Source organism: Psychrobacter pacificensis (assembly GCF_018336615.1).
Taxonomy (GTDB): domain Bacteria; phylum Pseudomonadota; class Gammaproteobacteria; order Pseudomonadales; family Moraxellaceae; genus Psychrobacter; species Psychrobacter pacificensis.
In genome coordinates this window covers 922,744-980,414 of sequence record NZ_CP048752.1, presented here as the reverse complement: position 1 = coordinate 980,414, position 57,671 = coordinate 922,744, and the positions used below count along the sequence as shown (strand labels likewise).

The 57,671-nt window shown below is 44.5% G+C and carries 42 protein-coding genes, 1 tRNA gene and 1 CRISPR repeat array (1 of these 44 running past the window's edge); of the genes, 35 read left to right on the top strand and 8 right to left on the bottom strand.

The features are described from left to right. Both GYK50_RS04225 and GYK50_RS04220 read right to left on the bottom strand, forming a co-directional pair. On the bottom strand, nucleotides 1-1,866 hold the 5' portion of the coding sequence (locus GYK50_RS04225) for a heme lyase CcmF/NrfE family subunit (protein WP_212564328.1). The gene continues 165 nt to the left of window position 1, outside the view; 1,866 of the gene's 2,031 nt are visible here — the first part of the coding sequence; the start codon lies at nucleotides 1,864-1,866; its stop codon lies off the left edge, out of view. A gap of 290 nt (nucleotides 1,867-2,156) precedes the next feature. Next, complete coding sequence (locus GYK50_RS04220; protein ID WP_071001980.1) at nucleotides 2,157-3,491, bottom strand: DUF445 domain-containing protein; 1,335 nt, start codon at nucleotides 3,489-3,491, stop codon at nucleotides 2,157-2,159. Between the two features lie 494 nt (nucleotides 3,492-3,985). Here GYK50_RS04220 and mrdA point away from each other — a divergent pair, with 494 nt between their 5' ends. The 9 genes from mrdA (at nucleotide 3,986) to scpB (ending at nucleotide 12,733) form a co-directional block, all read left to right on the top strand. Continuing rightward, nucleotides 3,986-5,998, top strand: coding sequence for a penicillin-binding protein 2 (gene mrdA / locus GYK50_RS04215; RefSeq protein WP_212564327.1), 2,013 nt, complete (start codon nucleotides 3,986-3,988; stop codon nucleotides 5,996-5,998). An 89-nt stretch (nucleotides 5,999-6,087) separates the two neighbouring features. Further along, a complete protein-coding gene (gene rsmD, locus GYK50_RS04210) occupies nucleotides 6,088-6,774 on the top strand; it encodes a 16S rRNA (guanine(966)-N(2))-methyltransferase RsmD (RefSeq protein ID WP_212564326.1) in 687 nt (228 codons plus the stop codon). 253 nt (nucleotides 6,775-7,027) lie between these two features. Continuing rightward, nucleotides 7,028-7,456, top strand: coding sequence for a 50S ribosomal protein L13 (gene rplM / locus GYK50_RS04205; protein ID WP_058025928.1), 429 nt, complete (start codon nucleotides 7,028-7,030; stop codon nucleotides 7,454-7,456). Between the two features lie 10 nt (nucleotides 7,457-7,466). Continuing rightward, nucleotides 7,467-7,853, top strand: coding sequence for a 30S ribosomal protein S9 (gene rpsI, locus GYK50_RS04200; protein ID WP_058025929.1), 387 nt, complete (start codon nucleotides 7,467-7,469; stop codon nucleotides 7,851-7,853). Between the two features lie 463 nt (nucleotides 7,854-8,316). Next, nucleotides 8,317-9,408, top strand: coding sequence for an LpxL/LpxP family acyltransferase (locus GYK50_RS04195; RefSeq protein ID WP_212564325.1), 1,092 nt, complete (start codon nucleotides 8,317-8,319; stop codon nucleotides 9,406-9,408). Nucleotides 9,409-9,516: 108 nt separating this feature from the next. After that, complete coding sequence (locus tag GYK50_RS04190) at nucleotides 9,517-10,587, top strand: tryptophan--tRNA ligase (RefSeq protein WP_212564324.1); 1,071 nt, start codon at nucleotides 9,517-9,519, stop codon at nucleotides 10,585-10,587. A gap of 20 nt (nucleotides 10,588-10,607) precedes the next feature. Beyond that, nucleotides 10,608-11,210: an O-methyltransferase gene (locus GYK50_RS04185; protein WP_212564323.1), complete on the top strand. Its 603-nt coding sequence runs from the start codon at nucleotides 10,608-10,610 to the stop codon at nucleotides 11,208-11,210. Between the two features lie 5 nt (nucleotides 11,211-11,215). After that, entirely contained in the window at nucleotides 11,216-12,055 is an 840-nt protein-coding gene (locus GYK50_RS04180) for a segregation and condensation protein A (protein WP_212564322.1), read from the top strand. Between the two features lie 66 nt (nucleotides 12,056-12,121). Next, the gene (gene scpB / locus GYK50_RS04175) at nucleotides 12,122-12,733 is read left to right on the top strand and encodes an SMC-Scp complex subunit ScpB (RefSeq protein WP_071001988.1); all 612 of its coding nucleotides are present in this window, start codon (nucleotides 12,122-12,124) and stop codon (nucleotides 12,731-12,733) included. Nucleotides 12,734-12,897: 164 nt separating this feature from the next. Here scpB and lolA read toward each other — a convergent pair whose 3' ends face one another. The 3 genes from lolA to rplU all read right to left on the bottom strand — a co-directional run bounded on the left by lolA (nucleotide 12,898) and on the right by rplU (nucleotide 14,717). Continuing rightward, on the bottom strand, nucleotides 12,898-13,581 hold the full coding sequence (gene lolA, locus GYK50_RS04170; RefSeq protein WP_212564499.1) for an outer membrane lipoprotein periplasmic chaperone LolA: 684 nt from the start codon (nucleotides 13,579-13,581) through the stop codon (nucleotides 12,898-12,900). Between the two features lie 473 nt (nucleotides 13,582-14,054). After that, nucleotides 14,055-14,312, bottom strand: a complete 258-nt coding sequence (gene rpmA / locus GYK50_RS04165) for a 50S ribosomal protein L27 (protein ID WP_058025936.1) — start codon at nucleotides 14,310-14,312, stop codon at nucleotides 14,055-14,057. 93 nt (nucleotides 14,313-14,405) lie between these two features. Continuing rightward, nucleotides 14,406-14,717 (bottom strand): 50S ribosomal protein L21, encoded by a 312-nt coding sequence (gene rplU, locus GYK50_RS04160; RefSeq protein ID WP_025647214.1) that lies wholly within the window; start codon nucleotides 14,715-14,717, stop codon nucleotides 14,406-14,408. Between the two features lie 478 nt (nucleotides 14,718-15,195). On the opposite strand from rplU, the gene GYK50_RS04155 reads away from it, so the two are divergent. The 5 genes from GYK50_RS04155 (at nucleotide 15,196) to hemB (ending at nucleotide 24,679) form a co-directional block, all read left to right on the top strand. Further along, nucleotides 15,196-16,218 carry a polyprenyl synthetase family protein gene (locus tag GYK50_RS04155; RefSeq protein WP_025647215.1) on the top strand — a complete coding sequence of 341 codons (1,023 nt, stop codon included), beginning with the start codon at nucleotides 15,196-15,198 and terminating at the stop codon, nucleotides 16,216-16,218. Between the two features lie 748 nt (nucleotides 16,219-16,966). Next, nucleotides 16,967-18,331: an efflux RND transporter periplasmic adaptor subunit gene (locus tag GYK50_RS04150; protein WP_212564321.1), complete on the top strand. Its 1,365-nt coding sequence runs from the start codon at nucleotides 16,967-16,969 to the stop codon at nucleotides 18,329-18,331. A 35-nt stretch (nucleotides 18,332-18,366) separates the two neighbouring features. Then, complete coding sequence (locus GYK50_RS04145) at nucleotides 18,367-21,645, top strand: efflux RND transporter permease subunit (RefSeq protein WP_212564320.1); 3,279 nt, start codon at nucleotides 18,367-18,369, stop codon at nucleotides 21,643-21,645. Then, on the top strand, nucleotides 21,642-23,453 hold the full coding sequence (locus tag GYK50_RS04140; RefSeq protein WP_071001994.1) for an efflux transporter outer membrane subunit: 1,812 nt from the start codon (nucleotides 21,642-21,644) through the stop codon (nucleotides 23,451-23,453). The genes GYK50_RS04145 and GYK50_RS04140 overlap by 4 nt, the downstream gene beginning before the upstream one ends. A 218-nt stretch (nucleotides 23,454-23,671) precedes the next feature. After that, complete coding sequence (hemB, locus tag GYK50_RS04135; RefSeq protein ID WP_071001995.1) at nucleotides 23,672-24,679, top strand: porphobilinogen synthase; 1,008 nt, start codon at nucleotides 23,672-23,674, stop codon at nucleotides 24,677-24,679. A 134-nt stretch (nucleotides 24,680-24,813) separates the two neighbouring features. Here hemB and GYK50_RS04130 read toward each other — a convergent pair whose 3' ends face one another. Beyond that, nucleotides 24,814-25,791 carry a glutathione S-transferase family protein gene (locus GYK50_RS04130; protein WP_093068682.1) on the bottom strand — a complete coding sequence of 326 codons (978 nt, stop codon included), beginning with the start codon at nucleotides 25,789-25,791 and terminating at the stop codon, nucleotides 24,814-24,816. 313 nt (nucleotides 25,792-26,104) lie between these two features. On the opposite strand from GYK50_RS04130, the gene GYK50_RS04125 reads away from it, so the two are divergent. Next, nucleotides 26,105-26,181: transfer RNA gene (locus GYK50_RS04125), tRNA-Val, on the top strand. Nucleotides 26,182-26,423: 242 nt separating this feature from the next. Here the strand turns inward: GYK50_RS04125 and GYK50_RS04120 are convergent. After that, nucleotides 26,424-26,648, bottom strand: a complete 225-nt coding sequence (locus tag GYK50_RS04120; RefSeq protein ID WP_093068679.1) for a helix-turn-helix domain-containing protein — start codon at nucleotides 26,646-26,648, stop codon at nucleotides 26,424-26,426. A gap of 150 nt (nucleotides 26,649-26,798) precedes the next feature. Here GYK50_RS04120 and GYK50_RS04115 point away from each other — a divergent pair, with 150 nt between their 5' ends. The 10 genes from GYK50_RS04115 (at nucleotide 26,799) to cas4 (ending at nucleotide 36,677) form a co-directional block, all read left to right on the top strand. Then, nucleotides 26,799-27,014 carry a hypothetical protein gene (locus GYK50_RS04115; RefSeq protein WP_093068677.1) on the top strand — a complete coding sequence of 72 codons (216 nt, stop codon included), beginning with the start codon at nucleotides 26,799-26,801 and terminating at the stop codon, nucleotides 27,012-27,014. Nucleotides 27,015-27,025: 11 nt separating this feature from the next. After that, on the top strand, nucleotides 27,026-28,237 hold the full coding sequence (locus GYK50_RS04110) for an Arm DNA-binding domain-containing protein (protein WP_212564319.1): 1,212 nt from the start codon (nucleotides 27,026-27,028) through the stop codon (nucleotides 28,235-28,237). Further along, nucleotides 28,224-28,514 (top strand): hypothetical protein, encoded by a 291-nt coding sequence (locus GYK50_RS04105; protein ID WP_071002000.1) that lies wholly within the window; start codon nucleotides 28,224-28,226, stop codon nucleotides 28,512-28,514. Before GYK50_RS04110 ends, GYK50_RS04105 begins: the two co-directional genes overlap by 14 nt. Before the next feature lie 10 nt (nucleotides 28,515-28,524). Beyond that, nucleotides 28,525-28,845 carry a hypothetical protein gene (locus GYK50_RS04100; RefSeq protein WP_186474103.1) on the top strand — a complete coding sequence of 107 codons (321 nt, stop codon included), beginning with the start codon at nucleotides 28,525-28,527 and terminating at the stop codon, nucleotides 28,843-28,845. Between the two features lie 178 nt (nucleotides 28,846-29,023). Beyond that, nucleotides 29,024-31,663, top strand: a complete 2,640-nt coding sequence (gene cas3, locus GYK50_RS04095) for a CRISPR-associated helicase Cas3' (protein WP_212564318.1) — start codon at nucleotides 29,024-29,026, stop codon at nucleotides 31,661-31,663. Between the two features lie 236 nt (nucleotides 31,664-31,899). Then, a complete protein-coding gene (locus GYK50_RS04090) occupies nucleotides 31,900-32,172 on the top strand; it encodes a hypothetical protein (protein ID WP_212564317.1) in 273 nt (90 codons plus the stop codon). Between the two features lie 64 nt (nucleotides 32,173-32,236). Then, nucleotides 32,237-32,971, top strand: coding sequence for a type I-C CRISPR-associated protein Cas5c (cas5c, locus tag GYK50_RS04085; RefSeq protein ID WP_212564316.1), 735 nt, complete (start codon nucleotides 32,237-32,239; stop codon nucleotides 32,969-32,971). Beyond that, on the top strand, nucleotides 32,968-35,004 hold the full coding sequence (cas8c, locus tag GYK50_RS04080) for a type I-C CRISPR-associated protein Cas8c/Csd1 (protein ID WP_212564315.1): 2,037 nt from the start codon (nucleotides 32,968-32,970) through the stop codon (nucleotides 35,002-35,004). The genes cas5c and cas8c overlap by 4 nt, the downstream gene beginning before the upstream one ends. A 56-nt stretch (nucleotides 35,005-35,060) precedes the next feature. Continuing rightward, nucleotides 35,061-35,954 (top strand): type I-C CRISPR-associated protein Cas7/Csd2, encoded by an 894-nt coding sequence (gene cas7c / locus GYK50_RS04075; RefSeq protein ID WP_071002006.1) that lies wholly within the window; start codon nucleotides 35,061-35,063, stop codon nucleotides 35,952-35,954. 87 nt (nucleotides 35,955-36,041) lie between these two features. Further along, the gene (cas4, locus tag GYK50_RS04070) at nucleotides 36,042-36,677 is read left to right on the top strand and encodes a CRISPR-associated protein Cas4 (protein ID WP_071002007.1); all 636 of its coding nucleotides are present in this window, start codon (nucleotides 36,042-36,044) and stop codon (nucleotides 36,675-36,677) included. Between the two features lie 34 nt (nucleotides 36,678-36,711). Here the strand turns inward: cas4 and GYK50_RS04065 are convergent, their stop codons facing one another. Then, the gene (locus GYK50_RS04065; protein ID WP_197496727.1) at nucleotides 36,712-36,864 is read right to left on the bottom strand and encodes a hypothetical protein; all 153 of its coding nucleotides are present in this window, start codon (nucleotides 36,862-36,864) and stop codon (nucleotides 36,712-36,714) included. Between the two features lie 110 nt (nucleotides 36,865-36,974). Here GYK50_RS04065 and cas1c point away from each other — a divergent pair, with 110 nt between their 5' ends. The 10 genes from cas1c to GYK50_RS04015 all read left to right on the top strand — a co-directional run bounded on the left by cas1c (nucleotide 36,975) and on the right by GYK50_RS04015 (nucleotide 57,547). Next, entirely contained in the window at nucleotides 36,975-38,006 is a 1,032-nt protein-coding gene (cas1c, locus tag GYK50_RS04060; RefSeq protein WP_071002008.1) for a type I-C CRISPR-associated endonuclease Cas1c, read from the top strand. A gap of 38 nt (nucleotides 38,007-38,044) precedes the next feature. Further along, nucleotides 38,045-38,335 carry a CRISPR-associated endonuclease Cas2 gene (gene cas2 / locus GYK50_RS04055; RefSeq protein WP_212564314.1) on the top strand — a complete coding sequence of 97 codons (291 nt, stop codon included), beginning with the start codon at nucleotides 38,045-38,047 and terminating at the stop codon, nucleotides 38,333-38,335. Nucleotides 38,336-38,592: 257 nt separating this feature from the next. Beyond that, nucleotides 38,593-47,415: direct repeats of the CRISPR family, unit length 32 nt; unit sequence TTCGCACCCATCACGGGTGCGTGGATTGAAAC. Between the two features lie 162 nt (nucleotides 47,416-47,577). Then, nucleotides 47,578-48,888 (top strand): Y-family DNA polymerase, encoded by a 1,311-nt coding sequence (locus tag GYK50_RS04050; protein ID WP_201587515.1) that lies wholly within the window; start codon nucleotides 47,578-47,580, stop codon nucleotides 48,886-48,888. A gap of 16 nt (nucleotides 48,889-48,904) precedes the next feature. Next, complete coding sequence (locus GYK50_RS04045; protein WP_093068652.1) at nucleotides 48,905-49,330, top strand: LexA family protein; 426 nt, start codon at nucleotides 48,905-48,907, stop codon at nucleotides 49,328-49,330. 373 nt (nucleotides 49,331-49,703) lie between these two features. After that, entirely contained in the window at nucleotides 49,704-50,219 is a 516-nt protein-coding gene (locus GYK50_RS04040; RefSeq protein WP_186474084.1) for a hypothetical protein, read from the top strand. Beyond that, nucleotides 50,216-52,696, top strand: coding sequence for a site-specific integrase (locus tag GYK50_RS04035; protein WP_071002012.1), 2,481 nt, complete (start codon nucleotides 50,216-50,218; stop codon nucleotides 52,694-52,696). The genes GYK50_RS04040 and GYK50_RS04035 overlap by 4 nt, the downstream gene beginning before the upstream one ends. After that, nucleotides 52,683-56,021: a tyrosine-type recombinase/integrase gene (locus GYK50_RS04030; RefSeq protein ID WP_212564313.1), complete on the top strand. Its 3,339-nt coding sequence runs from the start codon at nucleotides 52,683-52,685 to the stop codon at nucleotides 56,019-56,021. Before GYK50_RS04035 ends, GYK50_RS04030 begins: the two co-directional genes overlap by 14 nt. A 73-nt stretch (nucleotides 56,022-56,094) precedes the next feature. Then, nucleotides 56,095-56,316, top strand: a complete 222-nt coding sequence (locus GYK50_RS04025; protein WP_071002014.1) for a hypothetical protein — start codon at nucleotides 56,095-56,097, stop codon at nucleotides 56,314-56,316. Further along, nucleotides 56,313-56,873: a hypothetical protein gene (locus tag GYK50_RS04020; protein WP_212564312.1), complete on the top strand. Its 561-nt coding sequence runs from the start codon at nucleotides 56,313-56,315 to the stop codon at nucleotides 56,871-56,873. The genes GYK50_RS04025 and GYK50_RS04020 overlap by 4 nt, the downstream gene beginning before the upstream one ends. A 224-nt stretch (nucleotides 56,874-57,097) precedes the next feature. Then, nucleotides 57,098-57,547, top strand: coding sequence for a hypothetical protein (locus tag GYK50_RS04015; protein WP_093068641.1), 450 nt, complete (start codon nucleotides 57,098-57,100; stop codon nucleotides 57,545-57,547). Nucleotides 57,548-57,671 lie beyond the last annotated feature (124 nt).

Sequence of the window (57,671 nt, the reverse complement as noted above, 5' to 3'; positions counted from 1 at the left end):
TATCCAGCGAATGAGCGGTTTGACATAGATACGAAATGCCCATTCGTTGCTGTTTTCGGCGATCGGCTCACCAAGAGCGACATACACATCACGCATAAGACTGGCATCAATCGCCGCCTCAGTCATCGGCATCATACTGATAATATAGTTACGTTTTTCAGGATGTAGCGTCGTCACCGTTTGACCGTTTTTACTGACCGTAACCTCAGCTTGTGTGGCGTCAAAGTTACTGCCTTTTACTTCACTGAAACCTTTTACGGTAAAGTCATACCCTTGGACATTGACACTATCATTTGGTCCCAGCGCCACATCACGCTCAATACTGAGCGTACTGGTAAATGCCACCCCAATAACTGCAACGATGACCCCAATATGGGCGATTTGTTGACCCCAATAGCTCAAACGCAGCTGACGTAATCCGTTTAATCGACTCGGTGCATTTTTGGTTTTATCTTTAAAATCGATCACCATCCATAATAGCACCCAGAAACTCACTGCCAACGTGACGCCAATATTTAGCATCTCTGATGGACTCGTAAAATAGGCAATAATCGCCGCCAACACCAGACTGCTCACAGCGATAACCATGCCAGCACCTAATAATGGGCGGCTGTCTTGTTTCCAGCGAATATTAGAGCCCATACCCATTGCCACGAGCAAAAGCCACGTTAAGGGTACAAATAGCGCGTTGAAATAGGGAGGGCCAACTGATACCTGACCTAAATTGAAAGAATCGGCAATAATAGGATATAGCGTGCCAAGCAACACCACCAAAGTCGAAATCAAAATAATAACGTTATTAATCACCAAGAATGACTCGCGTGAGATCAGTCGATATTGACTCTCAACCGTCAAGCGCCAACCACGTACCGCAAACATCAGCAGACCACCGCCGATAATGACGCCTAGAATGGCTAGAATTACTAGACCACGCGTCGGGTCAGCAGCAAATGAATGGACGGAAGTGATCACCCCTGAACGTACAAGGAATGTGCCTAGCAAACTAAGTGCAAAGGCAAAGATTGCCAGCATGATGGTCCACGCTTTGAACACACCGCGCTTTTCAGTGACCGCAAGTGAGTGTAGCAATGCCGTACCTGCCAGCCATGGCATCAGTGAGGCGTTCTCTACTGGATCCCAAAACCACCAGCCGCCCCAGCCAAGCTCATAATATGCCCACCATGAGCCAAGTGCGATACCAACCGTCAAGAAACCCCAAGCAGCTAGCGCCCACGGACGCGACCAGCGTGTCCACACCGCATCCAAGCGCCCTTCCCACAACGCTGCCATGCAAAAAGCAAATGGCACGACCATGCCTACGTAGCCCATGTAGAGCATCGGCGGATGAATAATCAAACCAAAATCTTGCAAGACAGGGTTTAGATCCGCGCCATCAACTGGCAAATTGGGCAAGGTACGATCAAATGGCGATGAGGTAAAGATCAACATCGCTAGCATCATCATCTGCACGCCTGCCAATATCACAAGAACACGCGCACGCATGGACAGCGGTAATCCACGGCTAAAATAAGACACCAGCGCACACCAAGTGGCCATAATGGTCATCCAAAGCAGCAATGACCCTTCATGACCGCCCCACGTTGCAGATAGCTTATAATACCAAGGCAGTAACGTATTGGAGTGCTGAGTGACATAGACGAGGCTAAAGTCATTATAATAAAAGCCTGCCATCAGCGCAGCAAATGATGTGACCATGGCCGCAAATTGCGCCCATGCAAGACTTGGTGCTAGACGCTGCCAAGCGACGTGGTCGCGCATGACACCAATGGTTGGTAGTACCACCTGCAAAATCGCCAGTATAAAAGCGGCCAGCAAGGCAAAATAACCCAATTCTGTGATTAACATACGGTCTAACCTTGTTTACCTTGGATACCATTAAGGGTTCACCGATGGCATCGCTAGCCACTGGCAAACGCTAAATAGTCCCTTTATGCGGTCATAGTTTACGGTTAAAAACTGAGGTTTCGATAGCTGTAGAAGCACCTAAAACCCGCTACTATCATTGTGACGTATCAATCTGAATGATTGATACAAAATGCTGACCTATCATTGGCCTTGCATTGTTTTATTGACTCAAACTGTATGAGATATTGCTGTTTTTGACTATTTGAAAATACTGTTTATCGTGTTATTGCTTATGGCATCGAGGGGAAAAATACCAATACCAGATGTAACCACCCTGCCAAAAACCCAGTCAGACCACCCAAGATAATCAGCGTCATCTCATCCTCACGAAAAGCAGGACGCAGCAAATTCTGAAACTCGCTGGGCGTCAGCGCCCTTATTCTATCGCGAAACAGACCAAAAATCTTACTGGCGCGACTTTCATTGAGCTCAGGATCTCGCAGTGGCACCATAGTCGCCACAATCGACTTATCAATAATAGTGTTTTTGAGCTGTCCATAATCACGGCGGCCCAATCCCACACGTAATGTCGTACTAATAACTGGTGACTCAAGCACCGTATATAGATGCGACTTCATCAGCTCACGAGTTTGCGCTGAGCGATCACCATACATCATCTCGTTCATGATGTTCTCAAGGGTAACCAAATCTTTTACCACAATCTCAGCAAAAACTTCAGACACTTCCTCTTGGCGCTTCATAAAGCCGCCCTGCAGACGATACCTTGCGATATGAGGCATGACTGGCTTGATAAAGGGGAAGCGGCTCTGCACCGAAAAAAGCTTTAAATACGGGATAAAATGCGGCTCTATTGGATTAAATACCATCCAAATCGCAATCCAATTGGTCAAAAATCCCCAAATCGCAGCAAAAAATGGCACCGTCCAATGCTGCGGCACCACTAAAAATATAAACATTTGGATAATACCAAACACCAAGCCAATCAAAGCACTGATGTGCCAGATAAAATTGATCTCTTTTTGCCCAACCTTCAAGAACATATTGACCATCAGACGACGATCGTTCTCCATCGTATTGACGATCATCTTGCGCATATCGACCAGATCTTCGACATGATACGTCAAATCTGTCACCAGCGACTGCATGATACTAGGCAGTTCTTTGTGGGCTTGAGCATAGACGCGGCGTTTTACCGCATAAGGCAAGTTGCCCCACAGTGCGGGCGAATGATCCAGCATAATCTCATCAATCAATGGCTCAAGGTTTTTGTCCACCGTATCAGTGACAAATAGCGCCATTTGCTCAGGTTCCATCGCTTGGAAAAATTCATCTAATGAGCCGAGCTTTGACAATGTCTGATCAACGATAACCCCTGATATTTTGCCTGCCTTGCGTGGGACGATACCTTGCCAGCCGATACCTGGTAACCCAAAAAATGGAAAATTTGGAATACGAATACCCCAAAACTTAATGGGATAAAACAGCATCTTGAGCGCCATCCATACATGCACCCACGTAACAAATGCCGTCACTGGTGGAATAGTTAGCATGGCAAAAAACTCTGGGTGCTCAGCGATCGTCTGCCACAATGAATTTATGTCCATGACTTTTCTAGTTCCTGACAGGTTGATTGTCGTTGCTAATATGGTCGCGACTGATAACAAGCCGCTAGCAAAATTGAAACGTCTCAAAAAGACGCTCTGTCTCTAACCACTACTATAAAATAAATCGCCTGATTTTAGCATACTTGCCATTTTTTAGCACATGGACACCCTTGGCAAGTTGTGACTAAAGATAACATCTTTTAAATCCTATATTGAGCCATAAATATACTGAGATAGCGCATCGCTTATGCAATATATGACCACAACAAAATAAGCATCTGAGTACTGCGCCTACTCATTTGTTCTGTTATAATTTGTAGTCAAACGATAGACACCATCTACGTACAAATCAATGCGCGTTGATTTTAGATCATATAGCGCTATGTGATTGAAATCCTTTGTATTATCCTTTAGACTCACCGCGTTTTGGTTAACCAACCTGCCCTTTTACCTCTTTATTATTGACTCACTGACCGATTGGGCTCTGATTTTCTATGAATAAACCACTAACTCCCAATACCGAACAGGTCAACAGTACCTTTACCAACCGTATTATTATCTTTGGAATTTTAATATTGCTGGGTTTGGGCGGCCTGATAACGCGTTATGGTTATTTGCAAGTCTATGCCCATGATAAGTACACCACCCAGTCAGATAATAATCGCATTAAACTGATATCAGCACCGCCTAGCCGCGGTTATATTTATGATCGTAACGGGATAATTTTGGCGGATAACCAGCCAGTCTTTACCGCCATGCTAAGCCCTGATGAGGTTGATAACCCTGAGCGCACGCTCAGCTTGCTGGCGCCTATTTTTGATTTGACAGCAGAAGACATCACAGATATTTTGGCGCGCTTAAGTAAAAACAAAAACGACCCTGTGACCATCAAAATCGACTTAACAGAGGCACAGCTGGCTCAGTTCAGTGAGCGTAAGCCATTCTTTCGCGGTGTTTCTATCCAAAGTAAGCTGACGCGTGATTATCCTTATGATGAGCTATTTGCTCATGTGATCGGTTACGTTGGTCGTATTAACGATAAAGAGTCTAAGCGTATCGATAAAGACCGCTATGCGGGTACTGATCTGATCGGTAAGATTGGTATCGAAGACTATTACGAAGATATTTTGCTTGGGCAACCTGGTTATCAGTCGGTAGAAACAGATGCTCACGGCAATATCCTACGTCAATTGGATACCAAACCGCCTACCTCAGGCAACGATATCACGTTGAGCTTGGATTATGGGCTGCAAAAGGTCGCCCAGCAGCAGCTAGATGGTCGCCGCGGTGCAATCGTCGCAATAGATCCCAAAAACGGCGACGTGCTGGCCTTTGTCAGTAACCCAAGCTATGATCCCAATCCTTTTATCTCAGGGATTTCGTTCAAAGACTATGATGCCCTGCGAGAAGATCTCGATCAGCCGCTATATAATCGTGCGCTCCAAGGGACATACCCACCTGGCTCGACCATCAAACCATTCGAGGGTCTAGGTGGCATTCACTATGGCTTGCGAGATTGGAACAGCACTATTTATGATCCTGGCTATTTCAGTTTACCAGGAGACAGCCATCGTTTCCGTGACTGGAAGCGCGGGGGTCATGGTACGGTTGATTTAAAGAAATCTATCCAAATGTCGGTTGATACTTACTATTATAAGCTGGCCTATGAGATGGGTATTCAGCGTCTACACGACTGGATGGTGCGCTTTGGTTTTGGGGACAAGACTGGTATTGATCTTCCTAACGAAAAATCAGGCATCATGCCATCACCGAAATGGAAAAAAGACACGTATGATAAAGACTGGCTACCGGGTGAAACCATCTCTGTCAGTATTGGACAAGGCTATTTCTTAGCCACGCCGCTACAGATTGCTAATGCCACAGCCATGACCGCAAATAAAGGAAATCATATTACCCCGCATTTGCTCAAGAGCAGTGACGGCGCGGCAGAGGTAAAAGTGATCACCAAACCAGATGGCAAAATTGAATACAACGGTCAGCCTTCTGACTGGCTACGTATGCATGCTGCGATGGAAAGCGTGGTAGAAAACGGTACTGGACGCGGTATCTATACACCGCGCTATCGTATCGCTGGCAAGACAGGAACAGCACAGGTAAAGTCTATCGCTCAAGGCAAACGCTATGATAAATCAGCGATTGACAAGCGTCACTGGGATCATGCGTGGTTCAATGGTTTTGCCCCTGTCGAAGACCCTCAAATCGCGCTGGCGGTCTTGGTCGAAAACGGTGGCGGTGGTAGTACGACTGCCGCGCCTATCGGCCGTGCCCTATTTGACTACTGGATGCTACAACGCAAAACTGATCCGGTACTCCCACCTTCAGCCGATGAGCTCAAAGTCATCAAGCGCCAAAAGGCCTTTGAGAAAGCCTTGAAAGATGCCTTGCGTGAAAAAGAGGCAAAAGCGTTAGCAGAACAGGAAGCAGCAGAAGCAGAGGCGCAAACAGCAGAAGCAGAGGCGCAAACAGCAGCAGCCACCTCTGAATAGCGACATTTTGATAGACATCTCTAACCATTACCAGTCATGTCTAATAAGTAGAGACGCCTCAAAAAAAAGACAATAAAAGAGACACGAGCATGAAAAAACCCACGAGCGGGCGCACAGCAAAAAAGAACCCTAAAGCAAAAAGTGCCGCAGCCGGTGATGTGCGTATCATTGGTGGGCAGTTCAAGCGCCGTATTGTCAGCTTCATCGAGGCAGATGGCCTGCGCCCAACACCCGACCGCCTGCGAGAGACATTATTTAACTGGTTATTGGCCGATATTCACGGTGCACGCGTACTCGATAGCTGTGCAGGCAGTGGCGTATTAGGGTTTGAGGCGTTGTCCCGCGGCGCAGCTCACACCACTTTTATTGAAGTTAATACGGCACAAAGCAACATGCTACGTCAAAGTGCTGAGCAATTACGCCTTGATACCGCAGCTTACACGGTTATCACTGGCACGGCTGAGGAAGTACTGAGTCAACACCAGCCGATTGAGCACCCGTTTGACATCGTCTTCATCGATCCCCCTTATGCTCAGGATCTATGGCAGCCTATTTTGAGTACGTTGATTACCAATGCATTGATTGACCAATCAACGCTAATTTACTTAGAAGCGGATAAAGATTTGACCACTCAGCTTGAGCAACTAGAAGAGCAGCTTAATGAAAATCGCGACGCCCAACTAGAGACAACTCAGCAAATGATATGCTTTGAATGCTTGAAACAAACCAAAGTTGGACAAGTTGTCGCTGGACTTTATCGGCTGTCACCGTCATAATTACACCCTAATTGCTAAGCGCATCATTAGCAGTTATTTGTTAAGCAATATTTAGTAAAACACTTCAATACCTGTAAAAATGTTTAAAACCGCTTAAAAACTGGCCAAACGCTGCAGTTTAATGTATAAAGGCGAAAATAAACCCCAATGCAGCTTGCAAGCGTAGGCGCTACTGCTTATAATGTGCAGTCTGTTTTTTGAGAGCCCCGTTCCCAGCTAAACTCTCAACGAATTCTAATTTTAAGGTTTTATCATGAAAACACTTAGTGCAAAACCAGCTGAAGTGACCCATGACTGGTATGTCGTAGATGCTGACGGCAAAACCCTTGGTCGCTTAGCCACTCAAATCGCAACTCGCTTACGTGGCAAGCACAAGCCTTCTTATACTCCGCACGTAGATACTGGTGACTTCATTGTTGTCATCAACGCAGAAAAAATCGCGGTAACGGGTAAGAAAGCGCAAGACAAAAAGTACTATCGTCACAGTGGCTACCCAGGTGGTATTAAAGAAACCAACTTCACAAAGCTGATTGCACATAAGCCTGAAGATGTTCTACACAAAGCAGTTAAGGGTATGCTTCCAAAGGGCCCTCTTGGCTATGCGATGATCAAGAAGCTGAAACTATATGCGGGTACTGAACATCCACATACTGCACAGCAACCTAAAGAACTAGACATCTAAGGATATACTTATGGAACGCAATTACGGAACTGGTCGCCGCAAGACGTCTACTGCTCGTGTCTTTTTATCAAAAGGTACTGGTAGTATTGTTGTTAACGGTAAGCCACTAGACGAATACTTCAGCCGTGAAACTTCACGCATGGTTGTTCGTCAGCCATTAGAACTACTAGACTCTGCTAACCAGTATGACTTATATGTCACTGTTGCAGGTGGTGGTATCAGTGGTCAAGCGGGCGCAATCCGCCACGGCATCACACGTGCATTGATCGAAGCTGACGAAACTTTGAAGCCTGCCCTAAAAGCAGCTGGTTTTGTTACTCGTGATTCACGTCAAGTTGAACGTAAGAAACTGGGTCTACGTAAAGCACGTAAACGTCCACAGTTCTCAAAACGTTAATCAAAGCACTTTCTTATCTTTTTGCTGCTGTTGTCTTTTTCTCGGAGCGATGGTAGCAAACTCAAATAAGAGAAGCGTTTTGCAAAGCCTTATAAGCTGGTCACAGCTTATAAGGCTTTTTTATGCCTGCTGATTGGCCTATAGGTAGTGTGGCTATAGTAGGACCTCAATAACATTGATACAGCATAGGAAACGCGCTCGATTAAACGATACTTTTCTTGCTTGCTGTGACTGCGTCTCCAGAGGCTGCGAAAAATAGCGTTTAATCTTGCTATACCATTTTTATAATGGTTTCACTATATCTCTCATTGCAATAGCTATCGATATACGTACTTTATATTAGCACTGCAAATTAAGAACCTTATAAACATTCTCACTTGCAAAGCATTTGAGCCTACCCCATCATATCAATAACTTTTCATCATTAGCTGCAATGTGATACACGGTGCGGCAGAAGGATATTATGAAAGCGCCAGAACAATACGATCCTAGTAAACCCTCCAACACTAACGGCATACCATCATCCAGTAGGCAGCAATCCAATAAGTCGCCTGCTATACCTGCTGGCACCCCAACGATTACGCAAAATCAAAAGCGTACCGCGCAAGCAGAAAACAAGCCCTTTCAATGGCAGTTTTTATTGCCAAAGTATTGGGGTATTTGGTTGTTGTTTTTGGTGATGTTACCCATGATATATTTGCCACTGCGTTGGCAGTTTTGGCTAGGTCGTAAGCTCGGCATATTGATTTATAACGCTGCAGGCTCCCGTAGGCGTGACACTCTGATTAATCTAAAGCTGGCGTTTCCAGAAAAGCCAGAAGCTGAGCGTGAATTGATGGCAAAGCAAGTCTTTGTCAATCAAGGTATTGGGGTGTTTGAAACCCTATGTGCTTGGTTCCGTCCAAATATATTTACTAGAACGGTATCTATTTCGGGATTACAGCATCTTGTTAATGCGCAAAACGAGCAGCGTCCGGTTATTCTATTGGGTGCGCATTATACGATGCTGGATTTGGGCGGCTTACTGTGTTCTCAATTCTTCCCTGTCGATTGTATGTACCGTACGCAAAACAACCCTTTACTGGACTGGTTTATCTATAATGGTCGTACCAATATATTCGGTAAGCAAATCTCCAGCCGCGATATGCGAAGCCTAGTCACCTCTATCAAAGCGGGCCATGTGATTTGGTATTCCCCCGATCAGGACTACGGTCTTAAGCAAGGGGTTATGGCGCCATTCTTTGGCGTGCCAGCAGCGACCATCACCGCGTCACGCCGTATGGCAAAATTAGGCAGCAAAACGCATCCACCCGCCGTGATGGCGCTACACACCTATCGGCAGACACCAGATAATCTACCACGTGGTAAGCGACCTCATTATCACTTGACCATCACCCCAGAGCTTGAGAACTACCCAAGTCAAGATGAGGTTGCGGATGCTACTCGGGTTAATGAAGTTTTAGAGGGACTCATACGTATTGATCCGACTCAGTGGATGTGGTTTCATCGGCGCTTTAAACATGGGCCAAATGGTCGTACGGATATCTATAAGTAGGCCTTTATTTTCAAAAGGGCTGATAAAATTTGCTATACTTTGCAACTGCTATTTTGTACTTTTAATCACGCATTATAATAACTTGACAAACAAAACAACGGATTTTTCATGAGCGACAATCACAGTTCTGGACAAGCAGCCCCACATAAACGCATTTTGACAGGGATCAAACCCACAGGTATTCCGCATCTTGGTAACTATGTTGGCGCGATTCGTCCGGCCATCCAGTCTATTCAAAACAGCGATAGCGACGCTTTTTTCTTTTTAGCGGATTATCACAGTATTATTGGTTGCCATGATCCTGCGATCATTCACGAGTCAACCAAAGCCATTGCCGCGACATGGCTCGCCTGTGGTCTCGATCCTGAGCGCGTGACTTTTTATCGTCAGTCAGATGTGCCTGAGATTTTGGAGTTGTCATGGATTTTGAGCTCCTCATGTGCCAAAGGACTTATGAACCGCGCTCATGCCTACAAAGCAGCGGTCGATGCTAATATGGAAAAAGAAAACGTTGATCCTGACCAAGGGATTAACATGGGGTTGTTTGGCTACCCTGTATTGATGGCCGCTGATATTTTGATGTTTAATGCCACGCATGTACCTGTTGGCCGCGACCAAATTCAGCACATTGAAATGGCGCGTGATATAGCAGGTACATTTAATCATCGTTACAAGCCATTGTTCACTGAGCCTGAGGCCCTGGTCGACGACAACACACCGCTACTTACAGGTCTCGATGGTCGCAAAATGAGCAAAAGCTATAACAACGTGATTCCGTTGTTTGGCGAGTTTAATAGCCAAGCCGATCCTGAAAAAATGATGCGTAAGGCCATCATGCGTATTGTGACCAACTCACAATTGCCAGAAGAGCCAAAAGATCCTGACGCGTCAGCAATTTTTGAGATTTATAAAGCGTTTGCTACGCCTGAAGAAATTGCTAATTTGCGTGCGCAGTATGAATCAGGTATTGGCTGGGGAGACGCCAAAGAGCAGTTGTTCCAACAAATCAATAACGAGATCGCCCCTTTCCGCGCGCGTTATGAAGAGCTGATGGCAAATCCAAAAGAGCTGGAAGAAATCTTGCAAATGGGCGCAGATAAAGCGCGTCGCCATAGCCGTAAGCAGCTGGATAAAGCCCGCCGTGCCATTGGTATTCGCCCACTAGCGAAGCTTAAATAAATGACTTCTGATCGTTTATAATGCCGACATTTAATCCAAGCCATTTTTTATCTTACTGTCAGTCTTTATACGAGGCTGACAGTACGTATGACTCTGAACAATCCAATAGGCTGGCTCGTCATCGCCATGTCGAACCAGATGCGGCGCAGTTTTTGGCCAATATTGCCACGATCAGACAGCCCAAAAAGGTACTAGAGATTGGTACCTCGACGGGCTTTTCGACATTGTGGCTAGCGTATGGTCTGCGGCATCAGGCTGAATGTGACTTTACATCGCTAGACATCGACAAAAACCGCAGTGAAGCTGCTCGCCAGCATCTGCAAAATACGGGGCTGTCTGACTCTGTTCGACTCATCGTACAAGACGCCTTTATTTTTTTAAATAGCAATGAAGACGTCTTTGACTTGGTATTTTTGGATGCAGAGCGGCAATTCTATATCGATTATATCCGAGGTCTGCATAACGCATTGGACGTCGGTAGTGTACTTATTGTCGATAATGTCATCTCTCATCGTGATGAGGTGAGCGAGTTCTTGGCAGAATTCACCAACGACTCTCGTTATCTTTGTCACACGTTAGATGTTGGTGCTGGACTATTTATGGCAGTGCGCCAGGAACATTGAGTATTATGGATACATCCAACACGACTGCGCTGCGCATCTATCAGACGCCAGTACAGCATCTACCAGACGATCTTTATGTTCCGCCGCAAGCGTTTGCGATTTGGATAGAACAATTTGCAGGTCCTTTGGATTTTTTATTATATTTGGTCAAAAAGAACAACGTTGATTTGACCCAAATGCCGATTCTACCCATCACTGAGCAGTATCTTGCCTATATCAGTGAGTTAGATACTGAGCATTTTGAGTTGGCAGGCGATTATCTGCTGATGGCGTCGACGCTTATTGCTATTAAAACTGAATTACTATTGCCTACCCCTGACACGCCTACCGATGAGCGCGATCCAAAAGCCGAGCTGATTGAACGCCTAGAAGAGTACGCACAAATCAAAGCCGCCAGTCAGCGCTTAGACAATCTGATACGTTTAGAGCGTGATGTGTTCTTAGCCATGGTAAGTATGCCCAGTCAAGACGTTATGAATGCTGAGCTGCCCAACTACTCGCCTACTCTGCTGATCGATAGCTTGTTTAAAATGCAGCTACAGCCAGACTATCAAATGCATACCATCAAAACTGATATCGTGCCGCTTTCTGATCGTATCGCTAGCATTAGTCGGCAACTGAGTACTGATGGTGCCCGCTCCTTTTATGAGCTACTAGACAAAGCACAGGGGAAAATAGGCGTGGTCGTGAGCTTTGTCGCCGTACTTGAACTGATTAAGCGGCAATTAGTTGGTGTGGTCTATACAGAACCCAATAATGATGCAAGCACGTTAATGAAATATGATACCGATCCATCCGATATAGACAATCAATCCCAAGAACTAACACTACAGTGGTTGGCCTAACCAGCATCAGGTTAGCCGCCAAACCTGCTATTGATCCCATGATATTAAAACAAGAGCACATTTTAGATGGTAGATATTGACGACTCAAAGCAGCCTAGTAAAGCCGAAACTACAGGCACCGCTACAGCTTCCTCTATTGGGGCAAATCAGGCGTCTCTTGAAGATGTGAGCAAGCACATCGAGGTGCTGCTGCATGCATCAGAGGCGCCGCTGACAGCTCACGCGTTAAGAAAACATTTATCATTATCTACTAAGGAATTAAAGCAAGCCTTAGAGGTGCTAGAGCGACGGTTAGAGACCGGTGTGCTGAACCTACATGAGACAGCTAGCGGCTATCGATTGCAAATTTCCGATGCCTATAGCGGCTTGATTCAGCAGACTTTCCCGCAGCGTCAAGAGCGTTTGAGCCAAGCGTTACTTGAGACGTTAAGCGTTATTGCGTATAAGCAACCTGTGACACGGAGTGACATCGAGCAAGTGCGCGGTGTGACGTTATCAAGCAATATACTACGCCAGCTATTTGATAAGGGGTGGATCATTGAAAAAGGCTTTAAGGAGACCTTAGGCCGCCCAGCGCTCCTTCACACCACCGCACAATTTTTGGATGCATTTGGGCTGAGTCATTTAGACGAGCTACCACCAATGCCAGATATGGACTCCATACGAGCTATGTCTTAATTTTTCTGCTGACCAAACTATCATTACGCTCATAAAAAAGGACAGATCATATAGGATCTGTCCTTTTTATTTGGCTATTACTCTTAGGGGTTGTCACTCTTAGAGGCTTTCAACCTTAGATAAATAGCAAAGCATCATAATCTGCTTCATCAATTAGCTCGTCCTTATTGATTGATAACATCAACACCTTTTGGTGGAGTGAACTTAAACTGACTGCTGCCGATGCTTGGATTCATTTTGATACTACTAAACTTAATAGAGGTCGTTTGACCTAGCGTATCGTTTAGTACCATCATCACAGGTTTGCCGCCACTAAAGCTCATGGATAGGCTCTTAAAGCTGGCATTATCAGATTTTGGGTACAACACATAGTAGTTCTTATTGCTATACGGCTGAGTGATTTTGAAGTTTTGATCAATCTTACTTGGATCACCTGACAACAATAGCGCTGGCGTATTACCGACTTGACTGTCGACGTTCTGCTTAGTCGCTTGCTCCAAATCTTTGTCATAGATCCACATAGAGTTGCCATTGGCAACGATTAGCTGATCTGAGGGCGATTTGGTTTCCCAGCGGAAGTTATTGGGACGTTGGACACTCATAGAGCCTTTAAACGTACCACTGCTCGCGCCTTTGGTTGTCTGGCTAAAATTAGCCGTCATACTCTTGGTATTGGTCAGCAATTTGTTCAAACGTTTAGCAGCTGTTAGGTTATCAGCAGGAGCTGCTGTGGCTGTTTGAGTCAATGCCATCATTGGCGCTGCGATACCTAACGATGTCATTAATACACCTGCTAAAGCACCACTCATCATCTTCTGTTTGGTTGATTTTTTCGTAGATAAGTTCATCATAAATCCTCTCTAAAAAAGCATAATCGCTTTAAAGTTGTTGCTAAAAATAAAATGTTCTATTGAAATTTTTGTTTTCTATAAATACTGCTTTTACCGAGCTAAAACTGGTAACCATCAGCAATGGCAACAGTGTGCCAGTTTTTTTATTACGCGCCTAGTCATGATTTGCAATCATTACTACGGCTGCCATACACGCTTGTAACCAATGCAGTTACACGGTAAAAGTTTGCATTTATCATGATAAATTATTAACACTGTGCTCATAAAGAGCCAGTGAGCTAAGTGTGACGAGTATTTATGCTATATAAAATTGCTGACCAAACTGCTAACAAAAACCAATCTCTAACAAAAGCCAATATTAATTGATGAGGTCTTATAAACGTAAAAAGCCCCTACTACCATAAGGCAGTAAGGGCTTTTTTAATTATCCAATCGTTTTATTCAAAGAATAAAATGACCTAAATAGATAATTATGCGTTTTCAACCGTTACATAACGACGGTTAAATTTACCTTTAGTCTCAAACTTTACCACACCATCATTTAATGCAAATAAAGTATGGTCACGACCCATGCCAACGCCTTCGCCTGCGTGGAATTCTGTACCACGTTGACGAACGATGATGTTACCAGCTGTGATAGCTTGGCCACCAAAGATTTTTACGCCTAGCATTTTTGGGTTTGAATCACGACCGTTACGGCTTGAACCGGCAGCTTTTTTATGTGCCATGGATAATTCTCCTTGTTAATATGACTTATCACTGAGGTGATAACTCTTAAGCTTTTAGTGCGCTATTTATTATCAATAAATGATAATAGCTAATTAAGCATTAATCGCTTTGATTTTTAACAAGGTGTACCACTGACGGTGACCTTGCTCTTTGTGATAATGCTTACGGCGGTTGTGCTTGATGATACGGATTTTTTCACCGCGACCATGCTCAACCACTTCGGCTTCTACGCTTGCGCCGTCAACGATTGGTTGACCGACTTTTACGTCATCGCCGTCAACAACCATTAAAACATCTTCAAATTTGATCGTTTCGCCTTTCTCTGCTTTAAGCAATTCAACTCTTAGCAATTCGTCGGCTACGACACGGTGCTGCTTACCACCACTTTTGATTACTGCGTACATTGTCTGACTCCGTTTAACCCGTGTGCCGTGGTAGATATTATACCTACGCTTCAATAACGAACACGACAGGGAAAAATTAAAGGCGTTATTTTACGTTTTCTGAATGATAAAAGCAAGCCAATTGTCTGGTTTTAGCAGCGCGTATTAGGTCTTATCATCTTAATAATCATAGCGATAGCCTATCTAGCCTTAAGCGTAGTATTATAGCTCATTAAATCAATAACATATAGCTTATTTTATTCCATACTTTTCCAATAGCTATTTCTGTTTTTATTGAGACGGCTTAATAGCTATTATTTAGCAACTACTCTATAAATTTCACTTAGTCTGACGCTATGACGCAATATTGTCGATAGCAATGAGCTGGCTGCGGCCTAGTGACTAAAGCCAATAACACATATTAATCACCAATTAACCAAATAGGCTGTGCTATTATAGGCAAATCTTAAAACCCATCTAATAAATACGACTCTATATTATGACCAGCACTTCTTTAGCTTCTTCAGACCTTGCCTCTCAAGCGCCTAATTATACGGACATTCAAAGCATCGTCGCTCATGATTTTGACATTATGGATGAGCAAGTCTTTGGTAGTCTCAATTCAAAAGTACAATTGGTGATGAGCGTCTCAAAGCATGTGATTGATGCCGGTGGCAAACGCATGCGCCCGCTTATTACCCTATTGTGCGCGCGTATGTTCAACGATGCGCCAAGCGAACAAGCGATGCATCTAGCCGCTATTACGGAGATGCTGCATACGGCCACGTTAGTACATGACGATGTCATCGATGAATCTGGTCAGCGCCGCGGCAAGCCCACTGCTAATGCCACTTGGGATAATGCCACTGCAGTATTAGTGGGCGACTATTTGATCGCTCGCGCCTTTAATTTATTGGTTGGCTTTCAAAGCTTAGAGCTGCTAAAGCTCTTCTCTGATGGCACTTGTGATATCGCTGAAGGTGAGGTATTACAATTACAGCATCAGCATAATCCAGCGGCGACAGAGACCGACTATCTCAATATTATCGACGGTAAGACCTCACGCCTATTTATGATGGCGACCCAAGGCGCGGCTATTTTGCAAGGACAAGAGCAGCATCTACAAGCCCTAGCTGATTTTGGTCAGCATTTTGGTAATGCCTTCCAGATTATCGATGATGTGCTTGATTACAGCGGCGATAGTGAGCTGATGGGCAAAAACTTAGGCGATGATTTGAGTGAAGGTAAGCCAACGCTACCAACTATTAAAGCGCTTGAGCTACTCAAAAACAGCGACAAGCAAGGTTACGAGCAGCTGCGTATCGCCGTACAGACGGGGAAAACGCCGAATGCTGAGCAGCTTATCGAGCTCGTCCGCAGCTCAGGATCGCTTGATTATTGTACCAAGCGGGCGTTAGAAGAGACCAGATTGGCACAGCAAGCACTCAGCAGCTTACCTGATAATCGCTATCGTCAAGGCTTGTACCAACTGACAGAATTGGCCAGCGCGCGATTGGTATAATGACATATGAATCGTCTGTGTTATTAGCTAATTGAGACGGCTCATTTTTTAGCAGTGTTTTTGAGCAACCGAGCCATAAATATTCATTGATCAAAAGCAACAGTCTCTAAAAAGACACCCTCTTAAAACGGGTGTGTCAGCAAATAGTTACCTTTCTTTAAGTTTCATAAATCCTGACGGCACTATAATTGTGTCAGGATTTTTTAATGGTTAAATACTGATTGACCACGCTCATTAGAGGCTACTGACTGGTTTAAGTCGCTATACTTTAAAGGTCATAATTAGGGGTTGATAAATTAGTCAATTTGTTGACAAAGCAGATTTTTGGCGGTTTTAAAACCTCAATAACACTATGGCTTTACAATTATAACAAAAAATTACAATAAATTTGCATAGCGGGTTGTATATCTTCTTATTAGCTGCTGGTTGGTGTAGCGGTTACTATGGGGGGATTTTATTTACTCAGCGAGCACAGTGCGGTCAGTTTTTGTCAGCTTTCCTATCGTGAATCACTTGACTGCGGGGTAAACCCTATAGTTTATAATAACGCCTTAAATTTACTTGACGTCCTATAACTAGCTAGCGGTACTGCCCTATTTATCAATTTTATCAATAGCTTCTTATTTTTTGGCTATAAACTTCTATAAAGTTTATTATTGCTCTTCGAAAAATAAGCTATTTTTTGATTATGATACGCTCTACCTCTATACCATTTATTCTATATTTTACTACTCTACCGAGGACCTTGATGAAGCATTCTTATCTTGCGCTTGTAATAGCATCTGTACTATCGGCTACAGTACTGGTCGGCTGTGACAATAAAGAAGACGCCGCTGCGGGTGAAAACGCTCAGCAGCAGATGCCGCCCGCTTTCGTCAACGTCCAAACTGTCAGCTTCGATACTGTGCCTCAAGTTCAGACTTTCTCTGGTCGTACTGCCGCTTATCAGACGGCTGATGTACGCCCTCAAGTCAGCGGCGTAATTGACGAAGTACTGTTCCGTGAAGGCAGTAACGTCAAAAAAGGCCAGCCGCTTTATCGTATCAATACTGACAACTACACGACCTCGGTCGCTAGTGGTCAAGCGGCGGTCGCGCAAGCACAGGCTAATCGCCAAACCGCTATCGCCAATAATGCCAATGCTAAAGCAGAGTTAGCCAGTCGCCAAGCCTCATTAGCACAAGCGATAAATGACTTTCAGCGTCTAAAAGGCTTGGTTGAGATTGACGCTATCTCCAAGCAGCAATATGACCAAGCGCAAACTCAAGTGCGTACAGCGCAAGCGGCTCTAGAGAGTGCTCGCGCTGCAGTCGGACAAACTGAAGCGAGCATTAGAAGCGCTGAGGCTGGGATTAAAACCGCGCAATCAAACTTAGATGCTAGCGCTTTGGATCTCAATCGTACTATCGTCCGTGCACCGTTGACTGGTCGTAGTGACCGCTCAAACGTTACTGCAGGAACCTTAGTTAACGCTAGTCAATCTGAGCCTTTAGTGACGATTTCGCGCTTAGACCCTATCTATGTCGATATCAGTCAGTCGTCATCCGAGCTATTGCAGCTTCGTCAGCAGATAGCTGAAGGTAAAGCGCAGGCGGGTATGAATTCTGTCGAGCTGGTCCTAGAAGATGGCTCAGTGTATCCAGTGCGTGGCAAGCTTGCGCTGTCTGAAGCTAAAGTCGATCAATCTACTGGCGCGGTGACTCTACGAGCTATTTTCCCTAATCCTAATAACGTGCTACTGCCAGGTATGTATGTCTCAGCGCGTCTGACTCAAAGCGTCATTCCTAATGCAGCCTTAGTGCCGCAAAGCGCTGTTATGCGTACGCCTAAAGGCGATTCACAAGTCTACATCGTTGATGAAAACAATCAAATCCAAGTCCGTCCCGTTACCATTAATGGTACTTATGATGGTCAATGGGTGGTCACCGATGGCTTAAGTAGTGGCGATAAGCTAGTGGTTATAGGCGGCTCTAAAGTTAAGCCTGAGCAGGAGGTCGTGGTCAAGCCGTTAGAAAACGCTAATGGTGCACCTGCAACGCCTACCGCCAAAACACCACAGCAAGCTGCGAAAACGGTAGCTGATGACACTTCTGAGCAGGACACTGCTAATTAATTCCATTCAAAGATAGGAAGACCTAGGGATATACTATGTCACGTTTTTTTATTGATCGCCCTATTTTTGCATGGGTGTTGGCCATTTTGGTCATGCTTATCGGGGTAATCTCGGTTGTTAATTTGCCGATTGAGCAGTATCCGCGTATCGCACCGCCCACCGTTTCTGTTAGTGCCACTTATCCTGGTGCAAACGCGCAAACGGTCGAAAACTCTGTGGTGCAGATTATTGAGCAGCGCATGAAAGGCCTAGATGGGCTGATGTATATGTCATCGACGAGTTCCTCAAACGGTAGCGCTTCAGTGACGCTCACTTTTGAAAACGGTACCGACCCTGATACGGCGCAAGTACAAGTACAAAATAAACTGCAAGCGGCGATGAGCGCGTTGCCTGAGGCTGTTCAGCGCCAAGGCGTCAACGTCAATAAGTCCTCCAGTAGCTTTATGATGGTGCAGGCATTTATTTCTGAAGATGGCAGTATGGATCGTGCTGATATTGCCGATTATATCAACTCCAATGTGCTTGACTCAATCAGTCGTGTGGAAGGGGTTGGTGAAGTGCAAGTGTTTGGCTCCTCTTACGCCATGCGTATCTGGCTAGATCCTGCGCGATTACGTAGCTATAACATGATGCCCTCTGACGTGGTCAGCGCTGTACGCGCGCAGAACGCACAAGTCTCAGCTGGTCAATTAGGACAGGCGCCAGCCGACACTGATCAGCAGGTTATCAATGCCACCGTCAGTGTACAAAGCTACCTGCAGACTCCAGAAGAGTTTAGAAACATTCTACTAAAGACAGACAGCTCAGGCGCGCAAGTACGCCTCGGCGATGTCGCTGATGTCGAAATCGGCAGTGAAAACTATAGCGTCATCTCCTTGTATAACGGTCAAGAAGCGGCAGCTCTAGGTATCTCATTGGCTGCAGGCGCAAACGCGCTAGAGACCCGTGAGGCGGTCGGCGCACGTATAGCCGAGCTAGAAACCAACTTCCCAGCAGGCCTAAGCTCTGTTGTCCCTTATGACACCACGCCCTTTGTACGCTTATCAATCGAGCAAGTCGTCAAGACACTTATCGAGGCGATTGTACTCGTCTTTATCGTGATGTTTGTCTTCTTGCAGAACTGGCGCGCCACCATCATTCCTACTCTTGCTGTCCCTGTCGTACTCTTAGGTACGTTTGCGGTGCTTTATATCGCAGGGTTTAGTATCAACGTATTGACGATGTTTGCAATGGTACTGTCCATCGGTCTACTGGTTGATGATGCGATCGTTGTCGTCGAAAACGTCGAGCGAATATTAGAAGAAGACCCTGATATTTCGGTCAAAGATGCCACCATTCAGTCGATGGGCGAGATCAGTAAGGTCGTTATTGGTATTGCGCTGATTTTGTCTGCCGTATTTTTACCGATGGCCTTCTTTGGGGGATCGACAGGTGTTATTTATCGTCAGTTCTCTATCACCTTGATCACGAGCATGGCGCTGTCAGCCATGGTGGCTCTAATCTTCACCCCTGCCCTATGTGTGACCTTGCTAAAACGTGGTAAGAGCCATGAAAAAGGCAGTACTGAACAACAAAAAGGCTTCTTTGGCTGGTTCAACCGCGGCTTCTTTAAGCTAAGCCGCTCATATGAAAACTTTGTCGGTAAGAGCTTTAATTTAAAGTGGCTATATTTAATCGGCTATGCGGCAATTATCGGTATTATGGCAGTGGTGTTCTTACGTATTCCAGGCTCGTTCTTGCCTGAAGAAGACCAAGGTATTATGTTCACCTTAGTCCAGCTACCGGCAGGCTCTACGCTAGATGAAACACAAGACGTGCTCGATAAAGTCAGTAATTATTACGACACGCAAGAAGGCGACAATATTGCCTCTGTCTTTACCGTTGCTGGTTTTAGTTTTGCAGGTCAAGGCCAAAACATGGGTCTGGCATTCGTTCGACTGTCAGATTGGGAGGAGCGCTCTGGGGAAGAGAATACCGCACAAGCGGTAGCAGATCGCGCCATGGGTTATTTCTTTACCCAGTTAAATGAAGCGCAAGTTTTTGCTATCGTACCGCCTGCGATTACTGAGCTTGGTAATGCCAGTGGTTTTGATTTGATGCTACAAGATGTGGGTAACCTTGGACACGAAGGGTTACTTGAAGCCCGTAATATGCTGCTAGGTATGGCTGGACAAAACGAAAATGTGGCAGGCGTACGTCCTAATGGTCAAGAAGATGCACCGCAGCTCAAAGTCAATATCAATCAAGAACAAGCCGCCGCTTATGGTCTATCTTTAGGCAGTATCAATAGCGTTATCTCGACCGCCTGGGGCTCAAGCTACATCAATGACTTTATCGATCGTGGCCGTATCAAGCGTGTCTATGTTCAAGGTGAAGCCAGTAGCCGTACCAATCCTGATGACATCGGCAAGTGGTATGTGCGCGGCGAAACCGGTAACATGGTCTCTTTCGATGCTTTCTCAAGTAGCGAATGGCAGTCAGGCTCACCGCGTTTGACTCGTTATAACAGCTTACCTTCGATGAATATTCAAGGTAATGCGGCACCTGGTCTTAGTACTGGTGAAGCCATGTCAGCTATGGAGAACATGATCAGTCAGCTCCCTGAAGGTATCGGTTACGAATGGACTGGGTTATCACTTGAAGAACAAAAATCAGGCTCGCAAGCTCCTATGCTTTATGCGCTATCGATTCTAGTTGTCTTCTTATGTCTAGCTGCGCTTTATGAGAGCTGGTCTATCCCCTTCTCTGTCCTATTGGTTATTCCACTTGGGGTATTGGGTGCGGTGATATTTACGTGGTTACGCGGTTTTGCTAACGACATCTACTTGCAAGTGGGTCTACTCACCGTCGTTGGTTTGTCCGCCAAAAACGCCATCTTGATTATTGAATTTGCCAAAGAGCACCAAGAAGAAGGCTATAGTCTCAGAGAGGCCGTCATGACCGCAGCGCGACAACGTCTACGTCCAATTATTATGACCTCGCTTGCCTTTGGTATCGGTGTTGTGCCATTAGCCATAGCTACTGGCGCAGGGTCAGGCAGCCAAACTGCTATTGGTACCAGTGTCGTAGGTGGTGTGGTTAGTGCCACTTTACTAGGTATCTTCTTTATTCCGATGTTCTATATTTGGGTGCGTGGTATGTTCCCTTATAAGGGCAATGAAGCTCACAATGGTAAAGGGGATGATGATGATAACCATCCAAGTGGTAACGGCGGCGGTGATAATCCGGTCCCATCTGCCCCTACAGAAGATAAGCAATCATTAACTCCTCCTGCGAGTTATCAGCCTGTAAGCTTTGGAGATAATACACAATGAGTTCTTTATTCTTAACCTCTAACTCAGCCGTAAGAGCGATAAGCTCTAAAGCTTTACTAGCTACTGGTAAATCATCGCGCCTACTTGGCCTGAGCTTTTTGGCTCTGAGTATGGCCGCTTGTAATACTATCCCTAAAGCAGATACAAGCCCCGTTCTCGCTGAGCCTAACCTTCCGATCGAGCAAGCTTATGGCGCTTTTGGTGATGAGACTGTCAGCACCTCTGAGCAGCCAAGTATCGCAGGACAGCGCTGGCAGGACTTTTATAGCGATGAGCGCCTAAAAGCTCTGATTGCGTTAGGACTGGAAAATAACAAAGACTTTGAGAGTGCCCGTTTGGCTATCGAAAAAGCGCGCGCGCAGTATCGTATTACTGATATTAATGATTTGCCGACTATCAATGGTCAAGCAGAATACTCACGCCAAAGCCAATCCTCTCCGCGCGTTGAGACGCCTTTTGGCAGTACTGGCGGTAGACAGACGACAGATAGCTACAGTGTCAATCTCGGTTTGGCAAGCTATGAGCTGGACTTTTGGGGCCGAATCGATAGCCTAAAAGATCAAGCGTTGCAGAGATTTTTGTCAACGACGGCAGCCAAAGACTCTATTCAAATTAGTCTGATTAGTAATATCGCGCAGAGCTACGCGAATCTTAGCTATAGCTTAGCGCAGCTCAAACTCGCCGAGGCAACTGTTGAGAGCCGTGAGCGCTCGTTGTTTATTGCGCAAGAGCGCTTTAAAGCCGGTATTGATCCTAAGCTGCCTTCCTTGCAATCTGCAGCAGCTTTAGAGAGTGCAAGACTTGCGGTACTACGTGCGCAAAGCAGTATTTTGACCTCCAGAAATGCTCTGCAGTTCTTATTAGGAGCGCCGGTACCTACTGAGCTTATCCCAGCACCCGCTGTCAGCAATATCACCAATCACGAGGTGTTTAGTGCCGGCTTGCCAAGCGAGCTGCTACGCTATCGCCCTGATGTATTACAAGCGGAATACGATCTAAAAGCCGCGGGCGCAAATATCGCTGTCGCCCGTGCCGCTTATTTCCCAACGATAAGCTTAGCCAGTAGCGTTGGTGTCCGTAGCGATGGCTTGAGCGACTTGTTCGATAATGATGCAGTCGGCTGGTCATTTGGCCCTAATATCAGCGTACCCATCTTTGATGCTGGACGTTTGGATGCAAACTACGATGTCGCACAAATCGAGCGCGAACAAACGCTTGCCAGCTATGAGCGCTCAATTCAAACGGCGTTCCGTGAGGTCTCCGATGTGCTCGCTACTCGCGCAACTCTAGGCGAGCAGCTCGCAGCTCAGTACCGCCTGCAAGATAACTTTGATCAGACTTATGAGATTGCTGATGCGCGCTTTAAAGCTGGTATCTCAAACTATCTCGATGTCCTTGATGCTCAGCGCTCATTGTTTGACACTCAACAAGGCATTCTAGACTTAGAGCTACAAAAAATCATCAGTCAAATCGAGCTATATCAAGCGCTTGGCGGCGGTGCCAATCTCGATACACCTGTCGCGATTCCGGTTCCGCAATATACTAACTTGGCCCAAGTTGGTACTTTATTAACCAAAGATGCCGAGTCGCAAGCGGCCTATGCTATCGACGCTGCTAGCTCAGCGCGAGTAGCTGCAGCACCAGAAGCCGCCGCTATCAAACAAGCACAGACGCCTGTGAAGGTTGACTTTAAGCCGACTGCGATTGTCGATATCGATAATGACAACGACGCTGATGCAGCGGTTGGGGTATTGACTGAAGAGACACCTACTGAGCAAGTACCAGTGCCACAGATTGTCACTCCATAAAGATGGTTATATAACATTTGATAACTAGCTAGCGTATTATTTTTATAACAATTAGCTCTACCTTCTTGGTGGGGCTTTTTGTTGTTATGTGCTACCTTTAGTAGTTATATATAAATAGTAGCTATATATAAAAGCTAAAAATTTTAGCTGCATCTGATGCTTTACTTATTTAATGATTACCCCTCAAACTTACTAAAACTAATAATAAGGAAAAAACAATGTCTTATACGTTTAATCGTCAATTCCCCGAGACTCGCCTGCGCCGCTTGCGCTACAACGATAATATCCGTGCTATGATTCGTGAAGTCGAGCTTCACCCCAAACATTTCATAGCCCCAGTATTTGTATTAGAAGGTAGTAATCAGCGCGAGGCCATCGCCAGTATGCCGGGCGTTGAGCGCTTATCGATAGACCTATTGATTAATTATGCCAAAGAGCTTTTAAGCGAGGGCGTGACGACTATCGATATTTTCCCTGTTATCGACAACTCGCTAAAAACTCCTGATGGCAAAGCGGCCTATGATGAGAATGGACTAAGCGCGCGTGCCGTAGCAGCACTAAAAGACGCAGTGCCTGAGATGGTGGTGATGACCGATGTGGCGCTCGACCCTTATACGTCACACGGTCAAGACGGCTTGCTTGATGACAGTGGTTATGTGGTCAATGATGACACCGTTGAGGTGCTGGTCAAGCAAGCACTCGTCCATGCTAGAGCTGGCGCTGATATCATCTCTCCAAGTGATATGATGGATGGCCGTATCAAAGCCATGCGTGATGCCTTTGAAAGCGAAGGTCTTGTCAATACCGCTATCATGGCTTACTCTGCCAAATACGCTTCTGCTTATTATGGGCCGTTCCGTGATGCAGTCGGTAGCGCCGGCAACCTAAAAGGCGGTCATAAAAAACAATATCAGATGGACTTTGGTAACCGCGCTGAAGCTTTGCACGAAGTGGCGATGGACATCAATGAGGGCGCAGATATGGTGATGATTAAGCCTGGTCAGCCCTATCTCGATCTGATCCGTGAAGTCAAAGACACCTTTGGCGTACCGACTTTTGCCTATCAAGTCTCCGGCGAATACGCGATGCACATGGCAGCTATTCAAAACGGCTGGCTGACTGATGCGGTGATCCTAGAATCGCTTATTGGTTTTCGCCGCGCCGGTGCCGATGGTATCTTGACTTACTTTGCACTTGAGGCAGCTCGGCAGTTAAATAATGGTTAATATCAATTAAAATGCCTTTTACATTGTAAAACACCCCAGCTGCTTCCCAGCTGCTTCATAGTCGCTGGGGTGTTTTTTATTGAAATTCTATTTATGCTTAGCCTTTTTTGTTCACATGTATAAAGCAAACATGTCTATAGCTGATCACGATGATGGGCTGTTGTAAAATCAATAGCAGGGCCAATAGGGATGATACGAGTGGGGTTGATATTGGCGTGGCTGGTGTAATAGTGCTGCTTGATGTGCTCCATATTCACGGTCTCAGCGATACCTGGAACTTGGTATAGATCACGCAGATATCCCCACAGGTTTGGATAGTCGATAATGCGGCGTAGGTTGCATTTAAAATGCCCAACATAGACCGCGTCAAAACGAACTAAGGTGGTAAACAGTCGCCAATCCGCTTCGGTGATAGTGCTCCCTGTGAGGTAACGCTTATCTGCTAGGCGCGCTTCCAGTGTATCTAATGCAGCAAACAGCTCAATCACCGCCTCTTCATAAGCCTCTTGTGTGGTCGAAAATCCAGCCTTGTACACCCCATTATTAATCGTCGTATAGACAAACGCATTGATATCATCGATTTCTGGCAATAACGATGCTGGCGAGAAATCGCCTGCCAGAGCGCCAACGTCGTCAAAAGCTGAATTAAACATACGAATGATCTCTGATGATTCATTACTCACAATCGTATTGGTCTTTTTGTCCCATAAAATCGGAACAGTAACCCGTCCCGTATAATTGGGTTTTGCTTTAATATAAAGCTCATAAGCATAATCTGCATGGATAAGCGGATCAGGGATTACTCCCTCGCCCTCTGCAAACGTCCAACCATTCTCTCCCATGTAAGGGTTGACCACAGAGATCGGAATGATCTGCTCCAAACCTTTGAGCTTACGATAAATTAAAGTACGGTGTGCCCAAGGACAGGCTAGCGACACGTACAGGTGATAGCGATCAGGCTCAGCCTTAAACCCGCCTACGCCCGTAGGACCTGCACTACCATCTGCGGTGATCCAGTTCCTAAACCCGGCATCTTCACGCTCAAATCGCCCGCCGTTTTCTTCCGTGTCGTACCATTTGTCTTGCCACTTACCATCTACCAATAAGCCCATGTCATTCTCCGACTAATTCTAATTTTCGTTGAATACCTAGTTGACACAAATGACTTTACATCATTGCTCTTATGACAACCACATTCGTTAGAGGAATATGATATCAGTTATAAGAGCTTACCCATTAAGTTTTACTCTGTTATTAACAATAAAAACTAAACTGGTTAAAATAAATATTTAGAAAATATACATAAAAAACATACTGTAGTGTTTGATAATAACGCGCGACGTCAAATACTATGATAATAAAATAAGATAATTATAAAAAAGGCTTGCAAAGTCTGAAAAACTTGCTAAAATGCATGGCCTAAATAGGCGTATAGCTCAGTTGGTTAGAGCGCTACCTTGACATGGTAGAGGTCGTTGGTTCGAATCCGATTACGCCTACCAGATTCGAAAAGCCCCAATCTTAAGATTGGGGCTTTTTTTATGCCTGAGATATAAGGGCTGTGGCGGAATAGATAGATTAATATTAATTAGACTTTAGACCTTTCTACATTTAAACAATTAGCACTGAAAAATCTGTGTGCCCAAAATGTGCCCAAGTTGCGCCTTCCCTTAATTTTTCCTATTTATCAATATAGTCTTTTTGACCTCTACTCTAGTTGTTCTAAAACCACCCTAAAACTAATTTACTTTTCTTCATCTAGCGACTCGTTAGGTACATAAGTAAATAAATCACCTACCTCAATATTTAATGCCTCACAAATTTTATCCATAGTCTCGAAATCGATTCTTGATGTTTGCTCATTATAGATCTTGTGCATAGTCGACTTGCTAATTCCTGTCATTCTTATCAAATCTGCCACTTTCATACGCCGTTCAGCTAGTAGTACCGGTAAATTACATAAAATCATCAATAATTCCTCAATAGACTAAAAAAGTACTTGCATCGACTTACGATAGCTAGTAAAGTACTTCTATCGAACAACAAAATACTTTCATAAAATTATTTGTTATCTCGATAAAACAATCTAGTTATTTAATTGGCTTATAAGGAATTTATTATGTCACATACCTACCTAACTACCCAAGAGCTTTCTGAGCTCATTAAGTATAACCCTCGTACGATACGTAATGAGCTCAAAGATACTGTGCTTATCGAAGGTATTCATTACATCCGGCCGTTTGGTGGACGCAAAATTTTATATGTTTGGGAAGAGATCGAAAAAGATATGCGTACTGGTATTACCGGTAGCATCAACGCTATGGCACTACAATAAGGAGAACTATCATGGCTAGTATTAGGACACGTAAGGGTAGCAATATGCTATTTGTCGACTTTCGCTATATGAACAAACGCTGTAGGGAGACGACAAACCTCATTGACACGCCAGCGAATCGTAAAAAGCTTGAAAAAGTGATTGAAAAAATGGAAGCAGAGATTACCTTGGGCATATTTAGTTATGCTAAGTATTTCCCCAAAAGCGATAAATGCGATGAGATGATGGCGTTAAGTGATCGCAAGGACTGTCTTCAAAGTGACGTCCTTTCATTTAAGGAATTTGCGCTGCTATGGTTTTCTGAAAAAGAGATCGAATGGCGTGATACTTACAAACGTAAGATTAAAGAAATTATTGATATGTATTTATTGCCTAAGTTTGGCACTAAGCCTATTCATATCATAAAAAAGACAGATGTATTAGCCTTCCGTTCATCGCTCGCCAAAGTAACGTACGGAAAAGCTAACAAACATCTGTCAGCGGCACGCATCAATTCGATAATGGTACCTTTAGGTATGATACTAAAAGAAGCCTCTAAACGCTACCATTTTGAAAACCCTTACTACGATATTAAATCCCTTAAGGAGCCTAAGACTGATATTCAACCTTTCACGCTTGAGGAGGTTTGGACGTTCATTAACGGCGTTAGGGAAGACTATCGTAACTATTACTTAGTAAGATTCTTTACAGGTATGCGTACGAGTGAGATCGATGGCTTAACTTGGGAAAATATCGACTTTAATCGTCGCGAGATTGTCATTAAGCAAGCTTTGGTCAAAGGTAAGATCGTACCGCCTAAGACGCAGGAGTCTTATAGAGCTATTCAGATGTCTCCTTGGGTATATGAGGCCCTAGTGGAGCAGCAAGACATTACATACAAGCGTTCTGACTATGTGTTCTGCGCGCATACGGGTGAACCACTTGATTACAACAACGTGAATAAGCGTGTTTGGCATCCAACTCTTAAAATTTTAGGTCTGAAAAAGCGCAATGCTTATCAGACTCGTCATACTGCAGCGACGCTATGGTTGGCTGCTGGCGAAAGTCCTGAATGGATTGCCAGTCAAATGGGACACTCTACGACCAAGATGCTATTCAACACGTATAGCCGTTACGTACCGAATATGACTCGGCAGGATGGTAGTGCATTTGAAGCATTGGTCAATCGCAGTCAGATTGCTCAGGTATCTACCGATAAGGGGCCTCACAATGAAGATGATTGATTACGATATATTGCATGCGACGTTTAAACCTAGTGGCTATGTCAGTAATGGCGCAGATAATATTGCTAACTACCTCATTTGTGAGCTCTGTATTCAGTCAGGTACTGGTTTGGCTAGGTTCCTAAGTATTGATAGTTGCTTTGATAATTATATGGCGCTGCGCATATGGGTTCAGACGCGCTTAGATGTCAATCCTGACTATGTCGTTGATGATATGTGTAGTCAGCTACAGAGTGAGCTCTACGAGCTACTACCACAAACTGGCTATGGATACTAAGGAGGGTATTATGAGCATGAACTTCGTCTTTGATTCAGCTTTTGATGATACAAAAAAGCGTTTGTGCCATGAGTATTGGTCCTATGTGTCGCCCAGTGATTATATAGCGCATTTAGAACTGCTTTGTTACGACCACAACATAGAGTTTGATGAATTGTTTGCTACACTTGCAAAATGTCAGGTTTATTTAGATGACGTACACTGTGAGTACTGTGGTCGTCCATACCAGCTTGATGTACCAGCAGATATACCTTATGCAAGAAGTTTGCGCTCTTGGTTTTGTGAGGGGTGTATCAGCTTTTCAGGTGGTCAGATTACTGTAAGTAGATAGACTAATAAGTGTAATTAATTACCAGATAACTTAGGTTATCTGGTTTTTTATTGCCTTTTAAATCTTTAACGACATTTGTTGTCGCGAATGCTTCAATTATATGTTGTTACCCTTACTAAATTAAGATATTGTTATCCTAAATATTTTAAACAACTTATGTTTGGATAATAGCGCACCAATGAAAAATCTAAATATTCAAAATAAGCAAGCAGACTCTCTTGAGCAGAAGTTTATTGCGCATGTACGGCAAAGTGATGGCGCTGAGCAGCTACTCTATGATCATTTAACAGGAACGGCAGAAATAAGTAGGGCGCTAGCCCTGAAAATCGGGCTGCCATTATCAGGTGAATTGATTGGACTGGTACATGACCTTGGCAAATACAGCACGGCGTTTCAAGAATATATAAAAGAGTGTGTCATCCATGATAACTATAAAGAACTGGGTTTAGATGAAGATGAAGAGGCTGAAATATTACGTAGAGGGAAACCAACGAAAGGCTCAGTGGACCACTCTACAGCGGGCGCTATTTATCTTAAAGAGCAGTTTGAAAAATTAGGCTCAAGTTATCTAAAAGCACATACACAACAAAAAATCCGCCGCTATGAGGGGCAACTACTGGCGGATATGATGTTCATTTGCGTGGCATCACATCATAGCGGTCTTGTTAATGTCGTCGGACAAAATGCCCAACCATATTTACTCAACCGCAAAAACAAACCTGAAGAAAAAACCCACTATACCCAAGCCCTAGAGCGTGCCAAGCAAGAGCAGCTGTTTGCGCAATTGGATGACAGCTTTAAAAAAGACACGCTTAAAGAGTTTCAAGGCATTGTCAAAAAAATCATGGCTGATAGTCGCGCTACGGACAAGCAAAAAGACTTTTATTTGGGATTTTTGACTCGTTTACTGTTTAGCTGTCTGATTGATGCTGACCGTAGCAACAGCATCGCCTTCGAACACCCAAATCAAGCCCATCTTTTAGACTATAAGCGACCAAACTGGCAAATCGCGATAGATAAAATCGAAACCCTTTATCAAGGCTTCGCTGATAAAGCAGAGCACAGCCCGCCAAACCCAATCAACGAACAACGTAACCACATCGCTCAAACCTGCCTACACGCGGCGCAGTCTGACCAAGGTATTTTTACTTTGACCGTACCAACAGGTGGCGGCAAAACGCTTGCCAGCCTGCGCTTTGCTGTGCAGCATGCTAAACGCCACAACCTCGACCGCATTATCTATATCATCCCTTTTACCAGCATCATTGAACAAAACGCTGCTGAGGTGCGCAAAATTTTAGAAGAAGAAGGCCCCAAAGGTGTCTTTGATGGTCAATGGGTGTTAGAACAACATTCAAACCTAGAGCCTGACGTACAGACGTGGCAGAGCAAACTGATTATGGATAATTGGAACGCTCCCATTGTATTTACCACCATGGTACAGTTTTTAGAAAGCTGCTTTGGCGGCGGCACCAAAGGCGTCAGACGCTTGCATCAGCTAAGCCGTGCGGTGCTCATTTTTGATGAGATACAGACATTACCAATGAATTGCTACTACCTATTTTGTAGCGCGCTCAATTTTTTGACCACTCACGCCAACTCTAGCGCCGTGCTGTGCACCGCCACCCAGCCCGTACTGGACAATTTACCGATAGCACACAATGGCAGCTTGAACTCTGCTACCGAAATCATTGGCGAGCGCACTCAGCTACATACCCTATTCGATACTTTGCAGCGCGTCGATATTCATGACCATACTAAAAACCCTCAAGATTTAGATGGCTTGACAAATTATGTTAATCATAATTTTGCTCAATTTAGCAGCACCTTGGTTATCGTTAATACTAAGACGTGGGCCAGTCAGCTGTATCAGAAACTATCAGACACCGTGCCTGAAAACGAGCTATATCATTTAAGTACGTCCCAATGCGCTCGCCACCGTAAAGACTTATTAGACCAAATTAGAAACCGTTTAAAACAAGGTTTACCGACTTTGGTTATATCAACCCAACTGATTGAAGCTGGCGTGGATGTGTCGTTTCGTTCCATCGTGCGCTTTTTAGTAGGGCTTGATAGTATTGCGCAGGCGGCGGGACGCTGTAACCGTCATGGTGAGATGCGTGACGACCAAGACAAGCCTGTCAAAGGGCAAGTATTTATCGTACGTCCAGAGAGCGAAAACCTAAGTAAACTGCCTACCATCGCTCAAGGCAAGGCCATCATGAGCAATATTCTGTCCCAATGGGCGCATGACGCGTATGGCGATGTACATTTGCTGCACCCCGACATCATGCAGCAGTTTTTCCATCACTACTATCAGACCGAGCACGGTATAAAAGAAATGGCATATCCCATTAAAGACAGTAAAGGTAAATCTGCAGGTACCGAAACCTTATATAACTGGCTGAGCAGTAATAGCACCAATCCATTGACTAATAATAACAATGCGCAGCGGCATCAAGCCGAGCAATTTCCGCAGCTTTGGCAGTCCTTTATGGACGCAGGGCGCACATTTAAAGCCATCGACGCACCAACCAAAGCCATTATTGTGCCGTATCTTGAGGAAGGACGGCACTTGATTAGTGCCCTTTACAATACAAGCGTGAGTGACAATCACTTTTATCAGCTGGTACACGACGCCCAGCAGTACAGTATCAATGTCTTTCCATTTATGTTGGATAAACTCATGGACGAAAACGCCATTCACCAAGTACGAGACACTGGCATTCTTACTCTATCAGAGACGTTTTATGATGCACAGATGGGGCTGAATATCGCAGGTGATGGCAAGCTGGATTTTATGGATTTTGGAATGTAGTAGGTTAAACAAAAATGGCAACGACTGTGGTAAGACAGACGTTGCCAAGTGCTTTCTAGCCTATTTAGCTTATAGTTTCAATCCACATCATAAAATGATGAATAGTAATTATACCATAAAACAATATATCTCAACATAGCCTTTTTAGCTTATAGAACTTGTAATTATAAATTATTAGCTATAGTATGAGTATGTAGTCATTGATTACATTCATTCATCATAGAAGGAAAAGATTTATGGCGGCTCTACTAGTTACTTACGATTTAAATTCGCCCGGACAAAAACATGCCAAAGTTCTGGAAAAAATCAAAAGCTTTGGAGGTTGGGCTAGACTTTCCGAGTCAAGTTACGCAATCACCACTTCCTTAACTCCAAGCCAAGTTTACTCACAATTTGAAAATTTAATAGATGCTAATGACACCATTTGGATAATTACACTGAAAAAACCTTATTCTGGTTTTGGTTCAAAGAATATTATCGACTGGTTAGATAATAGTCTGACGTATTAGACATATTATTGATGCAAGTTTCTTTTTGAGACTTGCATTACTCAATAAAAGGAACTGACATGATATGAAAGAAAACCAAATTGAATTTTTACTTACAGGGCGTCATGCCCTGTTTACCGACCCCATCACTCGTATTGGTGGCGAAAAAACCAGCTATCATCTGCCGACTTATGAGGCGTTAAAAGGGGTTTGTAAATCTATTTACTGGAAACCCTCCATCATCTGGTATATCGACAGAGTGCGCGTCGTCAATCCTATCCGCACACAAACCAAAGGTGTCAAGCCGATTAAGTTTAATGAAAGCGGTAACGACTTGGCGTATTACACCTATTTGCATGATGTCGCCTATCAAGTGCAAGCGCACTTTGAATGGAACATGCACCGCCCCGAGTTGGCCGCTGACCGCATTGATGGCAAACATTACAGTATTGCCCAGCGCATGCTGAATAAAGGCGGACGCCAAGACATCTTTTTAGGTACACGCGAATGCCAAGGCTATGTTGAGCCTTGCGAGTTTGGTAGCGGTAAAGGTGCTTATGATGACGTTGATGAACTGGGTTATGGCTTGATGTTTCATAGTTTTGCCTACCCTGACGAGACTGGCTTGGACGCACTGCACAGCCGATTTTGGCAAGCCGTTATGCACTTTGGCGTTATTGATTTTCCAAAGCCTACAGACAACTTAACGCTAGATGCCCAAAACGGGATGCCAAACCGCTTTGTCCGCAATATGAGCGCCAAAGACTTTGCGCTTGATAATAACATGCAGTCAGTAAGTCAGACGGAGGCCTCGTTATGAGCTGGTTACAACGACTTTACCAAACCTATGAAGCCGCCAGTCAAAACGCCGACATCCAAGCGCAAGACCAGAAGCTGATGCCTTATTATCATGTCAATCAAAACGTGCAAATTATCGTCACCATTAACGTCAAAGGTGACTTTGTCCGTGCTGAGGTGTGCCGCGACGACAATGGCAAAGTTAAGTCAAAATACCTTGCCATTCCTGCGACCAATGACTCTGCCAATCGCACATCGGGTGCAGTAGCACATCCACTATCCGATAAGCTGCAATATGTTGCTAAAGATTTTTTTGATTACAGTCAGAATAAAAAAGATTTGTATCCATTATATGAAGACATATTATCTACATGGTGCAGCTCCGAACATTCACATCCCAAAGCACAAGCCGTCTTAACTTACGTCAAAAAAGGCACACTGGTCAAAGATTTAATCGACGCTCATGTTTTAATTACTGACCCTGATGACCAAAGCAAGCTTGCCTACCCTGAACAAGCCAGCGATTATCCCGATAGCATTTTAGCGGCGCTCAATAAAAACAAAGGCGTCTTCGATCAAGGGGCGGCATTTATTGCGTGGAATGTCATTGCCAGTAGTTTAGACAGTCCTATTCAGCACGTCACCGAGACATGGCGTGATGACAGCTTGTTTGCCGCATGGCAGCAGTTTTACGCCACTTTAGACAGTACCGATGGCTTTTGTTATATCACTGGTAACACCAGTCCACTCGCCAGCAAGCACCCCAACCGCATCTTACGCAGCGCGACCAATGCCAAACTCATCTCTGCTAATGATGCGACAGGCTACACGTTTCGTGGTCGCTTTACCGATACAACAGGTATGCAGGCAGCAGGTATTAGCGCCGTGGTCACCGAAAAGGCGCACGCCGCGCTATCATGGCTGCTGTCGCGACAAGGACGCGAAGAAGCGGGACAAGCCATCGTTGCATGGTCAATATCAGGTATCGAAGTGCCGCAACCAACCAGCGTCGCCGCACCGCTGGACGTACTAGACGCCTCTAAGACATCTGACAACGACGGTAATGACTTTGAAGAATATGACGATGACGAAGCATCAGACACAGAACCTACGTTTCAGCACCGTAACGACTTGGGTTATCGCTTTGCCACACATTTACGCAATACCTTACAAGGCTACCGCCAACAACTGCCCGAGCATCAGCAAATCTCTATTATTAGCTTAGAGGCCGCCACCCCTGGACGTATGGCGGTGACGTACTACCATGAAAGTATGCCCAGTGAATATATAGACGCCTTACAAGCGTGGTATACGCAGTTTGCGTGGTATCACACTTATAGAGATGATGACAGCAACCAACAACGACTGGGTATTCAATCGCCTACCCCAAAGCAGATTGCACAGGTTGCCTATGGCGCACGCCTGTCCGATGCGTTAAAGAAACAAGTGGTCGCTCAAGTATTGCCCTGTATCGTTGAAGGAGAAGCACGCCGCTTTCCTAGACAGCTGGTCGAGCTGTGCATCAAACGCGCTTGTAACCCACTGGCCCTTGAGCACTGGGAGTGGGAGCAGGCGCTAAGTACAGCGTGCGCCTTATACCGTGGCTATTATTTAAGACAATCAGACGATAAAAAAAGGAGCTATACCGTGGCACTACAACCTGAGCTTACCAGCCGAGACTATCTATACGGACGTTTATTGGCAGTTGCTGAAGACATCGAAAGCCTCGCGCTATATGTCGCTGGAGAAAAGCGCAACACCACCGCCCAGCGCTATATGCAACAGTTCGCCAATCGACCTTTTACCACATGGCGCAACATTGAGCTGGCACTAAAGCCTTATGAAAACCGCCTAAAATCCAATCGTGGCGGCTACTTGGCTAAAAAACAGCAGCTGATTGATGAAATTATGAGTGCATTTACCAGCGACCGTTTTACCGATGATTCAGCATTATCGGGAGAATTTTTATTAGGATATCACAGCCAAAAAATGCAATTTAAATTAGACAAAGAGTACGCGAAAGCCGAAGTAGAAAATGATAGCGATGCTGCATAACCCAATCAGTGTCCAACAACACCCTATTTTTTTAATGACAAATAAGAGGAAACCTCATGAGCGCCAACGAAAATACTTTAAACCATAAAATTGATTTTGCCATCATTATTGAAGTGAATAATGCCAATCCAAACGGCGACCCCCTAAACGGTAACCGTCCTCGTACTGACTTTGCAGGGAATGGCGAGATTACTGATGTGTGTCTAAAACGCAAAATCCGCGATCGACTACAAGAGGCGGGTGAAACTATTTTTGTACAGTCGGATGAGAAAAAAACGGATGGCATGACCAGCTTAAAAAATCGTGCTTATGACGAAGACGTTGGTTTAGGCAAAAACGCCTTTGAAGCCAACAAAAAAGAAAACATTGAAGCCAAACGTGATGAAACAGCGCAAAAAGCTTGTGAAAAATGGTTCGATGTACGTGCCTTTGGTCAAGTGTTTGCCTTTAAAGCAGATGCTAAAAATGCTGATGGTGTCTCTATCCCTATCCGTGGTCCTGTCAGTATTCAATCTGCCTTTAGCTTACAGCCTGTTGATATCACCAGTACCCAAATCACCAAAAGCGTCAGTGGTGAAGGCGATGGTACGAAAAAAGGCAGCGATACGATGGGTATGAAGCACCGCGTGGATAAAGGCATCTATGTGACTTATGGTGCGATTACGCCGCAACTGGCGGAACGTACAGGTTTTAGTGATGCTGATGCCGACAAGATCAAAGAGATACTCCCTAAGCTGTTCGAAGGTGACGCTTCCTCTGCTCGTCCTGAAGGCAGCATGCAGGTCAAAAAGGTCATTTGGTGGGAACATAGCAGCAAATCAGGGCAACACTCATCTGCTAAGGTGCATCGCAGTTTAAAAGAATTGCTTGATAATCACGGCGCATTTGATGAAGACGCGTTAAAGTCAGCTTTAGCAGAATTAGAGCCTAATATTATTGAAGGGTTTTAACCTTTAACTTTTCGTATCGTCATAGATATTGAGCAGGCGTAAACGATAAGCGCTTGCTCACCTTTTTAATTAAAAAGGCGGACACAAATGCAAACCCTCTACCTATCCCGCTTGCAGCATTACTTATTCTGTCCGCGTCAGTTTGCGCTGATTGAGCTTGAGTGCGCGTGGGCGGAGAATGTCTTTACTGCCGAAGGGCAAGTCATGCACGAAAAGGTCAACAGTGGCGGACACGATACGCGTGGCAATATAAAGACCGTGCGCACGCTACCGCTTGGCCATCGCGCACTTGGATTAGAGGGGGTTGCTGATGTGGTCGAATATCACACCGATGATACAGGCGCACAAATTCCGTTTCCTATCGAATACAAACGCGGTAAGCCCAAATCACATCGTGCGGATGAAGTGCAATTGTGCGCGCAAGCACTATGCTTAGAAGATATGCATGATTGCACCGTCAGTGAGGGCGCGCTGTTTTATGGTAAAACCCGTCGCCGTCATACGGTAGGTTTTGATGAGGAGCTGCGGCAAATTACCTTAGATGCGATTAACGAGTGTCGGCATATTATTGAATCTAAGCAGACGCCAAAGCCAAGTTATAGTACCAGTAAATGCCGAAATTGTTCACTCAAAGACATCTGCCATCCTAAGGTTTTTAATAAAAATGCCAAGGCTTGGTTAAACAAAAAAATAGTGACCAGTTTAGAAGAAACGGATCACTAATTTATTAATGTATTTGCATAAAGCAGTGAAGCTATTAATCCTTTTGTTGCGGCTGCGCATCATTCTTCGGCTGTTGTGGATTTAACTGCTTGCCTTTATTACCTTGATTCTGGTCATAGGCTTTGTTAGTACCGTCAGACCCTTTGTTAGGATTTTGCATATCAGCTTCGTTATTGGAGTAACTCATGTTTTATTCCTTGATAATAGTTGAGAAGTAGTCCATTTAACCTAGCACAATAAAGAGCTATATTCAAAAATACACAGCTGAACGCTAGAAAATAATGATTAGGAAACCCTATGCGCTCATTAAAAAATACCTTATTCGTGCAAACCCAAGGCGCATGGCTCAATAAACAGGGCGAAAACGTCGTTATGAATATCGACTATGAGGTCAAAGGTCGCGTCCCTATTCATAAGCTCGATGCGATTGTCTGCTTTGGGCAAGTGTCGATATCACCTGCACTGATGGCGCACTGTACCGAAAACGCCATTACCATCACTCATCTCAATCAATATGGTAAGTTCCAAGCGCGTATCGAAGGTGCGGTCAGTGGCAATGTACTCCTTCGCCGTGAGCAATATCGCATCAGTGACGACCCTAAGCGCGTACAGCCAATCTGTCATAGTATTATCTTAGGTAAAGTCCATAATCAACGCCAAGTCATTCGCCGCTATCTGCGCGATTATAAAAGCCAGCTAGATGAGTCTACAATTAAAAGCTTGGACTCAGCGCAGCAGCGCTTAGAGCGCGGTCTCAATAAAATATTGACTACGCAAAACTTGCCTGACCTGTTAGGTCGTGAGGGTGAGATGGCGAGCGTTTACTTTAGTGTGTTTCCACAATTTATTCGCAACCCTGATTTTAGCTTTGCTAAACGCACTCGCAATCCGCCGACCGACGCCGTCAACGCCCTACTTTCTTTTACTTATACCTTAATGACTCATGACTGCCGTAGTGCACTTGAGACCGTAGGACTTGATCCGTCTTGCGGGGTATTCCATCAACTACGCCCTGGGCGCCCTTCACTTGCATTAGATTTAGTTGAAGAGTTTCGTCCTATCGTCGATCGCTTTGTATTATCACTTATTAATAAAAAGCAGCTGGGTAAATCAGACTTTAAGACTGAAGCGAATGGCGCAGTTTGGCTTAAGGATGAGGCTAGGCAAACCTTTTTTAAGGCATGGCATGACCGTAAGCAGCAAACCATTTATCATGAATGGTTTGAGGAAACCGTACCCTTTGGTTTACTACCGCATTTGCAGGCGACAATTATGGCGCGTCATATTAGGGGCGATATTGATGCTTATATTCCTTTTTTATGGAAATAAATTGCTGCATAAAGAATAAATAAACAAGGAAGGTTATTATGATGGTATTGGTCACTTACGATATCAGCTCAGAGGGTGCATCGAGTGCCAAACGTCTGCGCCACATTGCTAAGCATTGTTTGAACTATGGGCAACGGGTACAATACTCAGTATTTGAAATTGAGGTCAATCCAGCTGAGTGGGCAATGCTTAGAGCCAAGCTTGAAGATATTATCGATCATAGCGTTGATAGTTTGCGCTATTACTATCTTGGTAAAAACTGGCAAAGTAAAGTAGAGCACGTAGGAGCAAAACCTGTGCTAGACTTAAACGATGTATTGCTGTTTTAGCCGCTATCATTATAAATAATCACTTTTAAACCTACTATTTGACTGTCATAAGGTCGATGCGAACCTATAGTGTACATAAAATCTCTAGGAGACTCGCAAAGGGATCGCAATGCTATTTAACAACTTGATTTCACTATCTTTATTTTCTCACATTAAAAACTTGGTAAGCAAGATGTTTGCCAAATTCGCTCATGGTTTAGACGTTCGCATATTCCAAGGTTTTTCCTTAACCTTATTAGCGACTTAAACTAGGGGCTTTCGCACCCATCACGGGTGCGTGGATTGAAACCAAGCAGTAATGGGGGTTTGCATCGATATCCGATTCGCACCCATCACGGGTGCGTGGATTGAAACGTTGCACATAGCATATCCATCTTAGCTATTTGCATTCGCACCCATCACGGGTGCGTGGATTGAAACCAGCCATCTCGCCAATTTTTTACGGGTTTGATTTTCGCACCCATCACGGGTGCGTGGATTGAAACAAAGTCAGGATAGCGAGCGAGCATATTTTTCTGTTCGCACCCATCACGGGTGCGTGGATTGAAACGCCCTTTTTTAGCATTTGCGTTATCAGCTGTGGCAGTTCGCACCCATCACGGGTGCGTGGATTGAAACGCCCTGCGGTGAGCCGTAAAGTACAACGCGCCTGTTCGCACCCATCACGGGTGCGTGGATTGAAACTTGAACACTTAAATACTTCTTGGCTTCATTCAGTTCGCACCCATCACGGGTGCGTGGATTGAAACTTGTAGCCACTGCGCGTAGTCTTGTTCAAACGTTCGCACCCATCACGGGTGCGTGGATTGAAACATTTTTTATAGGGGCTAATCATGGCAACGAGTCTTCGCACCCATCACGGGTGCGTGGATTGAAACCTTTGAGTAATTCGGTCATTGTTGATGTGCTACTTCGCACCCATCACGGGTGCGTGGATTGAAACAAATCATGGGCGAGGCCAAAGGTAAAGATGCAGGCTTCGCACCCATCACGGGTGCGTGGATTGAAACGTTTATGACAGTAAAGCAAGTGATTCAACGTCTCTTCGCACCCATCACGGGTGCGTGGATTGAAACTTATCCATGTACCGTAAGAACTTATCAGCAAGTTTCGCACCCATCACGGGTGCGTGGATTGAAACTTGCATAGCTGCCGTAGCTGCTAGTTGCTGCATTTCGCACCCATCACGGGTGCGTGGATTGAAACTTAGCCTTAGCGGTCAAATAAACGTGAACGTACTTCGCACCCATCACGGGTGCGTGGATTGAAACCACATCACATGCACCGTATCAGGTCGTTTCATATTCGCACCCATCACGGGTGCGTGGATTGAAACTTCGATGGCCCCTGACTCTTTTAGGTCGCTCATTTCGCACCCATCACGGGTGCGTGGATTGAAACTCGTCAAAATCCTCTTTGTCATCACGCAACCACTTCGCACCCATCACGGGTGCGTGGATTGAAACTCATCACTCACCTCATACTCATCAGCATCACTATTTCGCACCCATCACGGGTGCGTGGATTGAAACCACATCACATGCACCGTATCAGGTCGTTTCATATTCGCACCCATCACGGGTGCGTGGATTGAAACATTTTGCATAAGGGTTAATCATGGCAACGAGTTTCGCACCCATCACGGGTGCGTGGATTGAAACAAACATGATCTAGCTCCTTGCTGTCGTAGATATTCGCACCCATCACGGGTGCGTGGATTGAAACTCTGGTCAGCTTAGGACCACTGCTTTGACTGAATTCGCACCCATCACGGGTGCGTGGATTGAAACAATAGTACCACCTTCACTTGATAACTCATCTAATTCGCACCCATCACGGGTGCGTGGATTGAAACAACTATTTAGATGATATTGATTATCACAATTTTTCGCACCCATCACGGGTGCGTGGATTGAAACATTCAACGCTTTACACTTAAACCCAAACAAAGGTTCGCACCCATCACGGGTGCGTGGATTGAAACTACATAGTCATAAACTAACATCTCATTTACTCTTCGCACCCATCACGGGTGCGTGGATTGAAACAGCCAAGGCAAGCGGTTGCGATTTAGGATTGCTTCGCACCCATCACGGGTGCGTGGATTGAAACATAAAATTACTTGCTAAATAGTCATAATAACTTTCGCACCCATCACGGGTGCGTGGATTGAAACATGAGCTTGTATTTGTAGCTTAGCAGTACGCGTTCGCACCCATCACGGGTGCGTGGATTGAAACATCAATAACTTGTTGTAATTGGATGTCAGTTAAATTCGCACCCATCACGGGTGCGTGGATTGAAACACCGCAGGTGATGAGTCAAACATGGTGGTCAGGTTCGCACCCATCACGGGTGCGTGGATTGAAACTGCAAAGTTTGTAAACACAACATCAGCCATGCCTTCGCACCCATCACGGGTGCGTGGATTGAAACGTGAAGCGCAGAACGCGCAAGCAGTGGCAGCGACATTCGCACCCATCACGGGTGCGTGGATTGAAACCCTGAACATAAAGACCTTATCATGGGGCTTGGTTCGCACCCATCACGGGTGCGTGGATTGAAACTCCGAAGAGGCATTAGCAGAAGGTATTAACCGTTCGCACCCATCACGGGTGCGTGGATTGAAACGGCCTTGCCTCGACTGCTTTTTCAAAGCTCATGTTCGCACCCATCACGGGTGCGTGGATTGAAACAATTGCCAGCTCAAGGCTGGCGCACTAACCCACTTCGCACCCATCACGGGTGCGTGGATTGAAACGTCAAAACTGGTAAGGGTGATAGGGCTAATAACTTCGCACCCATCACGGGTGCGTGGATTGAAACACCAGTGAGCCGCTCGGTCAATAGCGTGGTCATCGTTCGCACCCATCACGGGTGCGTGGATTGAAACGTCAAAACTGGTAAGGGTGATAGGGCTAATAACTTCGCACCCATCACGGGTGCGTGGATTGAAACTGCATAGTAAGAACCAATAACACCCCCCAGACTTCGCACCCATCACGGGTGCGTGGATTGAAACGGCACATTTGGCAAGCTGACCGCGCTTGCGCTTATTCGCACCCATCACGGGTGCGTGGATTGAAACATCAATCACCTCCGCATCGTCTATAGGGCTAGATTCGCACCCATCACGGGTGCGTGGATTGAAACAGTTTGGAAGGACGTAGATAGCGTGGCATATAGCTTCGCACCCATCACGGGTGCGTGGATTGAAACATAAGGAATGAGACTATGAATGGATTAATGACGAATTCGCACCCATCACGGGTGCGTGGATTGAAACGAATTTATCGAATAACTGAATGTCTAAAAATGTCTTCGCACCCATCACGGGTGCGTGGATTGAAACTTGATCTTTTGATAAATTATTGATATTACAGCTTCGCACCCATCACGGGTGCGTGGATTGAAACCCTGAAGAAATTGGCAATGAGTACACGGTCGAATTCGCACCCATCACGGGTGCGTGGATTGAAACGGTAAACTCAACCACACCGTCCTCAACATCTAAAATTCGCACCCATCACGGGTGCGTGGATTGAAACGTTTAGCGAGGCTCAGTCCGAGGCACTGCCGCTTCGCACCCATCACGGGTGCGTGGATTGAAACACGCAAGATGAACGCACACTACTAGCAAAGCATTCGCACCCATCACGGGTGCGTGGATTGAAACTAACTAAAGGTGGTGACGCATCTGTTACAAATATTCGCACCCATCACGGGTGCGTGGATTGAAACGCCTAGATTGTAAATAAATGAGCATAGCGCATCTTCGCACCCATCACGGGTGCGTGGATTGAAACCACCTTCTTTAGTTTTGGTTAGATTTTCAATAATTTCGCACCCATCACGGGTGCGTGGATTGAAACCTGACGTACCATCAATCGGAGATATCTTTTTACTTCGCACCCATCACGGGTGCGTGGATTGAAACAGAATGAAGTTAATGGCGTGGGTGAAGCTGTCTTCGCACCCATCACGGGTGCGTGGATTGAAACTAGCTCGGTCAACGGCTGTCTAATTTCATCTTGTTCGCACCCATCACGGGTGCGTGGATTGAAACTGAGCGTTAGCAAGTGCTTTAGCATTTGGCTTTATTCGCACCCATCACGGGTGCGTGGATTGAAACACGTTCTGCGCGTGTCAATCCATCGGTAAACTCTTCGCACCCATCACGGGTGCGTGGATTGAAACACTTTAAACGATAAAACCCCTAGCCGTGTAGCTATTCGCACCCATCACGGGTGCGTGGATTGAAACCTGCTAGGTATTCGTTATTACTATTATCGTCTCTTTCGCACCCATCACGGGTGCGTGGATTGAAACATGGTTTTAATTCCTATTTAGTGTATCATTGAATGTTCGCACCCATCACGGGTGCGTGGATTGAAACCTCTAATGTCCCCCATCTATTGCGACCACCTAAATTCGCACCCATCACGGGTGCGTGGATTGAAACAATATAGTAGAAAAAGATGCTGGCGGTACGCATTTCGCACCCATCACGGGTGCGTGGATTGAAACCACCGATGCAATCAACGGCTCTCAACTTTACTTTCGCACCCATCACGGGTGCGTGGATTGAAACAGCACAGCTGTAGGTTTTGGTAATAATGTGGCTGTTCGCACCCATCACGGGTGCGTGGATTGAAACAAACCCTGCGTGGATAAATTAATCTTTGCTACTTCGCACCCATCACGGGTGCGTGGATTGAAACTACTGGTGATAGCCCTATACCTTTACTAATACATTCGCACCCATCACGGGTGCGTGGATTGAAACTACATAATCGTATACTAACATTGTTATATCCTTTTCGCACCCATCACGGGTGCGTGGATTGAAACATACTCCTTTGTTTTGATTAATAATATTCACGCTTCGCACCCATCACGGGTGCGTGGATTGAAACATGATGTTAGCCTTTTATAGTGTATTGCGTTGTTCGCACCCATCACGGGTGCGTGGATTGAAACATAAAAGATGAGTATGATTGTTTTGATAAAAAAGAGTTCGCACCCATCACGGGTGCGTGGATTGAAACTCTTAATTCTACGTAATCATACACTAACATCTCTTCGCACCCATCACGGGTGCGTGGATTGAAACATTAGCTCCTTATTTTGTATTGGTAGGCGTTACTTCGCACCCATCACGGGTGCGTGGATTGAAACACATTAGAACCTCCCACAGATTATATCCCTATAGTTCGCACCCATCACGGGTGCGTGGATTGAAACTAATGGCTGATAGAACCCAGTTAACATCTCCCTTCGCACCCATCACGGGTGCGTGGATTGAAACTCACCTGCTATGAACCCTTTTTGCTCGCTTTGTCCATTCGCACCCATCACGGGTGCGTGGATTGAAACATAGCCGACATTGAGCAGTCTTTGCTTAGTCAATTCGCACCCATCACGGGTGCGTGGATTGAAACAAGCGTGCGTTTGGCGGTTGGCGTCGCGATAAATTCGCACCCATCACGGGTGCGTGGATTGAAACATCACTTAAGCGGTAAAAACATCTACCGTCGGTTTTCGCACCCATCACGGGTGCGTGGATTGAAACTCACTACTCGCATAAGCACACTAAACGCAGCATTCGCACCCATCACGGGTGCGTGGATTGAAACATTCAGCATCAGCCATAGATGCTGAATTATTATTCGCACCCATCACGGGTGCGTGGATTGAAACGCCATAGTCAACTTTGCTGTTTTTACTAACCGTTTCGCACCCATCACGGGTGCGTGGATTGAAACTTACTTATGTAACGGTAGCAAAAACAAATTAGATTCGCACCCATCACGGGTGCGTGGATTGAAACTACTCATCTACCGCTATGATTGATATGTCGGATTCGCACCCATCACGGGTGCGTGGATTGAAACGTCATCAATGGTATCAGACTGCGTCTCAATGTTTTCGCACCCATCACGGGTGCGTGGATTGAAACAGCCATGCTTGCGTTGCTGTTTCATCATATACTTCGCACCCATCACGGGTGCGTGGATTGAAACTATCAGTAAATTATGACGCTAATATTGGCGATATTCGCACCCATCACGGGTGCGTGGATTGAAACATCATACATACTTGATAGTCTTCATTGACTAAATTCGCACCCATCACGGGTGCGTGGATTGAAACTATCCAATCGCTAACACTTATTTTATATTGTCCTTCGCACCCATCACGGGTGCGTGGATTGAAACAATTACTACCCTATCATCAATACTTACTTGCTTTCGCACCCATCACGGGTGCGTGGATTGAAACCAAACTGACCTGATGCTATCTGACCTTGCAGCCTTCGCACCCATCACGGGTGCGTGGATTGAAACTCGCTGGTGGGGTAGTAGTTGATTGTGTGACCTTCGCACCCATCACGGGTGCGTGGATTGAAACTTAACTATCTCGTAGTTAGCAATGGCGGCCTTTTTCGCACCCATCACGGGTGCGTGGATTGAAACATAGACCACAACGTCCATATCAATCGCTTTGCTTCGCACCCATCACGGGTGCGTGGATTGAAACTGCGAACTCAACCACACCGTCCTCAACATCTAATTCGCACCCATCACGGGTGCGTGGATTGAAACTCTTATTCCCTTCTCAATATCAATGGTAAATGGCTTCGCACCCATCACGGGTGCGTGGATTGAAACTAAGAACCGCTTACGGGCGGCATCGTATAACGTTCGCACCCATCACGGGTGCGTGGATTGAAACTATCAACGTCCATTCAGGCCAAGAAGGAGGTGTTTCGCACCCATCACGGGTGCGTGGATTGAAACTGATAACCTCTCTGCAATTGCGTAAATATTTTTTCGCACCCATCACGGGTGCGTGGATTGAAACGAGTGAGGTTTTCAGCCTCTGGGTATTCATGATTCGCACCCATCACGGGTGCGTGGATTGAAACATCACAACGAAAACACGGTGCTCATGTAATATTTTCGCACCCATCACGGGTGCGTGGATTGAAACTGACAAAAAACAGGCTGGCAAAGTAAAGCGCATTCGCACCCATCACGGGTGCGTGGATTGAAACGACAGTAATGCGCTCTGCGCCAGAAGCAATCGCTTCGCACCCATCACGGGTGCGTGGATTGAAACTAAACAAATAACCCCTTTCGCCCACATTGATTTTTCGCACCCATCACGGGTGCGTGGATTGAAACAGGCTCAATGAGTATCACAGGCGGCTATTACTCATTCGCACCCATCACGGGTGCGTGGATTGAAACATCATTGCTCAAGTATAGGTAAGGGTGCATATAAATTCGCACCCATCACGGGTGCGTGGATTGAAACGCCATATCCATCGAATAACATCAACCCAATATATTCGCACCCATCACGGGTGCGTGGATTGAAACTGGTCGCCATAAGCACTCATAAACACCTGCCTCTTCGCACCCATCACGGGTGCGTGGATTGAAACAAGATACCAGCAGGGGTAACGTCAGTGCCAGCATTCGCACCCATCACGGGTGCGTGGATTGAAACTTACCGCCTTTTTTAGTCTTACGGTTATTACGTTCGCACCCATCACGGGTGCGTGGATTGAAACCTTACGTGAGAAATCATGAGCTTTGAAAAAGCATTCGCACCCATCACGGGTGCGTGGATTGAAACGAGACAATATCCATTTGCGAGTATCAATCTGCACTTCGCACCCATCACGGGTGCGTGGATTGAAACCGATTAGTGACAAATTATCACGATACATATCACGTTCGCACCCATCACGGGTGCGTGGATTGAAACTACGCGCTCAACCATCGTCACGCCTTCGATAATTCGCACCCATCACGGGTGCGTGGATTGAAACTTTTGCGCCTTTCGTGTATTCGGGGAATTGCGTTCGCACCCATCACGGGTGCGTGGATTGAAACTATTCGAGTTTTGGGTGGGCGTACAACTGGATATTCGCACCCATCACGGGTGCGTGGATTGAAACTTAAAAAACTTATGAGCGCTCTCTGATTTATCTTTCGCACCCATCACGGGTGCGTGGATTGAAACGAGAAAAACGCCAAAGCGTACATGGACAGCTTAATTCGCACCCATCACGGGTGCGTGGATTGAAACGCAACAGCCGGTACAGGGGCAACCAACAGAGCAAGTTCGCACCCATCACGGGTGCGTGGATTGAAACGTTATCGCCAGTTTGTCCGTTGCCTGTGCCTGGGTTCGCACCCATCACGGGTGCGTGGATTGAAACGACAAAGCCCTCTTTTTTAAACCCATCAAGGTATTCGCACCCATCACGGGTGCGTGGATTGAAACAGACGTAATAGCTATGGGGCTGTATGCCTGCCTTCGCACCCATCACGGGTGCGTGGATTGAAACCAAAAGAAATGGACGCTATCAGGGCGAGCCTGATTCGCACCCATCACGGGTGCGTGGATTGAAACAAGCCCGTCATGCGCGATTATTGATGAGTACCATTCGCACCCATCACGGGTGCGTGGATTGAAACTTGATATTTACCGATGCAACCATCGCGGCACTCAATTCGCACCCATCACGGGTGCGTGGATTGAAACGGCTTTTGCTTAGTCTCGGTTTTTTCGTCATGCACGTTCGCACCCATCACGGGTGCGTGGATTGAAACTAGCGTGGTAGCACCACCTTTTGACTCGGGGTAATTCGCACCCATCACGGGTGCGTGGATTGAAACCAGCTAATTTACCTGCTGTTGCAACTACCACTTTCGCACCCATCACGGGTGCGTGGATTGAAACATCTGCCAAGCTGAGCGAATGAATCTCACAAATTCGCACCCATCACGGGTGCGTGGATTGAAACGACGCACTCATAATCTATCACTGATGCTTATCTTCGCACCCATCACGGGTGCGTGGATTGAAACTCACTCATACCTATCTCCTTAGTTAGTACGCGATTCGCACCCATCACGGGTGCGTGGATTGAAACTCCGTACACTTATAAAGACATAAAGACTAAAGATTCGCACCCATCACGGGTGCGTGGATTGAAACCGCCTAATTTTGACTGGCGCACGCTTAACCCTGTTCGCACCCATCACGGGTGCGTGGATTGAAACTACTATGTCTTCTTAAACCCTCACGACAACCATCGTCGTCTACCCTTTATTCGCTCTTGAATTTTCAAGCTCGCTATCTCTACAATCAAAGGCATCTCTGATCACGTAAATACTCGTGATTGGTTATGCTTTTTTTTATGCCATCCATCTACTGAGACAGCCATGTATGCTCTTGTTGATTGCAATAGCTTCTATGCCAACTGTGAGAAGCTCTTTCGCCCTGATCTAAGAGGTAAGGCAGTGGTCGTACTGTCTAACAATGATGGCTGCGTGGTCGCTCGCTCCAGTGAGGCAAAACAGCTCGGTATCAAGATGGGCGTACCATACTTTCAGGTCAAAGAGTTTTGCGCGCAAAACGATGTTACCGTCTTTAGCTCTAACTACACCCTCTATGCTGACATGTCTCACAGAGTCATGAGCACCCTTGAGAAGCTGTGTCCTACTGTTGAAGTCTATTCTATCGATGAAGCCTTTTTATACTTAGCTGATTATCCTACTGCAATGACGGATCTTGATAGCTATGGGCGTAAGCTCAAAGCTATTGTCGAGCAGTATACTGGCATTCCAGTATGTGTGGGTATGGGCAGTACTAAAACCATGGCAAAGCTTGCCAATTATGCTGCTAAAAAGCACCCCGCTACTAAAGGCGTTTGCGTGTTAGATAATCTTCGATGGATAAGACGTATCATGCAGATCACTGATGTTGGTGAGGTATGGGGTGTGGGTCGTCGTTATAAGGTCAGACTTAATGAGATGGGTATTCATACGGTTTATCAGCTCGCCGTCTGTGAGCCTGCGAAAATAAGACAGCACTTCGGGGTGGTACTCGAGCGCACCTGCTTAGAGCTTAATGGTCAAAGCTGTCTTGGTATTGAGGCGGTAGAGGCTAAGAAGCAGATTATCTCTTCTCGCTCTTTCTCCACTCGCATTAGCTGCCCCGATGAGCTGAGTCAAGCAGTCTGTAGTCATGCGGCAAAAGCGGCCAACAAACTACGTAAACAAGACAGCGTCTGTCATTACTTAAGCGTCTTTGCTAAGAATAGCCCGTTTAGTCAAACAGAGAGTTATACCTCTATATCCGGACAATGTCAGTTTATAACCCCAACCGCTGATACTAGAGTGATGGTAGCCGCTGCTCGGCAGATATTGACTCAGATCTTTAAAAAAGATGTTCGCTACGCCAAAGCTGGCGTCATGCTCTTCGATATCTGCCCGCATGATGAGGTACAGCCTGACTTGTTTGCAGACGATAGTAGCGACAATCAAACCAACCAACAAAGTGCCTCAAAGAGCGCAGAGGTTATTGCCGTTATGGATCAGCTCAATAAAAGATATGGTCAAAACAGTAATCAGCAGTCTGCTGTGTTTATCGCAAGCGAAGGCATTAAAGATAAGCAGTCATGGAAAATGAGCCGCGACATGCTATCGCCGTGCTATACCACAAATATCAACCAAATACCCAAAGTAGATTAAATCAAAGGTGGACTCAATGAGCGTTAAGATAATAGGAAGGCTGACTGACGAAGGTGAGACGGTATTGCTATCTTTATACAGCGATAGAGTTAAAGCAGGCTTTCCAAGTCCAGCGACGGACTATGTGCAAAACCGCATTGATCTAAACACACTGCTTATTCACAGTCCAACTACAACCTACTTAGTAGAAGTCGAAGGCGATAGCATGATCGATATGGGTATCTACCCCAATGATATCTTGATTGTAGATCGCTCATTAAGCGCTAGGAATAAAGATATCGTGATTGCACTAGTCGATGACGGCTTTACCGCCAAGCAGCTGATACTCGGTGAGCATATTATCTTACGAGCTCACAATGAGAACTATGCAGATATCGTGGTGAAAGGCTCGCTTGAGCTGTTTGGGGTGGTGGTGAGTAGTGTTAGGCGGTTTAAGAGGTGAGAAATAATAAAAAATTCTTTTTATGTCCTAAGATCAGATATCAATCTGCATCCATGTCATATAAGCTCTTGATCCTAATATTTAAGCAGCACACTGGTAAATCTCTATCTAAGATCCGTAAGCCGTTGTCCTAGAATTCCACTCTGTCTACCCTATCCACGTGCTTGCTAACTCTAGCTCATTTCTAAAGCGCTTCAGAGCAAATTATCATTGCTCTTCTATAAGTAACTCTAAAAGTAAAATGATGCGTCACGTATTGTCGTCTAGTTGACGAGGTGGGATCTAATTGATAGCAAGTAATAGTAAGATAAGAGTAGAGGTCAATAAATGAAGCATATCGACCACATTAGATCATTATCTTAGTGGAGTGTTTATGAATCCATCAAAATCATTAACAGTTGCCAAGCTGCAGACAACTCCTGTGCTCATATTTGAAGGCGTTCTTGAACTATATAATCTTTATACCTGTCATATCAGACCCTTCATTAGTGAAGCCTTTAAACTTAAGCATAGCGCTGCTTGGACTAAAACCACATTATTTATCAAAGAAGACAAAAGATGGTTTTTAGTCAATAATTTTGAGCTTTTTCACTTGATCAAAAGTCCTGATGTTGATTTTAATGTACTCGGACAAAAAGTGTCTGTGAGATATATCCCAAAAGATCAGTTTAATTTCGACATCAGTTTTTACGAGCTTATTTATCTCATCGCAAAATACAATAAAGAAATAGATATCAAGCTCATTTACACGCAGCTAAACGAGATCTTGGATCAAGAGATAAACCAAAAATTATTTGGCAAAAATATTTTTGCTATTACTACATTTTGTCGGCTTATAAATATAAGTGAGCAAACCTATTACAAGCGACCTTCTGAGGGTGTTTTATGACTGAGAATGCTCATGAAGAGCTAGAATGGCTTGATACGCCAGCATTAACAGAAATCATTAAAAAAATTGATAATGACCAGAATTTTATATATCCAGAAGCAGTATCGACTGCCATATCTGAGATCACTTTAGCAGTACACAATAGCTATAGCCAGCCAGATGATAATCCCCAAAATCTACTAAGATTAATATTACAGGTATTACAAAGAAGGCCAGTTCCTCGGCTTTCTATGACTATTAGTAGATCAGAATTAGCAAAAAAACCACTCATCATGCAATTGCTTATTCTCATGCAACATTCTATCAATGAACATCAGCATGACTACCTACAGAAACGGTTAATTTGGCTAGCCATAGCAATGCACACCAGTGTGATACTGATGCAGCATAGTACAAAACAACACACCAAAAATATACTGATGCAATTTAAACAGGCGCAGTTTTCAAGATCTTCTAGACGAACATGGATTTGGCGTGAACTACCTGATTTACCTCAAATGACCATGAGTTTGGAAAGCATACTCACCATTTTCACTGATCTATTAGAGCAGCAAAAAAGTGCATATGAATTGTTAAATGATAAGCAAGCTACTCATGCCGAAGAAAAGAAAGTGGCAAAAGATAAACTGAGCCAAATAGAGAAAATAACGACTGCCTATCAACACGCGCACGTGCCACAGAAGCCAAAACCTAAGCGTAAAAAGCTACCTAAGAACATTAAAGTTAAAGCTATCAACCTAGCAGATAACACATCAAAATATCCTGTAGACACCACTGCAACTAGGCATAACTGGAATACTACGTCCAGCAATGATGCATGGGGTAGCACACGTGACGATATAGAACACAGTGCTATCGCCATAGATCTTGCATTTTTAGACCCTAATACAGAAACCTATGAAGATCTAACTACTAGCTTTGAAGAGCGTATTGATCACCATGAGGCACCCTATGTCAGCTATGGCGAATATCCAAACCCGTTAATCAAATACTCTATACCGCTCCAAACTATAGATTTATCGCTACAGCAAAACTATATGTCTCAGCGCAATCTCGCGCTTAACTCTAACACGCGCTTACTCTCCCTTGCCGGCTACCAAGCGTTATTTGCTGCGCTCAACCAAGATGCAAGCACCTTACCAGAAACAGAGACTGATAAAACCTGTGCTGGTATTTTATTGTTATCTATGATTACTGGGTTGCCAGTTAAATCCTTACTAATACCCGGCTATATCGGTCATCCTAATATTTTCAAAATCAAAGGTAAAAAATACTACATTGAACACAGTTTAGGTATTACTAAAAGATCGACAAGCCAAACATTGCCCGAAAAGGATTATGAAAATACTTCTGATACCATCAAAGTTCCACTACCATCATGGCTTATAGATGATTTACTTGCTTGCGAGTTGCCGTCAAAAGAAGATTTTACGGCTTATCTTGCCGCCTTGCGTAGCAGCCTTGGATTGCCGTACCTGTCCGTCAATCGTATAGAGACCGCACTACATGTCGTGCTCTCTCGTTATACACCTAATTGCCATGCGCATATCGCCGATATCATCTGTCGCACGCCTGCGTCCCATGCTCCTGCGATGTACTATAGTAGCCACACTAGCGAAGCACTTATGGCTCACTATAAATCAGCACTGAACATATTTAATAGCAATAGTAATTTTGACCTGACTTATATCTCCGCCTGGCATAAATATACGGTGGGGTCAGGGTTTGCGTTGAAGATTGAAACAGTTTGCGACATCATAAATGAGATGAAGTACTGGACCGATCAAAGTTCAAACGATGAGGAGCACTTTAACAGAACCAGTATTTTTGTATGGTTTGTCTTTTGCCTTTTAACCGGCGTGCGACCAAACAACGGTCTTGGCAGAATGTACGATATTGATCTTGATATGGGTTGGCTGCTCATCAATGACAAGCCTGTTAAGAAGGTCAAAAGTGATCGTCTCATTCCGCTATGCCCGACACTGATACGCCATCTAACAGACTATAGAGCGTATTTGATTAATTATCAGGCAAAGCATCAAGGTTATCATGACATCAGCGCTATCATTGACAATATCCGTTTGGGTAATGATGAAACACTATTAAAGCTGTTGTATGAACGAGCTCCTAGTGCTAACTCCCCTACTCTTAAAGACATTAAGCGTGGCGATGCTTATCATATGACCAAACACATCATTGACGCCAACCCCTATTGGACACGCCACTTTGTTCGTACGCAGCTTGAAAATCTTGGCGTTTCCTTATCGCTGATTAACACAGTTATTGGTCATGAAAAAGCTCGTCAAGAAGTATTGGGACGTTTCTCATCAAGTAGTAAAGCAGATATTAAGCGTGTAGCGTCTGTGTTTGAACAGATCGCAGCACAGCTTGGGTTATCAGATATCACAATCAATCATTATCCTAATTCAAATCATGTCGGCACAAGCACTGCAGAGGTTGATCATGCTAATAAATGAAATAAAGCTGCCAAAAATTATTGATGACTTAGCAAAGTTTGATGGTAGAAAAAAGCGCTACGTGCCTTACCCATCTATACTCAAAGACAGTGACACGGCAAGGACACGTGAGATAAAGCTACTCGCCGACTTACAAACCGAATGGGAGTCGTTGAAAAGGGTTCATCCTGGAAGTATCGGATTCATACAGTCTTTTAATAAATACTACCAACAAGCGCTTTGGCCCAATGAGCGCATCTTTTCATTTTCGCCAAGCTCTAGCGATTATTTTGATTTGTCATGGCTATCTTGGAGTCAATCTTTAAGCCAGTTTCAGATAGAGCTTTACAGGCAATTGGAGCCATTGTCCCAAGAGGGATTTGATGAGTTTCAGTCAATCATTGAAAATAAAATAGCAAAAGCTTACGAGTCATCTAGAACACTCAAACATGTTTGGCAAATCATCGTCAAGTTCATTGACTATCAAAATAAGCACTATATGCTTGCTGAGCATCACTATCCTAAGATAATCGCGCCACAGCCTACTAAAATCAATCCACTAATTACAAATACAGCTTGGTTAAAAGACGGTAAGGCGCTGGTCAAAATCATTCGCGCAGTAGAGCATCATTGGGAGCAGAACACCAATTACAGCCAAGAGCAGATTATAGGCTGGCTGATATTCTCAGGAATTGTGTATGGCGGTATCAATGAGGTACAAATGCTTCAAGGGTGGCTTATCTCATTGCTCACCAAAGAGTATCAGCCATTCATCAAAGAAAGGATAATGGTCTCGCCGCGTTTTGTACAAAAGCACTTTGGTAACGAGCGCGAAGAAGAAAGTGATAAGCTTTATAACACCAAGCAAATCATTGTAGATGTGGTCAGTCAGTGTTGGCTGATGCGTTATCATAAAAACAGCAGTCAAGCAGAAATCAAACATATCATTGCCAAGCTGTCAGAAGATAAGATAAAGCGATACTTGACCGTGGCTTTGTCTGACGTGATCAAGCCTTTAGGTATTAAACCACTTCCCTTTTCAAGGTTTTTATATTACGCCAGTTATTACTGGGAGGATTTCGATGACGCTAGTATCGACCATGCTTCAGTTGGGGTGCTGCGAGGTATGCATAATACTGCAGGATTAAGTACGCAAGACTTTGGTCGGTTCTTGAACCAAAAATATCAGTATAAAGAGGAGCCGTATAATCTAGAACATATTTTGACGCTGTCTATCAGCAAAAGCTCTGTTAATCAAAACGAGTCATCTAGTAGTAGTTCTACCAAAAAGATAGAGGTTAGAAAGTCTGATTTAATTATGAATCTGACTAAAGACTTCAAAACGGATGAAAAACAGAAAAAGAAAAAAACCAGCAAAAAGCCGCCTACTCTTATTGAAAGAGTACAAAAACGTTATAAGCAATACGATGACTTAAGTGAAAAAATTTTATTAGATTGGGTGTTGAATTTACTCAATCGAAAAGAATCAAAATCGCTTAGCAATGAGTCTATTTTGAAATATATCAGAACCATAGGCTATGAATGGTTATATTTCACAACAGCGCAGCCGCTTGATATTTGGTCAGAAGAAGAGTTTGAAGAGCTCTATGAAGACATCTTAGAATACAAAGCTGTCGTACGAAACAATACTGATATTGGATATTCTGCCAATTTATTAAAGAGTATGCACAACTTTGCCAAGAGCAAATACAACCTTCCCTCTGTGAATTTCCAGCAGTCCAAAAATGGTCGGCGTGTACGTGCGGAGCTGATATCACCGCAAGCGTACCAAGCCATTATTACGCAGATACTGGGTTCTGTAGATATATTGGAGCGGGAGATGTTCGCGCTTTTATTTATCTTAGTCTATCGTACTGGGATGCGCAAAAAAGAGCTGTTGGGTCTTAAGTATAATGACATCGAAGGTCTAAAGGCAGCCACACCCTCAGTGGTGATCAGGCCCAATAGCTATCGTCCCACTAAGACTCAAAGTAGTATTCGCCGCGTTCCCTTATTTGCCCTCTTAAAGCCTAATGAACTGAGTTTTTTTATTAACTTTGTGCAAAGTAATATCGGCGGCAATTCAAACAAATTTATCTTTACCTTATCATCAGAGCAACGCCCTATTGATGACCATGTTCCGTTAAAGTTACTCAAACGAATCTTAAAAGACATATCGGTAGCTGATAATGTTACAGACCATACTTTTCATGGGTTTAGGCATACGGCAGTGAGTAACCTATCTCTGGTGCTAGTAGGCCATTCAGATCTCGTAGAAGCCCTTACCGATTATGACGAAAGCGATGTACTTCGCATCAAACAAGGCATACTCGGAGAGCATATCAATGCACAAGATCGCTGGTATGCTCTCTCAGGTATTATGGGACACTTATCGCCTGAGCGGAGCTTTGAGTATTACAACCACTTTGCCACACTGATGGCGACCTATGCGCTTAGTAAAGCAGATATAACATTGCCAGAGCGGACGCTGTATAACGTAACAGGGTTTACAAACAAAAAGCTTAAGGAAAATAATGCGAATGTTCGTAATAGTAGCGTCAGCATACCTAGTATTCGTACACTTTTATTTAAAAATATTATAGAAGGCAAACGCAAGTCACCAAAATTTACGATAGAGAACTGTGATAAGAAATTTCTCTTGAGTACCAATACGCCAGCCAATAATGAATTGTTTGGTCGTTATGGTCTAAATCGAGTACAGCTGCTATTACAGGCCTATGATGAAGAGCTGCCTTTAAGTAAAGCAGCCCAGTTAGCAAATATCTCTATTCACGATGCAAAGGTTCTAATAGAACGTGCAAGCGAGGTTGCCGCTATCACTACCAAACGCGGCAAACCTCGCTTTGTTAAGCTATCAGATTCAAAGAATTCCGTACTGAGTCCACTGAACATTCAATACCAAAGTGATTTAAGATTGCTCTCGCTTTTGTTAAGTAATGCCTATCGTCTACGAGAAAAATCAGAGACTGACTGGACTTGGTTTATTGAGATATGTCGTGAAAAACTGTCTGTTAGCAGAGCATACCTACCATTTGGAAAAAGAGATGAAAAAGAATTGCAGCGTTTCATTGATATTGCTGAGAAATTGCTGCCTTTGAAACGTTGGCTGGTAAGTAGCAACGAAGATCTATTGATGCAAACTATGTCATCTACTGATTATCAAGACATTAAGCAACAATCTAATGAGTCGAAAAATGCTCTCCATATCGGTATTGCTAGTCAAGACCATAGAGAGCAGATGAACAAATGGCAATACTCACCGCTACTACGGTTTTTTATTCATATGATGCTCATTACAGATGAAAAGCTATCTATTTTGAGTTAAGTTTCTTACATTAAATTCTTTTAAAATGAGCTTGGTTATCGGAATAAATAGATTTGCTAGTTTAAGGGAAAATATGAGCTTGCTGGATAGTGGTGATTTAGAAGAAAAACAGAAATTAGATAAGAAGCTGACACAGCAAAAAATACTACTGGGTGCTGTTCTTGTAGATGCTTTAGAGAAGGATTCATTAGACGGTTTAAGGGAATATACAGCCGATAATCTGTTGGATTTTTTGAGCAGACAAACGGATAAGGATTTAATGGCAGATTTGGTAAAAGGGCTTGATACTGAGTGAGACACTTAACAAGACGACTGAAGCAATTCAAAGTATTAACATTAACTAGAAAAGTTCAAATAGTCATTCTGCTATTAACTTGGATATCGCTAATAGCTTGGGCAATACTGAGTTGGCAAGGTAGAGACTTCCCTTTAGAGTCTGAGCTTAATTATAGTGAAGGTATTGTAGGTAGTTTGAATGTTGGTGAGGGAAATCACATTTTTATGTTATTAGATCTCAATGACCTTAACCGTAAAGAAGTATATGGGTGCAGCTACTCAGCTTTTGACACTGGCTCCTCTTGTTTTGGCAAAAAATATTTAGAACCTATTGAAGGTAAAAAAGCCGTGATAGGGTGGTATATACAGAAAGATTTTCTAGGGTTTCATAATGGAATTAGACAGATGGTAAGTCTTAATGTGGAAGATGTCGAAGCTGAAATTAATGAGGTAATCACTTATCAGGGGACTTTAGACACTATAAAGGGTATGAATACGTATATGAATACGGGTTTTATTATATTTATAGCATTCTTTTATTACTGGGTTTGGCGTTTTATGGATTTTATAGAGTGAAAAGGATACAGTACCCTAGTGAGGACTTGAATATTTGGCTGTGGGCTAATGGTATCAACGTTTTAACTCGCTGAAATAGTCACAGTGTACTTCATGGTGTACCTACCATACATATTCTATTCGTGATCGGTGCGCTATACAGGCATCGAACTACTATATGATGAAAATTTTTCAAGTTACTTCCTACTAGATTAACGGTAGGGTCAGATGTAAGGATAGTTATAATGAAATACATCAAACACTTTGTAAATTCTTATGGAGAGCATACTTGGGATTTTACGTACTACTATCATGAAGTAGTTCCTAAGATACTTAAACATAGGGATGAGTTAAGCCCGATTTTATCAAGTGATTTAAACGGAATAGATAATAGAGAGAAGACGCTTAATAAAGGCATAATCCAGACGATTTATTATGATTTAGAAAATGATAGGATTTCGTTGAAGATCGAGCAAAGACAAGGCAAAGATTTAATAGAAATCATCTATTTCGGTATTGTGAATGTTAATATCAATTGTTGTATATTACCAATCACCATAATGGTACATGAAGTAGACGTAATGCCTGATAGTAATATCATACATTCACTATTTTTATTAGGTGATACAGAAATAGTTTTTGAATGCAAAAAAATAGAATTAAAGACTATACCTCTTGAAAAAGTCACAAGTTAAGCTCAAAATCAACCGCACTGTCTAATTGATTATGTCAATATCAAAGCATATATTTTAGGTTCAACTCATCAAAATATATAGCAAGAAACTTTGACTATACCCCAGCAGAACCAGCTATTTCACC

What these genes read in the sequence shown, in the direction of transcription:
- GYK50_RS04220 (WP_071001980.1), bottom strand. Translation starts at nt 3,491, where the DNA reads ATGGACATAAATTCATTGTGGCAGACGATCGCTGAGCACCCAGAGTTT.
- mrdA (WP_212564327.1), top strand. Translation starts at nt 3,986, where the DNA reads ATGAATAAACCACTAACTCCCAATACCGAACAGGTCAACAGTACCTTT.
- rsmD (WP_212564326.1), top strand. Translation starts at nt 6,088, where the DNA reads ATGAAAAAACCCACGAGCGGGCGCACAGCAAAAAAGAACCCTAAAGCA.
- rplM (WP_058025928.1), top strand. Translation starts at nt 7,028, where the DNA reads ATGAAAACACTTAGTGCAAAACCAGCTGAAGTGACCCATGACTGGTAT.
- rpsI (WP_058025929.1), top strand. Translation starts at nt 7,467, where the DNA reads ATGGAACGCAATTACGGAACTGGTCGCCGCAAGACGTCTACTGCTCGT.
- GYK50_RS04195 (WP_212564325.1), top strand. Translation starts at nt 8,317, where the DNA reads ATGAAAGCGCCAGAACAATACGATCCTAGTAAACCCTCCAACACTAAC.
- GYK50_RS04190 (WP_212564324.1), top strand. Translation starts at nt 9,517, where the DNA reads ATGAGCGACAATCACAGTTCTGGACAAGCAGCCCCACATAAACGCATT.
- GYK50_RS04185 (WP_212564323.1), top strand. Translation starts at nt 10,608, where the DNA reads ATGCCGACATTTAATCCAAGCCATTTTTTATCTTACTGTCAGTCTTTA.
- GYK50_RS04180 (WP_212564322.1), top strand. Translation starts at nt 11,216, where the DNA reads ATGGATACATCCAACACGACTGCGCTGCGCATCTATCAGACGCCAGTA.
- scpB (WP_071001988.1), top strand. Translation starts at nt 12,122, where the DNA reads ATGGTAGATATTGACGACTCAAAGCAGCCTAGTAAAGCCGAAACTACA.
- lolA (WP_212564499.1), bottom strand. Translation starts at nt 13,581, where the DNA reads ATGAACTTATCTACGAAAAAATCAACCAAACAGAAGATGATGAGTGGT.
- rpmA (WP_058025936.1), bottom strand. Translation starts at nt 14,312, where the DNA reads ATGGCACATAAAAAAGCTGCCGGTTCAAGCCGTAACGGTCGTGATTCA.
- rplU (WP_025647214.1), bottom strand. Translation starts at nt 14,717, where the DNA reads ATGTACGCAGTAATCAAAAGTGGTGGTAAGCAGCACCGTGTCGTAGCC.
- GYK50_RS04155 (WP_025647215.1), top strand. Translation starts at nt 15,196, where the DNA reads ATGACCAGCACTTCTTTAGCTTCTTCAGACCTTGCCTCTCAAGCGCCT.
- GYK50_RS04150 (WP_212564321.1), top strand. Translation starts at nt 16,967, where the DNA reads ATGAAGCATTCTTATCTTGCGCTTGTAATAGCATCTGTACTATCGGCT.
- GYK50_RS04145 (WP_212564320.1), top strand. Translation starts at nt 18,367, where the DNA reads ATGTCACGTTTTTTTATTGATCGCCCTATTTTTGCATGGGTGTTGGCC.
- GYK50_RS04140 (WP_071001994.1), top strand. Translation starts at nt 21,642, where the DNA reads ATGAGTTCTTTATTCTTAACCTCTAACTCAGCCGTAAGAGCGATAAGC.
- hemB (WP_071001995.1), top strand. Translation starts at nt 23,672, where the DNA reads ATGTCTTATACGTTTAATCGTCAATTCCCCGAGACTCGCCTGCGCCGC.
- GYK50_RS04130 (WP_093068682.1), bottom strand. Translation starts at nt 25,791, where the DNA reads ATGGGCTTATTGGTAGATGGTAAGTGGCAAGACAAATGGTACGACACG.
- GYK50_RS04120 (WP_093068679.1), bottom strand. Translation starts at nt 26,648, where the DNA reads ATGATTTTATGTAATTTACCGGTACTACTAGCTGAACGGCGTATGAAA.
- GYK50_RS04115 (WP_093068677.1), top strand. Translation starts at nt 26,799, where the DNA reads ATGTCACATACCTACCTAACTACCCAAGAGCTTTCTGAGCTCATTAAG.
- GYK50_RS04110 (WP_212564319.1), top strand. Translation starts at nt 27,026, where the DNA reads ATGGCTAGTATTAGGACACGTAAGGGTAGCAATATGCTATTTGTCGAC.
- GYK50_RS04105 (WP_071002000.1), top strand. Translation starts at nt 28,224, where the DNA reads ATGAAGATGATTGATTACGATATATTGCATGCGACGTTTAAACCTAGT.
- GYK50_RS04100 (WP_186474103.1), top strand. Translation starts at nt 28,525, where the DNA reads ATGAGCATGAACTTCGTCTTTGATTCAGCTTTTGATGATACAAAAAAG.
- cas3 (WP_212564318.1), top strand. Translation starts at nt 29,024, where the DNA reads ATGAAAAATCTAAATATTCAAAATAAGCAAGCAGACTCTCTTGAGCAG.
- GYK50_RS04090 (WP_212564317.1), top strand. Translation starts at nt 31,900, where the DNA reads ATGGCGGCTCTACTAGTTACTTACGATTTAAATTCGCCCGGACAAAAA.
- cas5c (WP_212564316.1), top strand. Translation starts at nt 32,237, where the DNA reads ATGAAAGAAAACCAAATTGAATTTTTACTTACAGGGCGTCATGCCCTG.
- cas8c (WP_212564315.1), top strand. Translation starts at nt 32,968, where the DNA reads ATGAGCTGGTTACAACGACTTTACCAAACCTATGAAGCCGCCAGTCAA.
- cas7c (WP_071002006.1), top strand. Translation starts at nt 35,061, where the DNA reads ATGAGCGCCAACGAAAATACTTTAAACCATAAAATTGATTTTGCCATC.
- cas4 (WP_071002007.1), top strand. Translation starts at nt 36,042, where the DNA reads ATGCAAACCCTCTACCTATCCCGCTTGCAGCATTACTTATTCTGTCCG.
- GYK50_RS04065 (WP_197496727.1), bottom strand. Translation starts at nt 36,864, where the DNA reads ATGAGTTACTCCAATAACGAAGCTGATATGCAAAATCCTAACAAAGGG.
- cas1c (WP_071002008.1), top strand. Translation starts at nt 36,975, where the DNA reads ATGCGCTCATTAAAAAATACCTTATTCGTGCAAACCCAAGGCGCATGG.
- cas2 (WP_212564314.1), top strand. Translation starts at nt 38,045, where the DNA reads ATGATGGTATTGGTCACTTACGATATCAGCTCAGAGGGTGCATCGAGT.
- GYK50_RS04050 (WP_201587515.1), top strand. Translation starts at nt 47,578, where the DNA reads ATGTATGCTCTTGTTGATTGCAATAGCTTCTATGCCAACTGTGAGAAG.
- GYK50_RS04045 (WP_093068652.1), top strand. Translation starts at nt 48,905, where the DNA reads ATGAGCGTTAAGATAATAGGAAGGCTGACTGACGAAGGTGAGACGGTA.
- GYK50_RS04040 (WP_186474084.1), top strand. Translation starts at nt 49,704, where the DNA reads ATGAATCCATCAAAATCATTAACAGTTGCCAAGCTGCAGACAACTCCT.
- GYK50_RS04035 (WP_071002012.1), top strand. Translation starts at nt 50,216, where the DNA reads ATGACTGAGAATGCTCATGAAGAGCTAGAATGGCTTGATACGCCAGCA.
- GYK50_RS04030 (WP_212564313.1), top strand. Translation starts at nt 52,683, where the DNA reads ATGCTAATAAATGAAATAAAGCTGCCAAAAATTATTGATGACTTAGCA.
- GYK50_RS04025 (WP_071002014.1), top strand. Translation starts at nt 56,095, where the DNA reads ATGAGCTTGCTGGATAGTGGTGATTTAGAAGAAAAACAGAAATTAGAT.
- GYK50_RS04015 (WP_093068641.1), top strand. Translation starts at nt 57,098, where the DNA reads ATGAAATACATCAAACACTTTGTAAATTCTTATGGAGAGCATACTTGG.